We start from the raw sequence: 46,815 nt of genomic DNA, 5'->3' as shown, positions 1-46,815 counted from the left end.
TAAATGCACCTCGAAAAGTTAACTTCTCGATTACGCAACACACCCCAAGCGTCGCAACACGTCTTCCGGGCGTTTCTGAATGGAATGAACAAATCGTTGAACCGCTCGCAGGATCTCATGGCGGTCTTTGTGAAAGGCGTTGGCGGACACCGTATCCTTCAGCCATTTCCACAAACGCTCGATCGGGTTGAGCTACGGCGAGTAGGGCGGGAGATACAAGAAATGAAAACATGGTCCTTCTTCCCGCAAAAACTCCTTCACCATTCGAGCGTGATGAATCCGGGCATTGTCTAGAACAAGCGCCATGATCCGGTTGGGATGCCGCTCTTTGAGTCGGCGCAAGAAACCCAAGAACGTCGTGGCGTCGGCGGCCTCTGCTTGGTGAAGCACGGTGTCCCATCGTGGACGTTCACGGCGCCAAATACCGAAATATGGGCATGATAGCCGAATATCGGCACTCGTTTTTGATAGCCAGTCTCGGACCAAGCGGATCGCAACACATGATAAGAGCGGATATGCATTTCATCGATGTACAAAGAACGGCCTCTTCGGTCTCCTTAGTGATCAAGTTTTTTATCAGATCCATTTGTTTTTCAAATGGCTTTTGCTCATCCGGATTCCCTTTCGCCAGTGTGTACGTCGAGCGAGTCCATGACAGACCTTGACGGTGCAGGAGTTTTCGCAGCGCTTCACAGGAAATGGAAACGCCGAAGTGCTTTTCCACATAGGACGGCAGGAGTTTAGTGTTCCACGCCGAAGCTACATCCCACCCCAGTTCGGCGGAGTCGTGGCGAGCACGAGCCGCTTGATCTCTTTCTGCTGTTCTTCCGTGAGAAACAGCTCTCATCCGGGCGCGAAATCCCAATGAAGCAAGAGGTCCACCCCCATACCCATCAAGTTAAGAATTTTGGTCTTTGTGCATCGTCAAAAACATGGAACATGTGTACATCGGACATGAACGCTTGTACGTTCCACGGTTGGTTTTCCGCCGTCTGACGGCGGAAGAATGACAAAAACGGATGGGGTATGTGCAGGAAAAGTATGTCTATAGCACCACGGGTTAATAATTATATTTTAAATTACCATGTTTAATTTGTACTGTACCAGAACCGTCATTTTTAAATCTAAATGCATAACTACCGGGATGCTTTACCAGTGTAGTGTCTCTCCAATCAAGTGCAGCCCAGCCAGCCACATCTCTCCATACAACTTTACCAGTATATACTTGACCTAGTTTATAAACTTCTACTGCAACTGCCTCAGGTCTATTAATTAGTTCAAATTCAAAAATCCCAGGATTATAAAAATAGTATCCACCATTAATCCAAACGTAATTTGAAAAAGTGGTATTGCCAAAGGAGTATTTTTTAATGCTCTGAGCAGTTACTGTTTGTTCTGCTATAATAGATTTTGTTTTAGGGTCATCTGTTTCGATGGATTTCTCTTCAAGATTAATCGTTTTGATAAGATTATTATTTTCATCATAAATTTCAACTCTTGGAGCTTTATCTCGGTTAATTGCTTGATCATTTACTTGAGCATTTACGGCGTTTGATTCAAATATAAACAAAAGAATAGTCGCCAATGTAATTATAATATGATGAATCTTTTTCATCATTCTCATATTTTTCTCATCCTTTCATTCATTTTTGAACATTTATCTCCACAACATTAGCATTTATTACATATAAAAATTGACTCTTCACCAGGAATATATGCTTGACAAACAATGCAATTTCCTACAGGAGGATAGGCAAAACCATTAATGCGCAACCAATAAGAACAAATGAATCAACTTGCGCAACGCAAAGTTTCGGGCCAAATCACAATCCCTAACTGCTTCAGCCATCCGTTGAATTTCTTCATCCGAAACAAGTTTTTGCATCAAACTTGGAGGTGTGCTATGCTTGTTTATAGAGCACCGCCTGAGTTTGTTTGAATCGTTACTCATCTTCTACAGCAAAGGCACTCTTCTGTCTTTTGAATTTTATTGGATAATCAACAAGCCTAGCTTGATATACATTAAGGGAGGTATTGTTGTTTTGTGTATTATTATTCAATTTGGATTAGCCGCTATTTTACTTTTATTTTCTACTCTAGCTGCTTGGTATGAAGGCAGTGCAATATTAGATAATCCTTGGGAATGGAAGTATTCAACACCGTTTTCCCAAATGATGTATGGTCAAGTACATAGTAAAAGTCATATTTCGCAACTTGACTACTTTGTATACTCCGCTAAATTTCACCCCTTTTTTCCAATTATCATGGCAATAAGTAGTTTATACTTATTAATTCTTATTGGATACTATTTATTAAAACCACAGAATAAGAAATTTGCTTGTTTTCTATTCATTTTAGGAGGAGGCTTATTCCTGCTTGGTTGCTTTTTTATGGATTCTACCACAACAGGTGGAAAAATCTTTTTTTATATTTGGTTAGTGAGTGGCTCTTTGTGTACTGCAACAGCTATAACAACTTATTTCCAAGTATTAAATCGCAATCCCCGGCGCTAGATAAACTCAAACAATCATAAAATAGGGCTCTTCACCACAACATGTACTTGACAAGCAATACGGTTTCCTGCACAAAGATGTGCCAAAATCACGGATTTGTTGATTTTCCCTCACAAGCATAAATAGGGTATGTTCAGAAAAAATCAAGTACAACTTTTGGTGAAGAGCCTAAAATAGCCATTTCTGGTGAACCCTCTACTAGAATGGAAGTGTCACCTAACATTTGAAAGGAGAGGTCACCATGTAAGAGCACTTTCATTTTACTACAGATCGAGCGAAGATTCAAAAACAATATGCATCGAGAGTCAGTCAAGACTTTGTGGAGAACATTTTTTCGGTTCACTACGGGCGTTGTCAATCACTAGTTAGCGAACCATTTTCAGGAATTCATATCGTAAGCGCTTTCGGACTCTCATCCCTCATCTTGAGGCGATGATACGATATTCCATTTTTTTACACCCAACCACCATCCCGGAGCGCCGACAACGCTTGATGGATCGGTGTCCCGGATGACCGCTGCAGACACGGTAGATTCTGACGCACCACATCTGCCCATAACCGTCCGGCCTTCCGCTTGGCCTGTTCGATCCGCTTGGACTTTGTTGAGGCCGAGGCCGCCGTTCGGGTCTCTTCTTCCTCCACCAACTGCCCATTTCTCCGCCAAATCCCGTCGATTCGGGCCGCCATCGCCCTCAGAAACGCCCGAAGCCCTTGGTCTTTCCAGCTGCGGCGGGATTTCACCCGATGCGCAAACCGGCTCATCACACTCTCCGCATGGCCCATCGGACGCATGCCGGTCGTCTCCACCCCTTGCTCCGACAGCCACCCCCGATAGTCCCGGATGCATCCCGGCATCGACTCGATCCGGCGGATCATGGCAGCCAGCTGCTTCTCTTTCGCTTCGTCCTCCAACGTGCCGACCGCGCTGTTCAGCTCCACGAGAAGCCCTTCTTCGTCTTGTTTCGCCAGCTTCTTCCGCACCTCCCGCCAACGCGGATGGCCGGACAGACACTGACGCAGCTCCCGCGCCACATGAAATCGATCCAGCTGAAAGCACGCCCGCTTCCCAAAATACTCCCGGCAGGCCGTGATCCACGACGCCGCGTCGCCGTTGATGACCAATAGGTCTTGGCACGGATCATAGGCATATTCCTTCATCAGCCACTCCTCAAACCGTTCCCACACGTCCCCCGTCCCTTCATGGAGGTAGTGGCGCCGGTTCACCAGCTCAAGCTGCGACCCGTTTCGTCTCCATCCCTCGTGAACCGCCAGGATTTTCTCTTCTTTCGCCCGTTTCCCTTTCCCCTGGCGGGAAATAAACAGTCCATCGGCCTCCACAAACAGCACCCGGCCGTGCCGTTTGGAAACAGGGTGATGCAGCGAGACAGGGGCCTCCAGCACCAGTTGGCGAATCGCCTCGTGGCTGAGGACCGCATACCCCACGATCGACTCCAGCGTGCGAGCCGCTTTGCGGTAGGAAGAGCACTCGACGGCCAACTCGACCGCCGTTTCCTCGAGGCAAGGGCTGATCGACTGCGCTCCATCAAAGCCCAGTTCGGCATCCAGCAAGAACGTATACGCCCCCGTTTGTCGATCATAGTAGTAGTTCCGTCGGAACGTCACTTCCCCAAACAGCGTTTGGATCGTAGTCGGCCGTTTGTCTTTCAGCTGATACCGGCGCTTGTCCCGCGCTTCCGCCAGTTGTTGATCGATCTCCTCCAAAAGGGCCGCCAACAAGACAGCGAACACCTTTTGAAGAGTTCTCAACAATTGATCATCCAAATCTTTCCATAAAGTCCATTATGTGGTAAGATGTTTCATGCCTGAATCCGTGATAAAGACGCGTTCAAACTGCCAAGACAACTTGATAAATCAACAAATATTGTGCTCAGGGTTCTTCACCTAATAGGTGAATATTCGGAATTGAGTTGATACTTTGGCGTGATTGGGTTTTCCAACATTTTTGATACACTTCTGTCACGGATTCAGGTCATGGACTCTCTCCCTCCTGTTTTCGGTTGATGTTGACAATCACCATCATAGCAGGGAGAGAGTCCTTTTTGCATGATCTTTGCTTGTTCTACCGCGCTTCGCTTGGTGGCCCCGACGAGCGTCGCGAACAAAAGTTCGCAACCCTCGTCGGGGATCATTTCGAAATGTCACCCACAAATATTTTACTCACACTTCAAGTTTTTTCTTTCGGCCCCAAACTCCCTTATTCACATTTCTTCCATTCTCTCGCTAACATCCCGTACACAACATGGTCGACAAAATGATCGTAAAGCCACTCCGCATCTCGAATCGTCCCTTCATTCGTAAATCCCAGCCGTTCAGGAATCGCTCTGCTCCGGCGATTTTCTGTTGCACAGCGGATTTCGACACGATTCATCCCCTGCTCAACGAACAAATAGTCGATGCACGCCTTGCACGCTTTCGTCATCAGCCCTATTCCTTGAAACGATTCGCCAAGCCAGTAGCCTATGCTCGTTTTTCGATTCACTCGATCCATATAATGAATTCCGATCACACCAGCCAATTGGCCACGATGCCAAATTCCTGCCTCAAAACCATTGCCAGCAGCAAACTTCTGCAATCCTTGAAAGATAAACGTCTTCGAATCCGCTGCTGTTTGGGTTGAATCCACCCATGGGAGCCATTGACGCAAATGCGGGCGGCAGGAGTCAATCAACGCAAAAAGCGATTCCGCATCTTCCATTGTGAGCAACTTTAGCCATGAATGTTCCTCTAAGCGATGGATAAACATCGTTCATTCCCCTTTCATCATTTTTCTCATTATAGCATATCAACCTAAACACGCCAGTCGTCCGCCAATCCCTTCTTGGCAAATAAAAAAAGACTGTTCCCATGACGGCAAACCCGCCTTAGGAACAGTCCTCCGATCCTCTCTATTCCCGCAAAAAGACGAAGTAGCAGATAAAGACGACAAATAGCACATACAACAGCGGATGAACATCTTTGCCGCGGCCTTTTAAAATCATCGTGATCGGGTAGAAGATGAATCCAACGGCAATCCCAGTGGCGATGCTGTAGGAAAGTGGCATCGTGATGAGCGTGAAGAACGCCGGCACGGCGACTTCGAACTTTTTCCAGTCAATTTCGCCGATCGACGAAGCCATCAACACCCCGACGATGATGAGCGCTGGTGCGGTGACCGGTGCGGTAATGACGCTCAGGAGCGGGGAGAAGAACAGCGCCAGCAAGAACAAAATCCCCGTCACAACGGCCGAAAACCCAGAGCGTCCTCCGGCGGCGACGCCGGCTGACGATTCGATGTACGATGTCGTCGTCGATGTGCCAAACACCGCCCCCACCATCACTGCTGTCGCATCGACAAGCAGCGCTTTGCCGGCGCGCGGCAGTTTGTTGTTTTTCAGCAGTCCGGCTTGGTTGGCGACAGCTAGAAGCGTCCCTGTCGCATCGAAAAAGTCGACAATAAAGAACGTTAAGACAACGCCGAGCATTTTCCACGAGAAAATGTCCGGCAAATGCTTGATCGCTACACCGAAGGTTGGCGAAATATCCGGAATCGCGCCGACAATTTGATGCGGCACTTTGATCAATCCGAAAATCATGCCGACAATCGCGGTAATGACCATGCCGTAAAAGACGCCGCCGTTTACTTTTCTTACCATCAAAACAACAGTAATGAACAATCCAAAAATGGCCAACAGTGTATTGCCGTCTTTCAATGAACTTAATCCAACGAGCGTTGCTTTGTTATCGACAATAATTCCAGCGTTTTGCAAGCCGATGAACGTGATGAACAGGCCAATTCCGGCGCTGACTGCATATTTCAGTTCAACGGGAATGGCATCGATAATTTTTTCCCGAATGCCGGTGAGCGATAAAATCGTAAAAATGATGCCGGAAACAAACACCCCTGCCAGCGCTGTTTGCCACGGAATGCCCATATGCAGCACGACGGTGAAGGCGAAAAAGGCATTCAGCCCCATCCCAGGCGCCAAGGCGATTGGATAGCGGGCCAACACTCCCATCAAAATCGATCCGTACGCCGCTGCCAAAGCCGTGGCGACAAACACGGCGCCTTGGTCAATGCGCAGTTCGTCAGGAAAATCTTTCACAGCCCCTAACGACAAGGTAAATGGGTTGACGAACAAAATGTACGCCATCGACAAAAACGTCGTCAGCCCGGCGATAATCTCCGTTCGATAGTTCGTGCCGAGCTCATCAAACTGGAAGTACTTTCTCACGTCTGCCCCCTCCTATACATAAAATAAAAAACGCTTCTAGCAGCTACCAGAAGCGTTGACTAGGAAGGAATGACGAACAGAGAGAGGACAAACAAGCACTCTCCGATCCCGCATCCCTCGTAGTCAAGCTATTTACGGTAGCTTGGTAGAAACTCCCGAGCCATATTCCCGGGATTATACGACGGAATTCAACAATATTCATGATTCCACGGCTATTGTATCAGCCTGAAGATGACCTGTCAAGAAAAAAGACGAACATTTCTTTGGAAATGTCCGTCTTTTGTTCGTTTTTATTCCCACTCGATCGTTGCCGGAGGCTTGCTTGTAATATCGTAGACGACGCGGTTGACATGCGGCACCTCATTGACGATGCGCGTTGAAATCCGCTCGAGCACATCCCACGGGATGCGGGCCCAATCGGCGGTCATCCCGTCGATCGAGGTCACCGCGCGGATGGCGACCGTATAATCGTACGTGCGGGCATCCCCCATCACCCCAACGCTGCGAATGTCGGGAAGGACGGTAAAGTATTGCCAAATTTCGCGGTCCAACCCAGCTTTTTTCACTTCTTCGCGCAAAATGGCGTCTGATTCGCGAACGATTTCCAATTTTTCTTCCGTCACTTCTCCAAGAACACGGATGCCAAGCCCTGGCCCCGGGAACGGCTGCCGCCAGACGATTTCGTCTGGGATTCCTAGTTGCGTGCCGAGTGCACGCACTTCGTCTTTAAACAGCGTATTGAGCGGTTCGATCAGTTCGAATTTCATATCTTCCGGCAAACCGCCGACATTATGATGCGATTTGATCGTTTGCGCCGTCGCCGTGCCGCTTTCGATAATGTCGGTATAGAGCGTGCCTTGCACTAAAAATTCAATGCCTTCAAGCTTGGCCGCCTCGTCGTCAAATACGTAAATAAACTCGTTGCCGATGATTTTCCGCTTTTGTTCCGGGTCCGTAACCCCTTTGAGTTTCGCCAAAAAGCGGTCTTTCGCATCAACTTTAATGACATTCATTTGGAACTGCTCACGGAACGTCTTCATGACGCTTTCGGCTTCACCTTTGCGCAAAAGGCCATGGTCGACGAAAATACAAGTAAGTTGATCGCCAATGGCGCGGTGCACCAAAACGGCAGCAACCGACGAATCGACTCCGCCGCTTAAGGCGCACAGCACTTTTTTTCCGCCCACTTGTTCACGGATGCGGCGCACCTGCTCATCAATAAAGTTTTCCATCGTCCAGTCGCCCCGGCAGCCGCACACCTCAAAGACAAATTTCTTCAATAGATCATTGCCGTAGACCGAGTGGCGCACTTCGGGATGAAACTGCACTCCATACCACTTCCGCCGTTCATCGCTCATCGCAGCAATCGGGCACGAAGGGCTCGTCGCATCGACAGCGAAACCAGCCGGCGGAGCGGTCACCAAATCGCCGTGGCTCATCCAAACGACTTGCTCGTCCGGCAAACCATGAAAAAGCAAAGAATCGTTTTTCACTTGGATGAGCGCTTTGCCGTATTCACGGTGCGTCGCTTTTTCCACCTTACCTCCTAAATGGTGCGCCATCAGCTGCATCCCGTAGCAAATCCCTAAAATCGGCAGCCCCAGCTCAAAAATCGCTGGGTCGCATGTAAACGCTCGTTCATCATACACGCTGTTTGGACCGCCCGAGAAAATGATTCCTTTGGCGTTCAGCGCACGAATTTCCTCAGCACGGATCGTGTGCGGATGCAGTTCGCTGTAGACACCAAACTCTCGGATGCGGCGGGTAATCAGCTGGTTATATTGACTGCCAAAGTCCAAGACGACGATCATTTCTTGGTTCATGTTTTCCACCCCGTCAAAAAAATAACGCTGCCATTGCCCAAAACATGGATGAAGGCAGAATAGCAGCGTCTTCTGCCTTCATAGTCGGGCCGTTTACGGCGGCCCGGTAGAGACGCGCAAGCCATATTCTTGCGCTTATATGAAGGGCTTTCGTCTATCCGTATGCAAATTTGAGTTCATTCTATCAACTTGCCAGCATACGGTCAAGAGATCGTCCTTTTTATTAAATTTTCCCACAATTCCACCGCTTCACGGACATTGGCTTCCTTGATTCCCGTTCCGTATACGGCGCGTTCATATAGTTTCGTCAACCGATTCATTTCATCTGTTTCAAACAGGCGATCCACTTCGGCGGCGTATTGACGCAGCGTTTCATGCGGCCGACGCTTAAGTCCATAATCTTGCAAATGGCGAAGAAGCGCCCCGTACGCAGAAATGAGCCAGGCGGCCCCATCGAGTTTCCGGCGGCGGAACCGAAACAGCGTAAAGCGCGGCCACCATTTCCGCCTTGTCGCATAGGCCGCTCCGCCCAACACGGCCAACACGACCAGCGTGGTCAACCCCATTTTCCACGACCAAACATCCGCCAGCTTCTCCCACCAATGCTCCCCCTGTGCCGTCGAAGGTTGCTCAAGTAATTGATCGAGCGGCACACGCGGCGTTTCCCGTTCTTCCGGCTGCAGCTGTGGTTCTGGCTCCTCTGGATTCGAAGCGGCAAGCGAGAACGCATATGGATTGACAAACCCTTGCGTCGATTCAAATGGCACCCAGCCGATGCCTTCAAAATACACTTCGACCCATGAATGGGCGTCGTTGTTGCGCACTTCATAAACCGATTGCCCGTCTTGTTCCCCAACCAACCGTCCGGATGTGTACCCTTTCACCCAGCGCGCTGGAATGCCCAGTGTGCGGACGAGCACCGCCATCGAGGTGGAAAAATTGTCGCAATACCCTTGCTTCGTCTCAAATAAAAACTGGTCGACGTAATCTTGATCAGGCCCGGGAACAGCGACGTCCGTCGTTTCGTACGTGTATCCGTTCAGATGGAAGTATTGCTCGATCGCTTTTACCTTGTCGTACACGGTTTCTTTTCCATCAGTAATTTGCTTCGCCAACTCGCGAACCCGCTGCGGAAGCGTCTCTGGCAATTGCGTATAACGTTTCAAAAAGGGCGGGTCTTGGACAGGAGGCGCGGCGCGCAATGCCTCAATCGGAAAATCTGGCTCCATATACGTCAGCATATACTGACGGATCGGAAGCGCGTTGGCGTTTTGATCGCTCGTATAAATTTTTTCCGTCGCCATATGCATGCGGTAGACGATATGGTCAGACGTTTGCACCTGTTGCAAGCCGAGCGGATAGACGAGATGAAACGCCTGGTCTTGGCGGGTGATTTCCGCCGTCTGCTCGACCGTCTTGACTTTGTCGCTCCACCATTCATACCTAATCAGCTCACCGTTTCCAAACGACTGGACTTGTTCGCTTTGAAACGCTTCCCACCCTTTTCCCGTGTAAATGTCTTTCGTTTCGACGCGCCAATAATGACGGCCTTGGTCTTTGGCAATGAAAACGACGGCATCATCAGCAATAAACGGCCCGCCGAGGCGGGAATCATTTTGCCCATATCCCACTTTTGCCACACCAGGAGAAGGTGAGTCATCGTTCGTTTCTTCCGGCTGGGCGTGATAGCTGCGGATAAACGCCACCGGATCCGGCCATTGCGGCGGCAGCTTCGGACCCGCATACCCAACCGCAAGAGCGACGGCAGGAATGAATAGAGCGGCCGCCCGCCACTTTCCGATGCGAAAAGACGGCGCTTTTGCCTGCAGCTCTTCGCCCTGGAGCCAAACGAAGGCAAAAAAGCCGAGCGCAACAAGACGAAGGATCGCCCCGTTGCCGCTATATGGCAGAAACGTATCAAGCACAGCGATATACCCAACTGTCAACGCGTATGGGACAAACCACCGATTCCGCCGTACAATAAGCCAATGCAACAGGAACGAAACGGCCCATAACAGCAAAAAAAAGACAAAGGTGCGCAGCGCATCACCCGGCATAGAAGACCGGTCGCCCAACAACCAGACGGTGCTATCCCGCCAAAGTGCATGAGGCAAAGCGGCGATCGAAGCAAAAGAAAATAGACGAGAAAGCGCCCACCATATATAAACCATTTTCCCGAGCGCGGAAAGCCATATGGGAACACGGAGCAAATGAAGTCCGAAACAAAGGGCGACAAATGATACAAACACGCCTATATGCGCTGTATCGGTGACGGCCTCTAACGGCCAAAGCCATTCCGTGAGCAGCCAAGCGGCTAGGGCGTTAGACAGCACGGTAGATAACATGTTTGCCCCTAACGGTCTCATCCGTCTCCTCCTCCTTGCCGGACGGTTTGCAACGCCTGCGGGTCAATGCGCGATACGTACACTCCGCTGCGGCGAAGCCTGTCCGCCCAATTCCGCTCATCCTCTCCCCATTCACGGTTGACAACATACAGAACAATATGGCGTTTTGGCGCCATTGCTCGCAGCTGCCCGGCCAACTGGGCGGACAACGCGGACGTCACAATGATGCAACCAGCAGCCGTCCTCCAGTTCGCCTCCTCAGCTAAAACATGCGCGAGCGGCTCTTGGCCGCCGACGTCCACTTCCGCCAACCGGAGAAGAATCGACTGCCACTGTCCGTCATGGCGGCGCGGCGCTAAGAAAGAACGCTCTTTTCCAGCAACGAGCATCCCGACCGGCACCCCTTCATCTATCAACGCCTTCGATACGGAAGCCGCTAACGTGACAAGCTCCTCAAACCATGGAGACGCGGCGCCGTCGAGCACAACGATCCAATCGTCATTGCGCTGTTCATCAAACTCTTTGGTCATCAGTTCCTGTCTGCGCGCTGACGCCTTCCAATGCACCCACGACATTTTGTCCCCAGGCACGTATTCACGGGCGCCGGCCGCCACGGCCATATCGCGGCGATAGGCAAGCGTGCGCGCAGCTTTTCCTTGGGCAAACCATTCGCGCACCATCTCAGGCGGCCATTCGATATAACGTGGATAGACGATGACCGTGCACGGGGCATAAAACGATGCCGTTTTGTTCACCCAGCCAAAGACATCGCGCGCTTCCAAGCGAACAGCTTCCAATTGATGACGGCCGCGCGGCAAGGAAAGCGGCCATGTACAAGAAAGATGGCGGCGAAACGGCCAAGCAATCGCAATCATCTCTCCTCCGTGCTTCCACCCTTCCTCAGCAACAGCAAGCGCCGCCAGCGGAACCGCCCACGGCAACTCGATACGAACCATCACCGGAATCGATTCACCCGCATGGTAGCGCCGCGCCGGCACGGTTCGAATCACCGCAGCGCGTCTGAGCGGATACAAGGCGACGGCAAACGCATGCAGTCCAAACGGCAAAAAGCTGTAAAACAAAAACCAGCTGACAAATCCACCTTGAAACATGGCGTAGGAAAACAAGATTGCGGTCAACAGCAACAATCCAATAAGCGGGAGCCAACGCCTCCCCTTCTTCATTCGCTTCGCGTTCATCGCTTTTATCTCCGCCCTTGCACCGGCACCGGCGTACGGGAAACAAGCTGACTGACGACCATTTCAGCATCAAGCTTGTCCCATTTCGCTTCCGGGCGAATAAGCAGGCGATGAGCCAGCACATAGGGAGCAAGGTGCTGCACATCATCGGGGATGACAAAATCGCGGCCATGGATGAACGCGTACGCTTGCGCCGCCTTCATCAAAGCGACGGACCCGCGCGGGCTGACGCCTAAATAGACCGCTTCATGCTGACGGCTTTGCTGGATAAGATCGACGATATATCGTTTCACGGTATCGCTCACATGCACGTCGGCTACCTTTCGTTGCAACGCAAGCAATTCATCAAGCGACATCACCGGGCCGATCTCCGCCAGCGGTGCCGTCTTTTCTAGACGGTTTAACATTTCGATTTCCTCATCGGGAGACGGATAGCCCATGTGCAGTTTCACTAAAAACCGGTCAAGCTGGGCCTCGGGGAGCGGATACGTTCCTTCATATTCAATCGGATTTTGCGTCGCCATCACCAAAAACGGCTGCGGCAGCGCCCGGGTGACGCCGTCAACAGTCACGCTTCCTTCTTCCATCGCTTCCAGGAGCGCCGATTGCGTTTTCGGAGACGTCCGGTTGATCTCGTCCGCGAGCACGATGTGGGCGACAATCGGTCCGGGTTTATACTCAAATTGCTGTGTTTTCGGATTGTAGACGGAAACGCCGATCACATCGCTCGGCAGCAAATCCGGCGTAAACTGAATGCGCTTCAGCTCCACGTTGAACGATTTCGCCAGCGCACGCACCAACATCGTCTTGCCGACGCCGGGCACATCCTCGAGCAGCACATGGCCTTTGGCCAATAACGCTGTTAAGCTGAGGATGATGACGTCGCGTTTTCCGACGATGACTTGCTCAATGTTGCGGACCACCTTTTCAAAAGGGGGAAGCAGCGGCTCGTAAATCGCCATGACATCAAACTCCTTTTATAGTAATGAATGGGTCTTTCAGCGGTAGACAAGGCGCAGTTTATACTATTACTATAATATCGAATATACTGAACTTTTGGAATCCATTTGCAACAAGGGGGAAGAGAAAAATGGGGAAATCGAAGTGGACGATGATCGGCCCGGGGCTGATCGTCGCAGCGACCGGAGTCGGGGCCGGGGATTTGGTGGCCGCTCTTGTCGCCGGAACGAACTACGGCCTTGTCTTTATGTGGGCGATCATCGTCGGTGCATTGTTCAAGTTTGTGTTGAATGAAGGGGTCGGCCGTTGGCATTTGCTCAGCGGCAAAACCATTTTCGAAGGCTGGCAGTCAATGGGGAAATGGGCCTCAATCTATTTTGGCGTGTACGCCATTATTTGGGGATTCGTATACGGCGCGGCCGGTACGTCATCGTGCGCCTTGGCGATGTCAGCGATGATCCCGTCCATTCCGCTTTGGGCGTGGGCCGTCATCCATGGGGTGGCTGGCTTTGCGATTACTTGGTCCGGCCGATTCCAATTGTTTGAGCGGGTCATGAATGTGCTCGTCGGGCTCATGTTCATTACCGTGGTCGGCTCGGCGCTTCTTGTCCTGCCGCAGCTCGATGATCTTTGGAAAACGGCCGTTCCGGATTTGCCGAAAGGGTCGCTTTTGTATGCTCTCGGGCTGATCGGCGGCGTCGGCGGCTCTATCACCATGGCGTCATACGGATATTGGCTGCAGGAAAACGGCTGGAAAGGGCGAGCTTACGTATCGCCGATGCGCTATGATTCCGCTGTCGCTTATATTGTCACCGCCATCTTTACGTTGTCGCTTCTCGTGCTTGGGGCCGCCTTGTTGTACGGCACTGACACGACGATCAGCGGCGAGCAGGGGCTTGTGTCATTCGCTTCGATCATGGGCAACGAGCTGCACCCGGCTGCCCGTTGGCTCTTTTTGCTCGGCTTTTGGTCGGCGTCATTTACATCGGTCATCGGCGTTTGGAACGGCGTTTCGTATTTGTTCGCCGATTTTGTTCGCAACATGCGGAAAACGCCGGTTGGCGCCGAATCGCTCAACCAGTCAAAAGCGTTCCGCTTCTACGTCTTTTGGCTCACCTTCCCGCCGATGCTCTTGCATTTCATCGGCAAGCCGGTCGGACTCATCATCGCCTACGGGGCGCTCGGCGCGCTGTTTATGCCATTTTTGGCTGTGACGCTTCTTTATTTGCTCAATTCGAAAAAAGCGCTTCCAGACGAAGGGCGCAACCATTGGCTCTCGAATGCGCTGCTCGTTCTTTGTCTGGCGCTGTTTGCCGTCTTGTCGATTAATGAACTCATTCGCCTGTTTGCTTAACATTTGCCCGGTGCAAAGCAGCCAGCTGGCGGCAGGAGGCTGTCTCAATGGAAAAACGCTCATCCCTTGAATCGGGATGAGCGTTTTTGGCCCGCCTATTCGCTCACGGCTGATCTACCCGTCGTTTTGTGCCGCTAAATCATCTTCTCCGGCCTCACCCATTCTTCGTACTGCTCAGCTGTCACATACCCGGTTTTCAATGCCGCTTCCTTGAGCGTCAACCCTTCGCGATGGGCGAGCTTCGCGATTTCCGCCGCCCGGTCGTAGCCGATACGCGGGCTCAACGCCGTCACGAGCATGAGTGAGCGGTCCACGTATTCTTTCATTTTCGCTTCGTTCGCCTCCAGCCCTTGGGCGCACCGTTCATCAAACGAGCGGATCACATCGCCGAGTAGCTGCACGGACTGAATGGCGTTATAGGCGATGACCGGCTTGAACACATTTAATTGGAAGTTGCCTTGGCTCGCCGCAAAGCCGATCGTGGCGTCATTGCCGAACACTTGCACAGCGACCATCGTCATCGCTTCGCTTTGCGTTGGATTCACTTTCCCCGGCATGATCGAGCTTCCGGGTTCATTGGCTGGAATCGTGATCTCCCCGAGCCCGGAGCGCGGCCCGCTCGCCAGCCAGCGGATATCGTTGGCGATTTTCATCAAATCGGCGGCGAGCGCTTTCAACGCTCCGTGGACATACACGATCTCATCATGGCTTGTCAGCGCATGGAATTTATTGGTTGACGAACGGAACGGATAGCCCGTCTGCGTTTTTAGCTGCTCGGCCACTTGCTCGCCAAATCCCGGCGGCGCATTGATTCCGGTGCCAACCGCCGTGCCGCCGATCGCCAAATCAAGCAGCTTCTCACTCGCCTCCATGATCATCGCCTTGCTTTTCTCAAGCATCGCCCGCCAACCGGAAATCTCCTGCCCAAATGTGAGCGGCGTCGCGTCTTGCAAGTGGGTGCGCCCGATTTTGATCGTCTTCCCATATTGGCGTTCTTTGGTCGCGAATGTCCCGATCAAGCCATCAAGCGCTGGCAGGAGGTGCGTTTGGATCTTCGTGAAGATCGCGATATGCATCACAGTTGGGAATGTGTCGTTCGAGCTTTGCGACATGTTCACATCATCGTTCGGGTGAATGCGCCCTTCCCCCTCATCCAGCAGCTCGCTCGCCCGTCTCGCCACGACTTCATTGACGTTCATGTTCGTCTGCGTCCCGCTTCCCGTCTGCCAGACGACGAGCGGGAAATGCTCATCCCATTGGCCCGCCAAAATTTCCTCGCACGCGGCGACAATTGCCCGCTGCTTCGCTTCGCTCAACTTCCCGGCTCGGTGGTTGACGATGGCCGCCGCTTTTTTCAGCTCGGCATACGCATAGATCAATTCCAACGGCATTGTTTCCGTGCCGATGTGAAAGTTTTGCCGGCTTCGCTCCGTCTGCGCCCCCCAGTACTTATCAGCCGGCACCTGCACCTCACCGAGCGAATCGCGTTCAATCCGCACGTTCATTCCATTCTCCTCCTTTGGATATCGCCTTTCCATTTCTAATTTTACCCAAAATCACAATCGACAATGAAACAAATGAGCAGGCAAAACGTCTAACTGAGAAAGGGGGAAACGACATGAAAAATAGATGGCTATGGCTCCTCATCGCTGTATGGCTGTCCGGTTGCCAATCGGGCGACATCCAACCGCCTGACTTACGATTGGCCGTCGACGGAGAGACAATCGACCACCGCCTCGGAACATATACATGGTCAACAGGCGGCCGCGGAGTCGTGGCCGACGCTGCCGCCCCGCCGCTGCTCGTGAAAAACATGAATCCCCATCCGGTTGCCCCTGGGGCAAAATTACACCTCCAATTTGACGACCGCCCGTTGACGATCGAAGCGGGTGTATGGAACGGCGGAGATGCCGACTGGCGCCCGGTGCAAAACGGAATCATTACTCTTCCGGAAAAGAAAGGGGCATACATTTATGCCATTCACGCCTCTTGGAAAAAAGGGGATGCGATTTATGCGTTTTTCATTGAGGTGCGATAACTAGCACAGCGGAGGAAAAGGTGCAATAGAATAGCGATATGAGGGAGAAACAACAGCTGCCCTTCACCCGATCAGCGGCTGTAAGAACACCTGGCTGAGGCATATATAGTCAAAAAGAAAAAGAACACCGGGGAACTCCCCCGGTGCTCCAAGGCTTTTGCGGCGAGATTACATCATGCCGCCCATGTCTGGCATGTTGTTGTTGCCTTTGTTTTCTTCCGGTTTGTCGGCAACGACCGCTTCTGTCGTCAAGACCATGGCGGCGACAGAGGCAGCGTTTTGCAGCGCCGAACGAGTGACTTTCGTCGGGTCCACGATGCCAGCTTCGATCATGTCGACCCATTCACCTGTTGCCGCGTTGAAGCCGATGCCCGGTTTTTCGTTTTTCAGGCGCTCAACGATGATCGAGCCTTCCAGACCAGCGTTTTGCGCGATTTGACGAACCGGTTCTTCGATTGCGCGCAAGACGATTTTCACGCCGGTTGCTTCATCGCCTTCCGCTTCGATGGCCGCGACTTTGCTGTAGACATTCATCAATGCCGTACCGCCGCCAGCGACAATGCCTTCTTCAACAGCCGCACGAGTCGAGTTGAGCGCGTCTTCGATGCGCAGTTTGCGTTCTTTCAATTCCGTTTCTGTCGCTGCGCCCACTTTGATGACCGCTACGCCGCCAGCGAGTTTCGCCAAGCGTTCTTGCAGTTTTTCGCGGTCGAATTCCGAAGTCGTTTCTTCAAGCTGCGCACGGATTTGGTTGATGCGCGCTTTGATGCGATCCGAATCGCCAGCGCCTTCGACGATCGTCGTCGTTTCTTTCGTAACAACAACTTTCGACGCACGGCCGAGCGAAGCGATCGTGGTCGATTTCAGTTCGCGGCCGAGCTCTTCGGAGATGACTTCACCGCCCGTTAAAATCGCGATGTCTTCGAGCATCGCTTTGCGGCGGTCACCGAAGCCAGGCGCTTTGACAGCTACCGCATTGAACGTGCCGCGCAGTTTGTTGACAACAAGCGTTGCCAATGCTTCGCCTTCGACATCTTCAGCGATGATCAAGAGCGGACGGCCTTGTTGCACGACTTGCTCAAGAACAGGCAACAGTTCTTGGATGCTCGATACTTTTTTGTCCGTAATCAAGATGTACGGATTTTCGAGAACGGCTTCCATTTTTTCTGTATCCGTAATCATGTACGGCGAAACGTAACCGCGGTCGAATTGCATCCCTTCGACAACGTCGAGTTCCGTCGTGAAGCCTTTCGATTCTTCGAGCGTGATGACGCCATCGTTGCCGACGCGTTCCATTGCTTCAGCGATCAATTGACCGACTTCTTCGTCAGCAGCCGAAATCGCAGCCACTTGGGCGATCGACTCTTTCCCTTTGATCGGTTTGGAGATGGCTTTTAATTCTTCAACAGCAACCGCAACCGCTTTTTCAATCCCGCGGCGGATGCCCATCGGATTGGCACCAGCAGCCACGTTTTTCAAGCCTTCGCGGATCATCGCTTGAGCCAATACCGTAGCGGTTGTTGTACCGTCCCCAGCGATGTCGTTCGTTTTGCTGGCGACTTCAGCGACCAATTTCGCGCCCATGTTTTCAAACGGGTCTTCGAGTTCGATTTCTTTCGCGATTGTTACCCCGTCATTCGTGATGAGCGGCGAACCGAATTTTTTCTCCAATACGACGTTGCGGCCTTTCGGACCTAATGTGACTTTCACTGCGTCTGCAAGTTTGTCCACCCCGCGCAACATCGCACGGCGCGCTTCTTCGCTGAACTTGATTTGTTTTGCCATACCCCGTTACCTCCTTATGAAATTGTTGGACTGCGTGCCACAAGTTAAGTATCCGATTAAGTACCCAGTATGTTTTCGGAATGTTTATGTGATGAACGCATATATTAGCGGATGACAGCCAAAATATCGCTTTCGCGCAAAATTAAGTATTCTTTGCCGTCGTATTTCACTTCTGTGCCCGCATATTTCGAGAAGATAATGCGGTCGCCAACTTCGACTTCCGGCGCGATGCGTTGGCCGTTATCGAGCACGCGGCCTGCACCGACAGCGACAACGCGGCCTTCTTGCGGTTTTTCTTTCGCCGTATCCGGCAGCACAATGCCGCTAGCCGTTTTTTCTTCTGTTTCCACGACTTCAATGACAATGCGATCGCCTAATGGCTTCAACACGGGAAACGACCTCCTTAACGATAGTTTTCGCCGTTCTTATTAGCACTCATCACTATCGAGTGCTAACACACTTATAATATTAATGAACTTCTTTCCGTTTTGCAAGTAGGAAATGCAAAAAAATAACTGTTTTTCTCTCCTAAAGAAGAAAGAGCAAAAGGAGCCGGTTGTTTTGCCTCTACTCCCCATCCGCGCGGAGCTCATTTTCATTATTTCACATTCCTCGGACTGATAAACGGCTCCGGTTAATTTTTTTACGGCGGTGAGGTGGGATGCGAGGATGCAGTTTTCTTACTATTTTCGCCATACATGTGCTACAATACGGATATAATTTGAAATAAAAGGGGTAGAGGGTTTGAAACGCAACCACTGGTACGTCATCATCACGTATATCGTCATGCAGCTGTCCGCCTTTGTCGGCGTGCCGCTTCTTCGCGCCCTCGGCGTCGGCCAAGGAACGGAAAGCCGCCTCGAAGCCGCCAAACTGGCTTCCGGGTATTGGGCGATCATTAGTTTCCTGCTCGCTTTTGTCATTATCCTATGGCTGCTCCGCGGTGACCGCAACGAACGAATGATGCGGCGGCTGCCGCTTGGTTCCTCGTGGATGTGGGCGGTCTTGGGCGTCTTTTTGGCGCTCACGGCGCAAAGCATCGCCGCCAACATCGAATGGCGGTTGCTCGGCATCAAACCAGGGTCGGAAAATACAAGGCAAATCATCGATATCATCCGCCTGACGCCGCTGCTTATCGTCGTCACCTCCGTCATCGGCCCGATTTTGGAGGAGATTATCTTCCGCAAAATCATTTTCGGCTCGCTTTATGAAAAATACAACTTTTGGCTTGCTGCGCTTGTCAGTTCGCTCTTGTTTGCCCTTGTCCATATGGAGCCGGAGCATTTGCTTTTGTACACGTCCATGGGGATGGTATTCGCGTTTTTATACGCGAAAACCGGACGCATTTTCGTGCCGATTTTCGCCCATGTCGCCATGAATACGTTCGTCGTCGCCATGCAGACGCTGTTGGCCGACGAGATTGAGAACATGATGCGCCAGTCCGAGCTGCCGCTCGCCGTTTGGAGGGTTTGGCTATGATGCGAAACCCTCAGCTGTTTTCGCTTCCGTATTTCGTCTTAGGCTCAATGTTTACGTATTTGGCCATCGAAAGTGCTCATGAAACGGTTTGGAACGTCTCCACCATCGCTTTAGCGGCGCTCGCTGCCTTTGATTTCGGCACCGCCCTTCGCCTTCTTTTCGCCTCAAAACGCTGACCCCTTCCCGTGATTCGGACGGGAAGGGACCAGAACATCAGTCTCATGACGGCGATCATATCGTGAAAATGGAAACAAAAAACAAGAGGCCGGCCTCAAAGTCCTGTGTTGCGGCTTTTGAGACGGCCCCTTCGTTTGGCCCGGCCTTGCTCGCTTTCCTCTCAATGTTTTTCGTCCCGCCTCACTCATTGCCTTCCTCCTCGGCTGCTCGCTGCGCTTTCCGATAGCCGATGCGCGCCACCCAAATGCTTCCTTCATACAAAATGGTGAGCGGAATCATGACGATCACTTGCGACAGCACATCCGGCGGCGTAATGACCGCCGCTAAAATAAGCAGCGCCAAATACGCATACTTGCGGATGCGAACAAGAAGCTGCGGCGTAATAAGCCCTAAGCGGGTGAAAAACAACACGACGATCGGCAGCTGAAACACGATGCCAAACGGCAGCACGAGCTGAAGCAAAAACTGAAAATATTCATTAATGCCGATCATTTGTTGAACCCCTAGTTGGTCAGCCAGCTGGCTCATAAATCGAACGACAAACGGAAACAAGACGAAATAAGCGAAGCTGACGCCTGCTAAAAAAAGAACGATCGACGCCGGGATATAGCTTAACGTCACTTTCCGCTCTTTTTCATACAGACCGGGGCTGACAAACGCCCAAATTTGATACAACAGCACCGGAGCCGACAGTACAGCCGCGATGACAAAGGCAAACTGAAAATACACTTTAATCGGATCGGTGAGGCGGAAGGCGTTCATGGTCAAATGCTTCGCCTCGGCCGTTCGCTGCAAATACAAAATGACATCATCGACAAAAAAGAAACTAACGACAAGCGCCGCAGCAAAAAAGATGAGCACGATGATGAGCCGTTTTCGCAGTTCACCCAGATGCTCATACACCGACATTTCTTTGTCATTCATTGTTTCCCCATCCTGCCTTGTCATCGGTCGGTTTTCGTTTCTTCGTCATCAGCGAGCCCTTTTGTGGCGTCTTTAAACTCGCGAAGCGACTGGCCGAACGACCGCCCCAACTCCGGCAGCTTTTTCGTGCCAAACAGCAACAAAATCACAGCAACGAGCAACAAATATTTCATGTGTTGTTCTCTCCTTTTTACGATGGCGATGGATAGTTTTTCAAAAAATAGACGAGCGACTGCAGCTCAATGGCTAAATCGATATGATGGACGCGAATATGGTTCGGCACGTTCAACCGCGCCGGAGTAAAGTTTAAAATGCCTTTAATTCCTTGCGCGACAAGGCGGTCGGTCAGCGCTTGAGCCGCGGCGGCCGGCACGGTTAAAATGGCGACCGGGATGTTTTCGTGAAGCCGCTCCTCCAACTCATCGAGATGATAGACCGGCACCCCGCCGACTGTCGTCCCTACTTTCCGCTCATCGACATCAAACGCCATCACGATTTTCGTATTGTTGTTTTTCGAAAAATTATAGTTTAAAAAGGCGGTGCCTAAATTGCCGACGCCAAACAAGGCGACTTCGGTCACCTCATCCTCTTCAAGCGTCCGGCGGAAAAACGACAACAAATAATTGACATTATACCCGTATCCCTTTTTGCCAAGCGCGCCAAAATAGGAGAAATCACGGCGGATCGTCGCCGGATCGACTTTCACCGCCTCGCTCAACTCGGCAGAGGAGACGCGTTGCTTGCCGGAAGCGTGCAAGTTTTTCAAAAACCGATAGTAAAGCGGCAGCCGTTTGGCGGTTGCCTGCGGAATTTTCGGTTGTTCGTTGCTCATGATCTCATCCCCTAGCTAATCGGTTTTCCGTCGGTAATGGCCAGACTTCCCGCCCGTTTTTTCGACCAAATACGTCGGACCGATGACCATTCCTTTATCAAGCGCCTTGCACATATCGTACACTGTCAACGCACAGACCGAAGCGGCCGTCAGCGCTTCCATTTCCACTCCTGTGCTCCCTTTCGTTTTCACCGTTGCCGTGATGACGAGCTTATGCGCTTCTCCATCGTTTTCCCAAGCAAAAGCAATGTCCACACCCTTTAACATAAGCGGGTGACACATTGGAATAAGGTCAGCTGTCTTCTTCGCCGCCATCACCCCCGCCACTTGAGCGACGGCGAGCACATCCCCTTTCTCGATCGCATTGCTCGTCATTTTTTCGTAAATTTCCCGGCTGACAGTCACGCTCGTTTGCGCCACAGCCACTCGCACAGTATCTTCTTTGTGCGTAATATCAACCATTTTCGCGCGCCCTTGTTCATTGAAATGAGTGAACGATGACAATACAATCTCCTCCATTTATACACTATACACGATTTTTCATCATTCGTCTTTGACCGTTTTCGCGACTTGCGTTAAACTATTCGCGAGGTGACGGACATGATCATTTTGCAAGTGCACGGGCTCACGAAATATTTCGGCGCTGACCTTATTTTATCGAATATAAAACTAGAAATACAGTCCCGCGACCGAATCGCCCTTGTCGGCCGCAACGGAGCGGGAAAATCGACATTGTTGAAAATCATCGCCGGTGAACTCTCTTTCGACAGCGGCAAAATCATCAAACCAAACCATATCAAAATCGGCTATTTGGCGCAAAACAGCGGGCTCGACTCGCCGCGTTCCATTTGGGACGAAATGCTTGAGGTATTCACCCCGCTTCTAGGACTCGAAAAACAGCTCGCCGAACTCAGCATGCAACTCGGCGACCCGGACGTACTCGCCGATCCCGCTCGCTATGAAAAAACGCTGAAAATGTATGACGAGCTGCAAGAACAATACAAAGAACAAGGCGGCTACCAATACGAAGCCGACATCCGCTCCGTTTTGCACGGGCTGCAGTTTTCCTCATATGATTATAAAACTACGCCGGTCTCGTCGTTAAGCGGCGGACAGCGGACGCGGCTTGCCCTTGGGAAATTGCTGTTGTCCAAGCCGGATTTATTGATTTTGGACGAGCCGACGAACCATTTGGATCTTGAGACGCTTGCCTGGCTGGAGCAGTACTTGCAAGCCTATCCCGGTGCCGTCCTGGTTGTTTCCCACGACCGCTACTTTTTAGACAAAATCGTCACCGACGTATACGAACTGTCGAATGCCACGCTCAAACACTATGCCGGCAACTACAGCCGCTATTTGGAGTTGCGGGCCGAGCAATACGAACAAGAGTTAAGACGGTACGAGAAACAGCAAGAAGAAATCGCCCGACTCCAAGACTTCATCCAGCGCAACATCGCACGTGCCTCGACGGCCAAACGGGCGCAAAGCCGGCGAAAGCAACTGGAAAAAATAGAACGGCTCGAACGGCCTGTCGGCGATGAAAAATCAGCCTCCTTTTCGTTCTCGATCGATCGACCGAGCGGCTATGAAGTGCTCACCGCTGAAGACATAGCCGTTGGCTATGACGACGGTGCACCCATCATCCGCCAAATCAGCTTCCGCATCACGCGCGGCGAAAGCGTCGCCCTAGTCGGGCCGAACGGCATCGGCAAGTCGACATTGCTGAAGGCGATCGCCCGAAAACTCCCTATCCAAACAGGAGAGCTCCGCTACGGCGCAAACGTCCAAATCGGCTATTACGATCAAGACCAAGCTGATTTGTCATCGAACAAACGGGTGCTTGACGAGCTGTGGGACGCCTACCCCGAAAAGACGGAAAAAGAAATTCGCACCGTGCTCGGCAACTTCCTGTTTTCCGGCGATGACGTTTTAAAACCGGTCTCCGCTTTAAGCGGCGGGGAGAAAGCACGCCTTTCGCTCGCCAAGCTGATGCTGCAAAAAGCAAATGTCCTTCTTTTGGACGAACCGACAAACCATCTCGACCTTGACAGCAAAGAAGTGCTCGAGCAAGCGCTCATCGACTACCCGGGAACGATTTTGTTCGTTTCCCACGACCGCTATTTCATCAACCGAATCGCAACAAAGGTGTTTGAACTTTCCAGCGGAGGCCTAACGGAATACTTAGGCGACTATGATTACTACATCGCCAAAAAAGAAGAAATGCGCGAATTGGCGCTCCTGAACGTCCGCCCGACAGAAACGGCAAGTGATTCTGCCAAAACGACATACGAGCAAGAAAAAGAGGAAAAAAAACGACGGCGCCAGCGCCAACGCCGCTTGGATGAAATCGAAGCCGAGATTGCAGCGCTTGAAGCACAAATCGCTGAGATCGAGCAAAAACTTTGTGATCCATCCGTTTACGGCGACTATGAGACGATGCAACGATTGACGCAAGAAAACGACGAGCGGAAGCAGCGAGTCGAAACGTTATTGGCCGAATGGGAACAGCTTTATACTTCACTATAACCGACAACCCGCCTCTAGTTTCGGCGGGTTGTTCTTTAGTTAGTCACATTATCCACAAAAGAATCCACAATTTCCACCATGGAATATAAGTTATTCACCAACTTTTCCACATTATCCACAAAAAACATCTTCCTTTTGCACAAAAATCGCTGTGTATTGTTTTTCTTATGTTGATCATGTTTTACCGCTTTTTCCACATTGTCCACAGATTTGTGGATAAAAATATACACAAACTTTTTTCACATGAAAACAAAAAGGACGATCCGTTTGCCTGCCGCAAACGGATCGCCCTTCGGTGTCTTTCGCGTTTCAGCCAACTGCCTAGACAAGCGGCAAGCTTGGATTGGCGTTGAGCGCCAAATCAGCCCGCTTTCCTTGTTGATATAACACTGTTCCCGCAACGGCAATCATCGCAGCATTATCGGTGCATAGCGATAACGGCGGGATGACAAGCTCCACATCGGGGAGCTCTTTCATTTTATCCTGCAGTGCAGCCCGCAGCCCGCGGTTGGCCGCCACCCCCCCGGCGAGCAGCACTTGCCGTACGCGGTATTCTTTGGCGGCCTGCACCGTTTTCGTCACCAGCACATCGACGACGCTGGCCTGAAAGCTCGCGGCCATCTGTCTCGGATCGATCTCCTCGCCGCGCTGCTTCGCGTTGTGGAGCGCATTGAGAACCGCCGATTTTAAGCCGCTGAAGCTGAAATCATACGAACCTTCCTCAAGCCACGCTCGCGGCAAATCAATCACTGGCTCTCCCTCATGAGCCAGCCGGTCGATGTGCGGTCCTCCTGGGTACGGAAGGCCTAAAGCCCGCGCCACCTTGTCATACGCCTCACCGGCAGCGTCATCGCGCGTTTCACCGATCACCGCAAAATTCCCATGCTCCTTCATGAACACGAGTTCCGTATGACCACCGGAAACGACGAGCGCCAACAGCGGAAACTTCATTTCAGCCACTAATTGATTGGCGTAAATATGACCGGCGATATGATGCACCCCAATAAGCGGCAATCCATGGGCAAACGCTAACGCTTTCGCCGCGTTGACCCCGACAAGAAGCGCTCCGACAAGCCCCGGTCCGGCCGTCACCGCCACCGCATCAAGGCCCGCAAACGATACGCCGGCCTGCTGCATCGCTTCTTCAATAACGAGCGTAATTTGCTCCACATGATGGCGGGAAGCAATTTCCGGCACGACGCCGCCAAACCGCCGATGGCTTTCCATTTGCGACGCCACTACATTCGATAAAACCTCTCTTCCGTTTTTCACGACTGCTGCCGCCGTTTCATCGCAGCTCGTTTCAATGCCTAATACATATACGTCCTCATTCATCTCAGCTTCACCCACATGACTAACGCGTCTTCAAAGTTATCCGGATAATACCGTTTGCGAATGCCTCCGTTGCGAAACCCTAGCTTTCGGTACAGCGACTGGGCAACATGATTGGACACGCGCACCTCAAGCGTCATCGTCGCCGCCCCGTGCTGCCTGGCCATGTCCATCAAGCGCCGCATGAGCGCTTCACCAAGCTTTTGCCCACGAAACTGCGGCAACACGGCTACATTCGTCACATGCGCCTCATCGATGACAAGCCACATCCCACCATACCCGATGATCCGCCCGTTGTACACCATGACGATATATTTGGCGTAGCGGTTGTACATGAGCTCGTTGTAAAACGATTCACGGCTCCAAGGCGAAGTAAACGATGCCCGCTCGACTTGCACGACTTCATCAATGTCATGAATGGTCATTGGCCGAAATTGAACATTGATCCCCATCGTTCTGTTCCCCTTTTTGTTTCGCGAGCCATTTCGCCTCCGCCTCGGCAAGGCGGAGGTAGTTCGGCACAAACACATGGGCGTTCTCGCGCTCTTTTTGTTTGCCTAGCATCACCAACTCGCTCGGACGCGGCAACGCCAAAGACGGCGGGGCCACGTGAACCCGTTCGCCTAAATGACTTCGAAACAAATCACGATATAGCGGTGCATCCGCACCAATGAACAATACATCCTCTTCCCGCTCGCTCAACCGACGCGCCCACTCATCCGCCGCCACAATCCGGTCCTCCTCAAGACAGCGGAGCGCACCGCCTTCGTAGCGATAAAGCCCGGTGTAAATTTGTCCGCGCCGTGCGTCAAACAGCGGAACGATCACCCCAGGAAAATAACGGCCATTGGCGGCGAGCACCTCAAGGCTCGACACTCCGGCGATCGGAATACCGAGCGACCAGGCAAGCGTTTTCGCAATCGTCACGCCGATCCGCACCCCGGTATACGACCCCGGCCCTTTCGCTACAACGATTAAATCGAGATCTTTTGGAGCAACGTCACATCGTCGAAGCAACAACTCAATGGCTGGCATCGCCCGGGATGAATGGTCTTTTTTCACATTGGTGATGAATTCCCCTTTCACGACATCACCATCTACCAACGCAATGCCAAGCGGCATATTCGATGTATCAATTCCCAATACTTTCATGACGGAAAAATCTCCTTGCACAACTGTTCATAACGCTCCCCCGACGGCTCAAAGTGAAGCAACCGCTCATCGCCGCCACGATGAAACAAGAAAACGGTCAGCCGTTCCTCAGGCAACTGGCCGGCGATCAAATGCGCCCATTCAACAACCGTGACGCCATCGCCAGCAAAATATTCGTCAAATCCAAGATCTTCCCATTCATCTTCAAGTCGGTATACATCCATATGATAAAGCGGAAGCCGACCATCATATTGCTTAATAATGGTAAACGTCGGGCTATTGACCGTTTGCGTAATGCCCAGCCCTTCAGCAAGACCTTTCGTAAACGTCGTCTTTCCCGCCCCGAGATCACCTTCTAATGCGATGACCATTCCCGGCTCAAGATGTTCCGCCAGCCGGCGGGCCACCGACTTCGTTTCTTCCGGAGAATGCACCAAAATTTCAATTTTTTTCATTTTGTTCTACCTTATCCCCTTTTATCATCTTCACTCTTGCTTTTGAAATTGTATCATATCCGAACATCTTGCCGCCACTTCCAAAACGAAAAATAGGCATAGGAGAAAAGGAAAAACAAAAAGGACGATCCCGCGCAGCCTTTTGGCTCGCTGACAGATCGCCCTGTTGCGCAATCGCCCCTAAAAAGAAAAAGGGAATGAGGCGTGTCGAAACTCCCTGGTGAATGAAGCTGCCTAGCAGCGACCTACTCTTGCAGGGGCGCTGGCCCCAACTACCATCGGCGCTGGAGGGCTTAACTTCCGTGTTCGGGATGGGAACGGGTGTTTCCCCTCCGCCATAGCCACTAGGCAAGCGGTTGGATTTTGACATCATTTATTATACTTGAAAAACAAACAATGTCAAGAAGGAAATTCATTCCTTCAAAACTAGATAACCGTCGGAAGAAGCCGCTCGCCTGCGCTTTTCGCTGTCTAGTTCCGGCCGCCATCGGCTCGCGACGCTTCGGTCCTGCTGCGGCGGCGACAGCCTCCTCGCAGGCCCTCCAGCGCACCTCGCCGATAAGCGGGCGGCCTCCACTTTTCTTGCTGTCCAGTTCCAGCGCCTAGCTCTCTTCTGCCAAATAACCTTCCCCCCCTCGGGGTGCAAGCACCCCTGCGGGTGAAGAACATTTGGCTTCGAGAGCTAATCGCGGCGCTTCCACTTTTCTAGGTTAAGCCCTCGATCGATTAGTATCCGTCAGCTCCACGTGTCGCCACGCTTCCACCTCGGACCTATCGACCTCGTCATCTTCGAGGGATCTTACCCGCCTGACGCGGTGGGAAATCTCATCTTGAGGGGGGCTTCACGCTTAGATGCTTTCAGCGCTTATCCCGTCCGCACATAGCTACCCAGCGGTGCCCCTGGCGGGACAACTGGTACACCAGCGGTGCGTCCATCCCGGTCCTCTCGTACTAAGGACAGCTCCTCTCAAATTTCCTCCGCCCGCGACGGATAGGGACCGAACTGTCTCACGACGTTCTGAACCCAGCTCGCGTACCGCTTTAATGGGCGAACAGCCCAACCCTTGGGACCGACTACAGCCCCAGGATGCGATGAGCCGACATCGAGGTGCCAAACCTCCCCGTCGATGTGGACTCTTGGGGGAGATCAGCCTGTTATCCCCGGGGTAGCTTTTATCCGTTGAGCGATGGCCCTTCCATGCGGAACCACCGGATCACTAAGCCCGACTTTCGTCCCTGCTCGACCTGTCCGTCTCGCAGTCAAGCTCCCTTGTGCCTTTGCACTCTCCGAATGATTTCCAACCATTCTGAGGGAACCTTTGGGCGCCTCCGTTACCTTTTGGGAGGCGACCGCCCCAGTCAAACTGCCCACCTGACACTGTCTCCCACCCCGTTAAGGGGTGCGGGTTAGAATTTCAATACCGCCAGGGTGGTATCCCACCGCCGCCTCCACCGAAGCTGGCGCTCCGGCTTCCCAGGCTCCCACCTATCCTGTACAAGCGATACCAAAATTCCATATCAGGCTGCAGTAAAGCTCCACGGGGTCTTTCCGTCCTGTCGCGGGTAACCTGCATCTTCACAGGTAGTATAATTTCACCGGGTCTCTCGTTGAGACAGCGCCCAAGTCGTTACACCTTTCGTGCGGGTCGGAACTTACCCGACAAGGAATTTCGCTACCTTAGGACCGTTATAGTTACGGCCGCCGTTTACTGGGGCTTCGGTTCGCACCTTCGCTTCCGCTAAGCGCTCCCCTTAACCTTCCAGCACCGGGCAGGTGTCAGCCCCTATACGTCGCCTTTCGGCTTCGCAGAGACCTGTGTTTTTGATAAACAGTCGCTTGGGCCTTTTCACTGCGGCTCTTCAGGGCTCTTCACCCCAAAGAGCACCCCTTCTCCCGAAGTTACGGGGTCATTTTGCCGAGTTCCTTAACGAGAGTTCTCCCGCGCGCCTTAGGATTCTCTCCTCGCCTACCTGTGTCGGTTTGCGGTACGGGCACCTCTTCCCTCGCTAGAGGCTTTTCTTGGCAGTGTGAAATCGGGGACTTCCGGATCACTCCGTCGCCGTCACCGCTTGGCCTTATGATCCGCGGATTTGCCTGCGGATCAGCCTTGCGGCTTGGACAGGCTCTTCCAGCCGCCTGCTCGCCCTATCCTCCTGCGTCCCCCCATCGCTCAAACGGGAAGAAGGTGGTACAGGAATCTCAACCTGTTGTCCATCACCTACGCCTTTCGGCCTCGGCTTAGGTCCCGACTAACCCTGAGCGGACGAACCTTCCTCAGGAACCCTTAGGCTTTCGGCGCAGAGGATTCTCACCTCTGTTTTCGCTACTCATACCGGCATTCTCACTTCTAAGCGCTCCACCAGTCCTTCCGGTCTGGCTTCTCTGCCCTTAGAACGCTCCCCTACCGATGACCAACGGTCATCCCGCAGCTTCGGCGGCACGTTTAGCCCCGGTACATTTTCGGCGCAGAGTCACTCGACCAGTGAGCTATTACGCACTCTTTAAATGGTGGCTGCTTCTAAGCCAACATCCTGGTTGTCTTTGCAACTCCACATCCTTTTCCACTGAACGTGCACTTCGGGGCCTTAGCTGGCGGTCTGGGCTGTTCCCCTCTCGACCACGGATCTTATCACTCGCAGTCTGACTCCCGGGCATAAGTCATTGGCATTCGGAGTTTGACTGGGTTCGGTAACCCGGTTTGGGCCCCTAGCCCAATCAGTGCTCTACCTCCAAGACTCCTAAACCCGAGGCTAGCCCTAAAGCTATTTCGGGGAGAACCAGCTATCTCCAAGTTCGATTGGCATTTCACCCCTACCCACACCTCATCCCCGCACTTTTCAACGTGCGTGGGTTCGGGCCTCCAGCCGGTGTTACCCGGCCTTCACCCTGGACATGGGTAGATCACCTGGTTTCGGGTCGACGACGACGTACTCACACGCCCTGTTCAGACTCGCTTTCGCTGCGGCTCCGCCTCTTCGGCTTAACCTCGCACGCCATCGTCACTCGCCGGTTCATTCTACAAAAGGCACGCCATCACCCATCAACGGGCTCTGACTACTTGTAGGCACACGGTTTCAGGTTCTCTTTCACTCCCCTCCCGGGGTGCTTTTCACCTTTCCCTCACGGTACTGGTGCACTATCGGTCACTAGGGAGTATTTAGCCTTGGGAGATGGTCCTCCCTGCTTCCGACGGGATTCCTCGTGTCCCGCCGTACTCAGGATCCGCTCGGGAGGGAACGAAGTTTCGACTACAGGGCTCTCACCTTCTCTGGCCGGCCGTTCCAGACCGGTTCGTCTACCCCGTTCCTTTCTCACTCCCATCGTGAGCGGTCCTACAACCCCAAGAGGACATGCCTCTTGGTTTGGGCTGTTCCCGTTTCGCTCGCCGCTACTTAGGGAATCGCGGTTGCTTTCTTCTCCTCCGGGTACTAAGATGTTTCAGTTCCCCGGGTGTGCCCTCCATGCCCTATGGATTCAGGCATGGATACTGCCCCATTACGGACAGTGGGTTCCCCCATTCGGACATCTCCGGATCAACGCTTGCTTACAGCTCCCCGAAGCGTTTCGGCGTTTGCCCCGTCCTTCATCGGCTCCTAGTGCCAAGGCATCCACCGTGCGCCCTTTCTAGCTTAACCTACAGCGCTCTCGGCTTCTTCCTTATGTTAATCGGTTATCTAGTTTTCAAGGAACGAGACTGCTTCTTGAATTTGCTTCTCTGCAGTCTTGCATCGAGGAATCCCACTTCCTCGAATCTGCTAGAAGACGCAGATGCAAAGTAGCTCCTTTGAATTCGCTTCTTTGCAGCTTTGCGCCGAGGAATCCATCTTCCTTGAACCTGCTGGAAGACGAAGGCGCAAAGTAGCTCCTTTGAATTCGCTTCTTCGCTGGTTTGCGTCGAGGAATTCGGCTTCTCCGAATCCGCTTGTAGACGCAAAGCGACTTCTTTGAACAAACTTCCTTGCGGCTTTGTGCCGAGGAATCTTGCTTCCCTGAACCTGCTAGCAGACGCAGGCACAGGCGCTTTTGAAGGAATTTCTCATTCCCTCAAAACCGAACGAAACGAAAGCGCTGTGTATCGACAGTTGGCCATTGCGGCCTCCGCTTTTCGGATTGTCTAGCTCCGGCCGCCATCGGCTCGCGACGCTTCGGTCCTGCTGCGGCGGGCTAAGCCCGCTCGCAGGCCCTCCAGCGCACCTCGCCGATAGGCGGGCGACCTCCGCTTTTCTCCTTAGAAAGGAGGTGATCCAGCCGCACCTTCCGGTACGGCTACCTTGTTACGACTTCACCCCAATCACTTGCCCCACCTTCGGCGGCTGGCTCCCTTGCGGGTTGCCTCACCGACTTCGGGTGTTGCAAGCTCTCGTGGTGTGACGGGCGGTGTGTACAAGGCCCGGGAACGTATTCACCGCGGCATGCTGATCCGCGATTACTAGCGATTCCGGCTTCATGCAGGCGAGTTGCAGCCTGCAATCCGAACTGAGAGCGGCTTTTTGGGATTCGCTCCCCCTCGCGGGTTCGCAGCCCTTTGTACCGCCCATTGTAGCACGTGTGTAGCCCAGGTCATAAGGGGCATGATGATTTGACGTCATCCCCACCTTCCTCCGACTTGTCGCCGGCAGTCCCTCTAGAGTGCCCAACTGAATGCTGGCAACTAGAGGCGAGGGTTGCGCTCGTTGCGGGACTTAACCCAACATCTCACGACACGAGCTGACGACAACCATGCACCACCTGTCACCCTGTCCCCCCGAAGGGGGAACGCCCAATCTCTTGGGTTGTCAGGGGATGTCAAGACCTGGTAAGGTTCTTCGCGTTGCTTCGAATTAAACCACATGCTCCACCGCTTGTGCGGGCCCCCGTCAATTCCTTTGAGTTTCAGCCTTGCGGCCGTACTCCCCAGGCGGAGTGCTTATCGCGTTAGCTGCAGCACTAAAGGGTGTGACCCCTCTAACACTTAGCACTCATCGTTTACGGCGTGGACTACCAGGGTATCTAATCCTGTTTGCTCCCCACGCTTTCGCGCCTCAGCGTCAGTTGCAGGCCAGAGAGCCGCCTTCGCCACTGGTGTTCCTCCACATCTCTACGCATTTCACCGCTACACGTGGAATTCCGCTCTCCTCTCCTGCCCTCAAGTCCCCCAGTTTCCAATGACCCTCCACGGTTGAGCCGTGGGCTTTCACATCAGACTTAAGGGACCGCCTGCGCGCGCTTTACGCCCAATAATTCCGGACAACGCTCGCCCCCTACGTATTACCGCGGCTGCTGGCACGTAGTTAGCCGGGGCTTTCTCGTGAGGTACCGTCACCGCGCCGCCCTCTTCGAACGGCGCCCCTTCGTCCCTCACAACAGAGCTTTACGACCCGAAGGCCTTCTTCGCTCACGCGGCGTCGCTCCGTCAGGCTTTCGCCCATTGCGGAAGATTCCCTACTGCTGCCTCCCGTAGGAGTCTGGGCCGTGTCTCAGTCCCAGTGTGGCCGGTCACCCTCTCAGGCCGGCTACGCATCGTCGCCTTGGTGAGCCGTTACCTCACCAACTAGCTAATGCGCCGCGGGCCCATCCGCAAGTGACAGCCAAAAGGCCGCCTTTCAACCAAAGACCATGCGGTCTTCGGTGTTATCCGGTATTAGCTCCGGTTTCCCGGAGTTATCCCGGTCTTGCGGGCAGGTTGCCCACGTGTTACTCACCCGTCCGCCGCTGACCAAACCAGAGCAAGCTCCGATTTGGTCCGCTCGACTTGCATGTATTAGGCACGCCGCCAGCGTTCGTCCTGAGCCAGGATCAAACTCTCCAAAAGAAAGTTGATTGGCTTTTTGCTTCAGCCGCAGCACCAAAGGCGCTAAGCGGCCTCCGCTTTTCGAATTGTCTAGCTTCGGTCCGCCGCCGCTCGGGGTCAAATAACCTTCCCCCTAGGGGTGCAAGCACCCCTACGGGTGAAGAACATTTGCCCGTCGCGGCGACCCGCGGACCTCCGCTTTTCGTTGCGCTTCGTTTCGTTCAGTTTTCAAGGAACAAAATAATCCTATGGACTCTTCATGGAGCGGGTGATGGGAATCGAACCCACGACATCAGCTTGGAAGGCTGAGGTTTTACCACTAAACTACACCCGCATATTTTTTGATGAAACACCCATCACAATTTTTCATGCCCCTTCCTCTGCCAGCTGATTCAAAGAAGCTGGATGCGTCGGGGCAACTCGAAGCGTATTCGGCGAAGTGAAGGCTCGTGGCTGAGGTTTTACCACTAAACTACACCCGCATAATATTTAGTTTAACAAAATCGGGAAGACAGGATTTGAACCTGCGACCCCATGGTCCCAAACCATGTGCTCTACCAAGCTGAGCTACTTCCCGATGATGGCGCGCTCGAGAGGATTCGAACCCCTAACCTTCTGATCCGTAGTCAGATGCTCTATCCAATTGAGCTACGAGCGCAATAGATTATTGCACCAAAGAGACGGATTACATTTTAGCAACTCACTGTGTTGCTGTCAATAGTTTATCTAAAAAATGCGGTCGAGAGGACTTGAACCTCCACGGGGTCGCCCCCACTAGGCCCTCAACCTAGCGCGTCTGCCATTCCGCCACGACCGCATATTGACTAATCAGTGCGGGTGGAGGGACTTGAACCCCCACGCCGTGAGGCGCCAGATCCTAAGTCTGGTGCGTCTGCCAATTCCGCCACACCCGCTAATATGGTGAGCCATGGAGGACTCGAACCTCCGACCCTCTGATTAAAAGTCAGATGCTCTACCTACTGAGCTAATGGCTCATGGTTAGGTATACACTCACAGTGAACGATGTCCCTTCCTCTACTAGCATATTCAAAGATGCAGGATGCGTCGGGACAACTCGAAGCAAACTCGATGATGCATCGCTCGTTGCTCTACCTACTGAGCTAATGGCTCATGGTTGGGTATACACTCCAGGTACTACCTAGCTTACCTGCCTCTTCCTCTGCCAGCCTATTCAAAGAAGCTAGGCGCGTCGAGGCAACTCGAAGCAAACTCGAAGATGCAGCGCTCGTTACTGAGCGAATGGCTCATGTATTTAACACATAAAAATGGCTGGGCCAGCTGGATTCGAACCAGCGCATCACGGAGTCAAAGTCCGTTGCCTTACCGCTTGGCTATGGCCCAGCGATTTAGTGCAATGGCGGTCCCGACGGGACTCGAACCCGCGATCTCCTGCGTGACAGGCAGGCATGTTAACCACTACACTACGGGACCACAAATCGCGGGGATCACCCCGCGCTATTCAGTGACCCGTACGGGATTCGAACCCGTGTTACCGCCGTGAAAGGGCGGTGTCTTAACCACTTGACCAACGGGCCACGCATATACGTATTGGAGTGGCGGAGAAGGCGGGATTTGAACCCGCGCGCCGTAAAGCCACGACCTAACGGTTTAGCAAACCGTCCCCTTCAGCCACTTGGGTACTTCTCCAAAGAAATGGCTCCGCAAGTAGGATTCGAACCTACGACCTACCGGTTAACAGCCGGTTGCTCTACCGCTGAGCTATTGCGGAATGATGAAAAAATTATATGTCATGCATATCTTTACGATGTGCTCGTTGCCTCTTCCTCTGCCAGCTAATTCAAGGAAGCGAGATGCGTCGAGGCAACTCGCAGCCAATTCGAAGATGTGAGGCTCGTCGCTGAGCTATTGCGGAATGATGTTTGACAATCGACATTGTTTATTATATTGAGCAACTTGTCGTTTGTCAATACGTTTTCCCGCAACTTCCTCTGCTGTTTTCCGCCGTTTAGCGACGGCTTTTATAATTTAGCACACGATCATCCTGATTGTCAACCTTTTTTCGCAAAATGTTTTGTTTGATTATGGGCGTTGACTGGACATTATAGTTTAACAATTCTTGACGAAAAGGTAGCTTGTCTATTTTCTCGACTGACGAACACCAAGGCGTGACGGAAGACCGAACAACCACCCGCTTCACAGACCCATGCATGGGTCTGAAAGCGGCGTTGTTCAGTCGCCCGACAGTCGATCGGGCTATGTAAAAGCTACAAATGTTAAAGTTTCAAATTGCATCTACTCTGAAAATACCTGAGCTTCAAAATGTGTAAAACTGTAATATTCGACATAGAGATATTTTCATCCTTCCGATGGCAACCAAATTTTTCTGTCATGGGAGTCTAGGATCGTTTGAGCTTGCTTCGGCAGCGGCCGCAAACATAACGGTCTATGTTGATCCGTCTTTTGCGGCGGTAGGTGAGGCCGCATGACGTGCAAATGTATGTGTAGATCGTTTTCGGCGCTTTTGTATTTCGAGCAAGCGGACGACAATAGCGAGGCGCCCCCACTTTTTGCAGCAGTTCGCGGAAGTCGCGGTCGCGGTGGCGGTAGCCTTTTCCCTCAAGGTGCAAGTGGTAATGGCAAAGCTCGTGTTTGATGATGGCGATCAATTCTTCCTCGCCGAACTGCTCGTAATGTTTTTTATTGAGCTCAATGTTGTGCGTTTGCAACATGTAGCGCCCGCCGGTGGTGCGCAAACGAGGGTTGAAGAAAGCGGTATGGCGGAACGGCTTGCCGAACACGCGAATGGAAATTTGTTCGACAAGGGCTTGCAGCTGCTTTTGGTCCATGGCGGGTCTCTCCTTCATCTTTTGGCACAGGACAATTCACCATTACATACACATATATTACCTTTCCACTGTCAGGGAGGTGACTGATTTTGCCTACATGGCTGAAAAATCAGATGAGACGAGCCTACTATGAGAAAAACCGTGAGCAAATTAAACTGTTGAACCAATGCTGGTTTTTTTATCGGAGAAAACACTGCTCCTAAGGCAGTGCTTTCTCCATTTCACTCTTTCGGCGGCACCATCGACAGCGATATTCTTCCCTTCGCCACATCGACATGCTCGACCCATACTTTGACGACGTCGCCGACCGAAACGACATCGAGCGGATGGCGCACGTATTGTTTGCTTAGTTTGGAAATGTGCACGAGCCCGTCCTGTTTGACCCCAATGTCGACAAAGGCGCCGAAGTCAACGACGTTGCGCACGGTTCCTTCCAGCTCCATGCCTGGCTTCAAATCTTCCATCTTCAACACATCTTTGCGTAATAGCGGCTTGGGCAGCTCGTCGCGCGGGTCGCGCTCTGGGCGGCGCAAGGCATCGATGATGTCGCGGAGCGTCAGTTCCCCGATGCCGAGTTCAGCTGCTGTCGCTTCGATATCAATGGCTTGCAGCGCCTGGCGCAGTTCATCACTGCCAATGGCGGCGGTCGTAAATCCTAACTTACGCAACAGTTGCTTCACTTCCGCGTACCGCTCAGGGTGAATCGGCGTGCGGTCAAGCGGTTCGTCGCCATCAACGATGCGCAAAAAACCGATGCACTGCTCGTACGTTTTCGCTCCGAGCCGAGGAATCGTTTTCAGCTCTTCACGGTTGCGGAATTTCCCTTGCTCTTCGCGACGCTTGACGATGTTTTCTGCAACGGTTTTCGTGAGCCCGGACACGTACTGAAGCAGGGAGACGGAGGCGGTGTTGACGTTGACACCGACTTGATTGACGACCGTCTCGACGACGAAACGAAGCGACTCGGCAAGCTTTTTTTGCGACACATCGTGCTGGTATTGGCCGACGCCGACCGATTTTGGATCGATTTTGACAAGCTCGGCGAGCGGGTCTTGGACGCGGCGGGCGATCGAGACGGCGCTCCGCTCTTCGACTTGCAGGTCGGGAAACTCAGCGCGTGCAAGGTCGGAAGCAGAGTAGACGCTCGCTCCTGCTTCATTGACAATCAAATAAAAAATATCGCGTTGCACATGCTTCAGCGTGTCGGCGACAAACTGTTCGGTTTCCCGAGATGCTGTTCCGTTGCCAATCGCAATCATATCAACGTGATCGTCATCAAGCAGGCGAAGAAGTTTCGCGCGCGCCTCTTCTTTTCGCTCTTGCGGCGGATGCGGATAGATCACATCAATGCGAAGCAGTTTCCCCGTTTCGTCGACAACGGCGAGCTTGCACCCAGTCCGATAGGCTGGGTCGATGCCGAGCACCGTTTTTCCTTTGAGCGGCGGCTGGAGAAGCAGTTTGCGCAAGTTTTCAGCGAAAATATGGATGGCCCGCTCCTCCGCTTTCTCCGTCAACTCGTTGCGGATGTCGCGTTCAATGGCAGGCTCCATCAGCCGCTTGTATCCGTCCTCGATCGCTTCTGCCACGATGGGAGCGGCCGGGGACGATTCATCAGCGACTGTTTTTCGCCGCAAATAGCGAATGATGTCCTCAACAGGCGCCTTGATCGAGACGCGCAGCACCTCTTCCTTTTCACCACGGTTTAACGCCAACACGCGGTGCGGAACGATTTTAGCCAGGGGCTCCTCGTAGTCGTAGTACATTTCGTACACACTCTTTTCGTCCTTTTCCGGCGCTTTGGCAACCGAAGCAATCGTTCCTTTCCGCCGCGTCTCGTCGCGCACCCATTGACGAAGAGCAGCGTCATCTGCCACTTTCTCGGCGATGATGTCTTTCGCACCTTGAAGCGCCTCTTCAACGGTTGCGACTCCTTTATCTTCGTTGACGAACATTTCGGCCTGTTGTTCCGGAGTTGGGGCCGGTGGACACGAAAGGAGCCATTCGGCAAGAGGTTCAAGCCCTCTCTCTTTTGCGATGGTTGCTTTCGTGCGCCGCTTTTGCCGATACGGGCGGTATAAATCTTCGACTTGTTGCAACTTCGTGGCCTCAAGAATGTCGCGCTTTAACTCTTCCGTCAACTTCCCTTGCTCGTCAATGAGGCGGAGCACTTCCTCTTTCCGTTGTTCTAAATGCTGCAAATACTCCCATCTCTCCAGTACTTCACGAATTTGCACTTCATCGAGCGCCCCAGTCATTTCTTTCCGGTAGCGGGCGATAAACGGGATCGTGTTTCCTTCTCGATGGAGCGCAATGACGTTTTCGACTTGCTTCGCTGCCAGCTGCTGCTCGACGGCAATGACTTCAATGAGCCGCTGTTCGTTAGCCAAGCGATTCCCTCCTTAATGATATGGGACTTGAACGCTCTCCCACCTACGCTAACGCTTCGAGGTGGAAGTGGGGGATGAATCGGTTTAGGATAATAAAAAAAGCGCTACCTGTACGCAGCTGCTTTGTGAAACAGTATACATAGATGAAAATGGAAGGACAGACCGTTCCGGGAAGACCGATCTGCCCGTCTCACCAACGTGAACACTCGATAATCAAGACCGATGCCGCACGTCAACGCCGCTTTCCCCATCCGCTCGGCCGCCCGTTGGCAACCGAAAACGCCGTTTCTCCTGTTCGCTGTTATGCCAAAAGCAAAGGTTTTTCGCTCTATCAAAAGTCGATCAGTCCTAAGCTAATTTGCAGCGCCTCATCGACTTTATCCATCATTTCATCGTCCAAATGAGTGATTTTATCGGTCAGCCGTTGCTTGTCGATCGTGCGAATTTGCTCAAGCAAAATGACCGAATCGCGTTCAAACCCGTAGCGTTTCGCGTCAATCTCGACATGCGTCGGCAGCTTCGCTTTTTGGATTTGCGCCGTAATCGCCGCGACAATCACCGTCGGGCTAAAACGATTGCCGATATCGTTTTGGATCACCAACACGGGGCGCACGCCGCCCTGCTCCGAGCCAACAACCGGGGAAAGGTCCGCAAAATACACGTCGCCACGTTTGACAATCAAAGCATTACCCCCCGCTAACTAAGCGTTCAACGGTGTGGTCGGCCTCGTATTCAGCATGAAACGCTTCAGAAGCGATAGATAAATTGATTTTCGCCATTTCCATGTAGCCTCGTCTCATCGCCTCGCGAATTTGCCGTTTCTTCCGCTCGCGAATGTACATTTTCGTCGCTTGATAAATGAGTTCATTGCGGTTGCCGTTTTCCTGCTTTACGAGCACGTCCAGTTCTGTCAGCAGCGACTGCGGCAAACGAACGACGATTTCCGCTGTTGCGCCAGATTCCGACACAAATATACACCTCCACGAACTGCAGCCATTGATTGCTTCCACTTCATGATACCATTAAACAACGGCGCTGCAAAGTCATTTCTCCATTTTCTATCCTTTGTCTTCCGAAGCAGATTATGCATCGCTTCATCCGCGACCAACGGCGTTTCTCACTTCCATTATACGCTTATTTCGGAAAAAAATACGGGGCACCCGGTAGCCGATCGTGCACGGCACTTCATAATTGATTGTGTCCAAATGGCGGGCGACATCATCGATGGAAATGACTTCGTCCCCTTGGCGGCCAATTAATGTCACCTTCGTCCCGACAGGCAGCGGCTCCGGCAGGCGGATCATGCATTGATCCATGCAGATACGGCCGACGATCGGCGCCCGCCGCCCGCCAACAAGCACATGAAAGTGCTGCAACCTTCGCAGCCAGCCGTCCGCATAACCGATTGGAATCGTGCCGATCCACTCTTCCGTCTGCGCGGTGTACGTCGCACCGTAGCTCACCTTTTCGCCTGGTTGCAGTTTTTTGACGTGTACAAGGCGGCTATGGAGCGAAAACGCCTCTTTCAATTCGTATGGGAGGAGCGGCTTGATGTCCGGCGATGGGGCGAGCCCGTACATCGAAATGCCAAAGCGAACCATGTTGAACGCTCGATCGGAAAAACGAAGGGCCGCCGCGCTGTTGGCGCAATGAACGAGCGACGGCCGCGACGGCAGCCAGTCAAGCATATGCAAAAAGCGGGCGTATTGATAAGAAAAGTAATCCGTATTCACTTCATCAGCGGTCGCAAAATGCGTATACACCCCTTCAAGCACAAAGGGCGGATGGCGATCGATCAAGGCCGCTATTCGCTTTGTCTCCTCTTCGTCTTTCACCCCAAGCCGTCCCATTCCCGTGTCCATCTTTAAATGGAAATGAATCGGGGTCGAACCGTTATACAGCGATGACGCCTTCTCGAGCCAATCAGAGCGAAACACGGTTAAGGCGATGCGGTGTTCGGCGGCCAACGCCACATCCTCGGGACGAGACGCCCCAAGCACTAAAATCGGGGCATCGATGCCTTTTTTTCGTAAGGCAAGCGCCTCGTCCAAAAAGGCGACGGCCAAGCGGGAAGCGCCCGCTTCGAGCGCCGTTGCCGCCACTTGGGCATCGCCGTGCCCGTAGGCGTTCGCCTTGACAACGGCCATAATTTGCGTACCCTCCGGCAAAAAGCGGCGCAAATTCGCGACGTTGTCGTAAATGGCGTCCAAATCAATTTCCACCCACGTATCGCGGTGAAACTCGTCCATCCTCTCTCGCTGCCTTTCTAGTCATAGCCAGTTTGAAAGCGCTTGAATCGATTGGATTCCTTTTTTAGTTTACCATGTTCCTAGGGAAGAAGGAATAGGATGAGCGGCGGAAAAATGAGAAAAACGGCGGAAAACATTGGAGATCGCAACGATTCGTCCACTGGCCTGCCTTCACTGCTTCTGCACAAAAACAAAAAGCAGCTTCTCCGCTTCAACGCGGAGAGCCGCCTGTTTGCAAAACCGCACTGTCATTTTGCCGCTTTTTCTTGCACGGAGCTGGCGACCATCACCATTTCTTCCGGCGTCAAATCGTCCGAGGCGAGCGTAAACTCCGCCCCGTTGTACCACCATGTCAACGTTCGGTCGGTGAGGGCGCCAATGGTGAATCCTAAATCAACCGGGTCGCCGTTGACAAGAACTGGCATGCTTGTCGCCGGAAGCACATCCGCTTTTTCTTGCACGAGCGTAAACGATTTTTTGCCGCCGAATGTCATAATGACGCGCGTGCCGTTTTCACCTTTCACTTCTTTTTCCTCAAGCGCTTGAACCCCTTTCGGAAGCTGACTCGGGTACATGACGGCCATCACTTGCTCTTTTCCTTCGGCCATCGTTGGCACCTCAAGACGGGCGCCAGTCATGTTTTTCTTTGTATCAAACGCGTCATCATCAAACTTTTTGTTAAACTCGACGTTGGAAAATTCGACCGTCAACAGCGCTTTCCGGTCCGTATCCATCACTTTGACCGAGACGGGCGCCAAATCTTTTTTGCGCAGTGTAATCTCTTGGGTTGGAACGACTTCGCTGTTCGGGTAGTTCGTTTTCGTCTCAAACACATAGTAATCGTCCGTCGCCTTAAACTTCGCCTTCGAATCGCTCAAAATGTCTTTGACGAGCGATTCGTACAAATACGCTTGGCTGCTGTTTTTCGGCCAATCGCTCACAAACTTGAAGGTTTTGTTGAGCGCCGGCGTGAAGACGAACACCCCTTCGTCATTGCGCAAAATCATTTGGCTTTGTCCTTTGTCGGCGTTTTTCAAGCTGACGCGGTAGTAGGACGGCTGCTTGTGCCACACTTCGACATGATACACTTGCGGCTTTTCCCCGGTGCGGAACGTCATTTTCGCCTCAGCCTGATAACCCGTCATCTCATCGACCTTTTCATCAAGCGCCTTCAGCACCTCTTCCTGCGATTTCGACCCGCAGCCAGCCAAAGCAAACAGAAAAATGATGCCGACCAACGCCATCAGCACGTTTCTGCCCATCGCTTCAACCCCTTTGCCTCATATATCGATTTCTACCCATGCACTACAATATATGAGACAACTTTCGGGAATATGCAGACTAGCCATGGCAAGCATCAGCCGGCGTCATCGGTCAAGACGCTCAATGACGACTTGGGCGACGGCGTAATCGCGGCTATGGGAAATGGACAGATGAACCGTCTCGCCATCGCGGCGGGCAGCAATGCTCGGCTTTCCGTGCTCATCGGAAACGATCTCGATGTCTTGAAACGATAGATGCCGCCCGATCCCCGTTCCGAGCGCTTTGGCGTACGCTTCTTTCGCCGCAAATCGCCCGGCGAGAAACTCTGCCTGTCTTGCGGGCGGCAACTCGCCAAACTGCGCTTTTTCACGCGGCGTCAAAATTCGCTCTGGAAATTTGCGGCTCCGCTCAAGAAGGGAGCGGATCCGTTCCAACTCTACAATATCAATGCCAATGCCGACGATCACTGCTTCCTCACCTATCCTATCCGCCCTGATGGTCGGACAAATTTTTTATGAGAGACCCGCATAAGATGGCTTATAAAAAACGCCCCATTTCCGCGAAGAAGGGAGACCAACCCGTGTTTCAACATGCAAGCGATGTCCGCTCATTTGTCCGCCTTTATCCCGTCGTTGCCGCCTTATTATTGGTCCATATCGCCGCATGGCTGTTGTTTTCTCTTCCCTTGACAGCGCTTGAACCCATTTGGCAATACGCCGTCGGGACGAACGGCGCGATCCGCCATGGAGAGTGCTGGCGGCTTGTCAGCCCAATCGTGCTGCATCGCGATTTCCACCATATGGCCGCCAACAGTTTGTCCTTATGGCTGTTTGGCCCCTGGCTGGAGCGCGCACTTGGGAAAAGAAAGTTTTTGTTTCTGTATATCGGAGGCGGAATCGGCGCCAATGTCGCCACTTTATTCCTTCTGCCGCCGCTGTACACCCATGTCGGGGCGTCGGGCGCCATTTTCGCCTTGTTTGGCATGTACAGCTACCTCGCCCTATTCCGCCGCGACTTAGTCGCCCCCCGCCACGCCCAGTTGCTGCTTTCGGTCATGGCGGTTCATTTGCTGCTTGGCATCATGACACCAGATGGGAATTTATTGGCCCATCTATTTGGCTTCGCCGTCGGCGGCCTGCTTGCCCCCTTTTTGTCCATCCGCCCCAAGCGGCCGTCGTTTTACATGCCTCGGCTATGAAAAAACGGCGCTTAATGCGCCGTAATCCGCCGTTTCTTCGTCCGGCTGCGGGCTGAGCCGTCCGGGCGGCCGCCCCGTTTTTTCTCCCGCTTGACCGCTAAAGGCGGCTCTTCCGTCAATTGCACCGGCGTCGTATCCGGCTCGCGCGTCAACATTTTCAAGCAGGCAGCGACAATCGTTACCGAATCGTGCTCTTCAAGCAATTCTTCCGCTGCCCGTTTGTAAAATGACAGGTTTTCGGTCTCCACGACGTTGAGAAGCTTTTCGATCGCGATACGCTGTTGGCCTTCGAGCGCCTCATCAAGTGTCGGCGGCTTCATCCGCTCCATTTTCCGCTTCGTCGTCCGCTCAATATGGTGAAGCTGGCCGATCTCCCTTGGAGTGACAAACGTCATCGCCACCCCTGTCTTGCCGGCGCGCCCGGTGCGCCCAATCCGGTGGACATAGCTTTCCGGGTCTTGCGGAATATCAAAGTTGTACACGTGCGTTACGCCGGAAATATCCAAGCCGCGCGCCGCAACATCCGTCGCCACTAAAATTTCAATCGCACCTTCCTTAAACTTGCGCAGCACCGACAGCCGTTTCGCTTGGCTTAAATCACCGTGAATGCCTTCCGCTGCATAGCCTCGCAAGTTGAGCGCCTCCGCCAGCTCATCGACACGACGCTTCGTGCGGCCGAACACGATCGCGAGCTCCGGCGCCTGAATATCAAGAAGCCGCGTCAAAATGTCAAATTTCTTTTTCTCGTGCACTTCTAAGTAGTACTGTTGAATGTTCGGCACGGTCATTTCCTTTGCCTTCACTTTGACAAGTTCCGGCTCGTTCATGAAGCGCTCGGCAATGCGGCGAATCGGATCCGGCATCGTCGCCGAGAACAGCAACGTCTGCCGCTCGGCCGGCACATGGCTTAAAATCGCCTCAATATCTTCGATAAAGCCCATATTGAGCATTTCATCCGCCTCATCGAGAACGACCGTATGCACATGCTCAAGGCGGAGCGTCCCGCGGTTGATATGGTCGATAATACGGCCCGGCGTCCCGACGATCACGTGCGGATGTTTTTTCAAAGCACGGATTTGCCGCTCGATATCTTGACCGCCGTAAATCGGCAAAACGCGCACGCGCTTGACGGCGCCGATTTTGTACAGCTCTTCTGATACTTGGATGGCGAGCTCACGCGTCGGCGCGACCACAAGCGCCTGAATGGCGCCGTTTTTCACATCCACTTTTTCTACGATCGGAATGCCAAACGCCGCCGTTTTCCCCGTTCCGGTTTGCGCTTGACCGATTACGTCTTTATTTTGCAGACTGAGCGGAATCGTCTTTGCTTGAATCGGAGTCGTCTCTTCAAACCCCATCCGCTCGATCGCTTTCATCACTTCTTGGCTTAATCCTAATTCTTGAAATGTCGTCAATGTTATTCAAACTCCTTATAAAAAATCGTCCCTTTATCCGAGAGAAAGGTTTGACAGTTATCATACCATGTTATGCGGTGATTTGCAATGATGGGCATGGGCAGCGCGCAAAAATGTTTCCACCTCAGCAAACAGAACGTGCCGATCGATGCTATGACAAACATGATGGAACGAATTGGGCAAAAGCAACAGCTTTTTTTCCGCCGATCCAATCTGCTCATATAAATAATAGGCGCTTTTTAACGGCACGATCCCATCTTTTTCTCCTTGCACAATGAGCGCGGGTGCCGCGACGCGCGGAAGTCGGGGACGCACATCGCGAACGAGTTTGCGAAACTCCCTGACAGCTGAAAACGGCGTCGCCATCATTTTGTTTCGATAGCGGAGAAACAGTGGGTGCTCCCGCGCTCCTTTCCATCCATTGGCAAACATCTCGCGGATGTCGCGCCATAATTGGCGCGGGTTGACATAGTAAAACGCAGCGCTTAGCAGCACGAGTTTGGCGACCGGGTATTTTTCCGCCAAGTAGACGGCGATCACTCCACCCATTGAAAACCCAATGACATACACCACACTGCAACGGTGATGGAGCGCTAAAAACGCTTGTTCCGCCGCCGCGATCCATTGGTCGTATGTAATTCCTTTCAACCGCAGTTCGCTTCCGTGGCCCGGCAAGGTCGGCGTTTCGATCATCCAATCGGTCCGCTCCCGCAAATAATCGGCCAGCGGCGCCACTTCTTCTGGACTTCCCGTAAACCCGTGAATACATAAACAGCCGATCATCATTTCCACCCCCGCCCGAATGAGAAGCGGCGCCTGTGACGCCGCTTTTAGTTTCTCTCGGGTTGCTTGATGTTACACCCAATATCGAAGCAACTCTTCCAATTTCATGCCGCGCGATGCTTTCAATAAAACAATGTCATCCGAAGTCGCGACGGAACGCACAGCCTCGGCCAACGCTGCTTTATCGTCAAACTCCCTCACCCGTCCATCATCAAAAAATGGGGCGGCCGCCGCGGCGATATGGTGCGAAAGCGGCCCGTAAGTGAACACATAGTCCACCATTCCCGGCCGCAGCACCTCCCCGATCTCTCGATGAAACGCCACTTCTTCGTCACCAAGCTCCAGCATATCGCCCAATACGGCGATTTTTTGCCGATAACCGCTCAATTCTTGAAGAAGCATCAAGGCGGCGCGCATCGATGTCGGGCTGGCATTGTAGGCGTCATTAATGACGGTAAAGCCATATTTCGTCTTGACGACTTCCGTACGCATGCGCGTCACTTGCAGGCGGGAGAGAGACGCATCAATGCCTTCCCAATCGATGCCGAAAAAGCGGGCGACCGCAATGGCGGCGAGCGCGTTGTATACATAATGTTTGCCTAATACCGGCATAAACAGCGTCCGGCCGGGGAGCGCATTGATGACAAACGATGTTCCTCCCGCTTCAATGCGCACATCGGTCGGATAGTAATCGTTCTGTTCGCCCGCCCCGAACGTCACGACATGGCGGGGAAGCGGCAGCTTCGGCACGCGCTCCGTCAAGAGCGGCTCATCGCCATGGTAGACGAATAAACCATCATGGTGCAAACCCGCCAAAATTTCCAACTTCGCCTTGGCGATGCCTTCCCGCGACCCGAGCTCTTGCAGGTGCGACTCCCCAATATTCGTAATCACAGCCGCGTCCGGCTTGGCGATCATCGTCAGCCGCTCGATTTCGCCAAACCCGCTCATCCCCATTTCGACAACGGCCATCTCCGTCCCTTCGTCAAGCGAAAGAAGCGTCAGCGGCACGCCGATGTGATTGTTCAAGTTCCCTTCGGTCTTTTGCACTCGATAGTGGGTTGAAAGCAGCGCGGCAATCATATCTTTCGTCGTCGTTTTGCCGTTGCTGCCAGTGACGCCGATCACCTTCAGTCCAAGCTGCTCGCGGTAGCGGGCGGCGAGCCGCTGCAATGCCAAAAGCGTATCATCCACAACGACCACTGGCACACCTTCCGGCGGCGTTCCTTCCCTTTCCGCCCACAGTACGGCGGCAGCTCCTTTTTGCGCCGCTTCTTGCACGAAATCGTGGCCGTTAAAGGTCGCACCGCGCAACGGAACGTACAAGCTGCCGGCTTGGATCGTCCTTGTGTCGGTTGACACACCGCTTACGACCATATTCTCCCATTCCGGCTTTAAACACTGTCCGTCAGCCATTTCGGCGATTTGCCGCACTGTCCGTTTGATCATCGGCTCTCACCTCTTTTCTTTTTTGAACGTGTACGTAATCGTCTGCTTTTCTTGATGTCGTTCCAATGCGAGCGCGATAAGCCGTTCAATCAGCTCCGGGTACGGCACACCGCTGTGCTGCCAAAGAAGCGGGAACATGCTGTATGGCGTAAAGCCTGGCATCGTGTTCACTTCGTTGATATAAACAGCGCCATCTTCGGCGAGGAAAAAATCGACGCGCGCAAGTCCAGACAAATCCAGCGCCTGAAACGCCGTAATGGCCATTTGTTTGATCGTCTCATACTGTTCTTTCGTTACGTCCGCTGGGATGATCAATTCGGTTTGCCCGTCTTCGTATTTCGCTTCA

General features: G+C 52.8%; 40 protein-coding genes, 11 tRNA genes, 3 rRNA genes, 1 pseudogene and 2 riboswitches (1 of these 57 only partly in view). Of the genes and pseudogenes, 8 read left to right on the top strand and 47 right to left on the bottom strand.

What is annotated here, in order from left to right; all coding sequences use genetic code 11:
* Window positions 1-192: 192 nt before the first annotated feature.
* The 4 genes and pseudogenes from QWV57_RS01500 to QWV57_RS01485 all read right to left on the bottom strand — a co-directional run.
* Window positions 193-390: a transposase gene (locus QWV57_RS01500; RefSeq protein WP_236930862.1), complete on the bottom strand. Its 198-nt coding sequence runs from the start codon at window positions 388-390 to the stop codon at window positions 193-195.
* 19 nt (window positions 391-409) lie between these two features.
* A complete protein-coding gene (locus QWV57_RS01495; RefSeq protein ID WP_236930861.1) occupies window positions 410-847 on the bottom strand; it encodes a helix-turn-helix domain-containing protein in 438 nt (145 codons plus the stop codon).
* A gap of 213 nt (window positions 848-1,060) precedes the next feature.
* Window positions 1,061-1,624 (bottom strand): hypothetical protein, encoded by a 564-nt coding sequence (locus QWV57_RS01490; RefSeq protein ID WP_013144123.1) that lies wholly within the window; start codon window positions 1,622-1,624, stop codon window positions 1,061-1,063.
* A gap of 144 nt (window positions 1,625-1,768) precedes the next feature.
* Window positions 1,769-1,915 (bottom strand): annotated as a pseudogene (locus tag QWV57_RS01485) (IS4 family transposase); the annotation flags it as partial.
* On the opposite strand from QWV57_RS01485, the gene QWV57_RS01480 reads away from it, so the two are divergent.
* The gene (locus QWV57_RS01480; RefSeq protein WP_236930860.1) at window positions 1,908-2,513 is read left to right on the top strand and encodes a YjdJ family protein; all 606 of its coding nucleotides are present in this window, start codon (window positions 1,908-1,910) and stop codon (window positions 2,511-2,513) included. The pseudogene QWV57_RS01485 and the gene QWV57_RS01480 sit on opposite strands and share 8 nt — an antisense overlap.
* Window positions 2,514-2,966: 453 nt before the next feature.
* On the opposite strand, the gene QWV57_RS01475 is transcribed toward QWV57_RS01480, so the two are convergent.
* The 7 genes from QWV57_RS01475 to QWV57_RS01445 form a co-directional block, all read right to left on the bottom strand.
* A complete protein-coding gene (locus QWV57_RS01475; RefSeq protein ID WP_301100195.1) occupies window positions 2,967-4,295 on the bottom strand; it encodes an ISLre2 family transposase in 1,329 nt (442 codons plus the stop codon).
* 433 nt (window positions 4,296-4,728) lie between these two features.
* Entirely contained in the window at window positions 4,729-5,277 is a 549-nt protein-coding gene (locus tag QWV57_RS01470; protein ID WP_020754860.1) for a GNAT family N-acetyltransferase, read from the bottom strand.
* A gap of 142 nt (window positions 5,278-5,419) precedes the next feature.
* Window positions 5,420-6,745 carry an NCS2 family permease gene (locus QWV57_RS01465; protein ID WP_011229764.1) on the bottom strand — a complete coding sequence of 442 codons (1,326 nt, stop codon included), beginning with the start codon at window positions 6,743-6,745 and terminating at the stop codon, window positions 5,420-5,422.
* 100 nt (window positions 6,746-6,845) lie between these two features.
* Window positions 6,846-6,947, bottom strand: a riboswitch (purine riboswitch).
* Window positions 6,948-7,035: 88 nt separating this feature from the next.
* Window positions 7,036-8,568 (bottom strand): glutamine-hydrolyzing GMP synthase, encoded by a 1,533-nt coding sequence (guaA, locus tag QWV57_RS01460; RefSeq protein WP_015373805.1) that lies wholly within the window; start codon window positions 8,566-8,568, stop codon window positions 7,036-7,038.
* A gap of 61 nt (window positions 8,569-8,629) precedes the next feature.
* A riboswitch (purine riboswitch) is annotated at window positions 8,630-8,731 on the bottom strand.
* Window positions 8,732-8,771: 40 nt separating this feature from the next.
* Window positions 8,772-10,934, bottom strand: a complete 2,163-nt coding sequence (locus QWV57_RS01455) for a transglutaminase TgpA family protein (RefSeq protein ID WP_301100194.1) — start codon at window positions 10,932-10,934, stop codon at window positions 8,772-8,774.
* Window positions 10,931-12,112: a DUF58 domain-containing protein gene (locus QWV57_RS01450; protein WP_020754864.1), complete on the bottom strand. Its 1,182-nt coding sequence runs from the start codon at window positions 12,110-12,112 to the stop codon at window positions 10,931-10,933. The genes QWV57_RS01455 and QWV57_RS01450 overlap by 4 nt, the downstream gene beginning before the upstream one ends.
* Before the next feature lie 5 nt (window positions 12,113-12,117).
* Complete coding sequence (locus QWV57_RS01445) at window positions 12,118-13,074, bottom strand: AAA family ATPase (protein WP_301100193.1); 957 nt, start codon at window positions 13,072-13,074, stop codon at window positions 12,118-12,120.
* 128 nt (window positions 13,075-13,202) lie between these two features.
* Here QWV57_RS01445 and QWV57_RS01440 point away from each other — a divergent pair, with 128 nt between their 5' ends.
* Window positions 13,203-14,426, top strand: coding sequence for an Nramp family divalent metal transporter (locus tag QWV57_RS01440; protein WP_015373801.1), 1,224 nt, complete (start codon window positions 13,203-13,205; stop codon window positions 14,424-14,426).
* A 134-nt stretch (window positions 14,427-14,560) separates the two neighbouring features.
* On the opposite strand, the gene fumC is transcribed toward QWV57_RS01440, so the two are convergent.
* Complete coding sequence (gene fumC, locus QWV57_RS01435; RefSeq protein ID WP_015373800.1) at window positions 14,561-15,931, bottom strand: class II fumarate hydratase; 1,371 nt, start codon at window positions 15,929-15,931, stop codon at window positions 14,561-14,563.
* 113 nt (window positions 15,932-16,044) lie between these two features.
* Between fumC and QWV57_RS01430 the strand changes: the two genes are divergently transcribed.
* Window positions 16,045-16,464, top strand: a complete 420-nt coding sequence (locus QWV57_RS01430) for a hypothetical protein (protein ID WP_015373799.1) — start codon at window positions 16,045-16,047, stop codon at window positions 16,462-16,464.
* A 168-nt stretch (window positions 16,465-16,632) separates the two neighbouring features.
* On the opposite strand, the gene groL is transcribed toward QWV57_RS01430, so the two are convergent.
* Window positions 16,633-18,249 carry a chaperonin GroEL gene (groL, locus tag QWV57_RS01425; protein WP_020754869.1) on the bottom strand — a complete coding sequence of 539 codons (1,617 nt, stop codon included), beginning with the start codon at window positions 18,247-18,249 and terminating at the stop codon, window positions 16,633-16,635.
* A 104-nt stretch (window positions 18,250-18,353) separates the two neighbouring features.
* The gene (groES, locus tag QWV57_RS01420; protein WP_013144057.1) at window positions 18,354-18,638 is read right to left on the bottom strand and encodes a co-chaperone GroES; all 285 of its coding nucleotides are present in this window, start codon (window positions 18,636-18,638) and stop codon (window positions 18,354-18,356) included.
* A 355-nt stretch (window positions 18,639-18,993) separates the two neighbouring features.
* On the opposite strand from groES, the gene QWV57_RS01415 reads away from it, so the two are divergent.
* Both QWV57_RS01415 and QWV57_RS01410 read left to right on the top strand, forming a co-directional pair.
* Window positions 18,994-19,728 (top strand): CPBP family intramembrane glutamic endopeptidase, encoded by a 735-nt coding sequence (locus tag QWV57_RS01415; RefSeq protein WP_015373797.1) that lies wholly within the window; start codon window positions 18,994-18,996, stop codon window positions 19,726-19,728.
* Window positions 19,725-19,904, top strand: coding sequence for a YdiK family protein (locus QWV57_RS01410; protein WP_013144055.1), 180 nt, complete (start codon window positions 19,725-19,727; stop codon window positions 19,902-19,904). The genes QWV57_RS01415 and QWV57_RS01410 overlap by 4 nt, the downstream gene beginning before the upstream one ends.
* A 181-nt stretch (window positions 19,905-20,085) precedes the next feature.
* Here the strand turns inward: QWV57_RS01410 and tatC are convergent, their stop codons facing one another.
* The 4 genes from tatC to moaC are packed head-to-tail and all read right to left on the bottom strand — an operon-like array spanning window position 20,086 to window position 22,165.
* Window positions 20,086-20,829, bottom strand: a complete 744-nt coding sequence (gene tatC / locus QWV57_RS01405) for a twin-arginine translocase subunit TatC (protein ID WP_013144053.1) — start codon at window positions 20,827-20,829, stop codon at window positions 20,086-20,088.
* A gap of 20 nt (window positions 20,830-20,849) precedes the next feature.
* Window positions 20,850-21,002 (bottom strand): twin-arginine translocase TatA/TatE family subunit, encoded by a 153-nt coding sequence (gene tatA / locus QWV57_RS01400; RefSeq protein ID WP_013144052.1) that lies wholly within the window; start codon window positions 21,000-21,002, stop codon window positions 20,850-20,852.
* A gap of 17 nt (window positions 21,003-21,019) precedes the next feature.
* Window positions 21,020-21,661: a redox-sensing transcriptional repressor Rex gene (locus QWV57_RS01395; RefSeq protein ID WP_013144051.1), complete on the bottom strand. Its 642-nt coding sequence runs from the start codon at window positions 21,659-21,661 to the stop codon at window positions 21,020-21,022.
* A 15-nt stretch (window positions 21,662-21,676) separates the two neighbouring features.
* On the bottom strand, window positions 21,677-22,165 hold the full coding sequence (gene moaC / locus QWV57_RS01390; protein WP_011229750.1) for a cyclic pyranopterin monophosphate synthase MoaC: 489 nt from the start codon (window positions 22,163-22,165) through the stop codon (window positions 21,677-21,679).
* A 96-nt stretch (window positions 22,166-22,261) separates the two neighbouring features.
* Here moaC and QWV57_RS01385 point away from each other — a divergent pair, with 96 nt between their 5' ends.
* Window positions 22,262-24,187, top strand: coding sequence for an ABC-F family ATP-binding cassette domain-containing protein (locus tag QWV57_RS01385; protein WP_015373796.1), 1,926 nt, complete (start codon window positions 22,262-22,264; stop codon window positions 24,185-24,187).
* A gap of 321 nt (window positions 24,188-24,508) precedes the next feature.
* Here the strand turns inward: QWV57_RS01385 and tsaD are convergent, their stop codons facing one another.
* The 19 genes from tsaD to QWV57_RS01290 form a co-directional block, all read right to left on the bottom strand.
* On the bottom strand, window positions 24,509-25,522 hold the full coding sequence (tsaD, locus tag QWV57_RS01380) for a tRNA (adenosine(37)-N6)-threonylcarbamoyltransferase complex transferase subunit TsaD (RefSeq protein ID WP_013144049.1): 1,014 nt from the start codon (window positions 25,520-25,522) through the stop codon (window positions 24,509-24,511).
* Window positions 25,519-25,971 (bottom strand): ribosomal protein S18-alanine N-acetyltransferase, encoded by a 453-nt coding sequence (gene rimI / locus QWV57_RS01375; protein ID WP_011229747.1) that lies wholly within the window; start codon window positions 25,969-25,971, stop codon window positions 25,519-25,521. The genes tsaD and rimI overlap by 4 nt, the downstream gene beginning before the upstream one ends.
* Complete coding sequence (gene tsaB, locus QWV57_RS01370) at window positions 25,931-26,671, bottom strand: tRNA (adenosine(37)-N6)-threonylcarbamoyltransferase complex dimerization subunit type 1 TsaB (protein ID WP_011229746.1); 741 nt, start codon at window positions 26,669-26,671, stop codon at window positions 25,931-25,933. The genes rimI and tsaB overlap by 41 nt, the downstream gene beginning before the upstream one ends.
* Window positions 26,668-27,126, bottom strand: a complete 459-nt coding sequence (gene tsaE / locus QWV57_RS01365; protein ID WP_015373794.1) for a tRNA (adenosine(37)-N6)-threonylcarbamoyltransferase complex ATPase subunit type 1 TsaE — start codon at window positions 27,124-27,126, stop codon at window positions 26,668-26,670. Before tsaE ends, tsaB begins: the two co-directional genes overlap by 4 nt.
* Before the next feature lie 232 nt (window positions 27,127-27,358).
* Window positions 27,359-27,475: ribosomal RNA gene (gene rrf, locus QWV57_RS01360) — 5S ribosomal RNA — on the bottom strand.
* Between the two features lie 357 nt (window positions 27,476-27,832).
* Window positions 27,833-30,762 (bottom strand): 23S ribosomal RNA (locus tag QWV57_RS01355).
* A 597-nt stretch (window positions 30,763-31,359) separates the two neighbouring features.
* Window positions 31,360-32,918 (bottom strand): 16S ribosomal RNA (locus tag QWV57_RS01350).
* Together the 16S, 23S and 5S rRNA genes with 11 tRNA genes alongside form the textbook arrangement of a ribosomal RNA operon.
* A 239-nt stretch (window positions 32,919-33,157) precedes the next feature.
* A tRNA-Gly gene (locus tag QWV57_RS01345) sits at window positions 33,158-33,231 on the bottom strand.
* A gap of 169 nt (window positions 33,232-33,400) precedes the next feature.
* A tRNA-Pro gene (locus QWV57_RS01340) sits at window positions 33,401-33,474 on the bottom strand.
* 4 nt (window positions 33,475-33,478) lie between these two features.
* Window positions 33,479-33,555: transfer RNA gene (locus QWV57_RS01335), tRNA-Arg, on the bottom strand.
* 76 nt (window positions 33,556-33,631) lie between these two features.
* Window positions 33,632-33,714: transfer RNA gene (locus QWV57_RS01330), tRNA-Leu, on the bottom strand.
* A gap of 15 nt (window positions 33,715-33,729) precedes the next feature.
* A tRNA-Leu gene (locus QWV57_RS01325) sits at window positions 33,730-33,811 on the bottom strand.
* Window positions 33,812-33,816: 5 nt separating this feature from the next.
* Window positions 33,817-33,892: transfer RNA gene (locus tag QWV57_RS01320), tRNA-Lys, on the bottom strand.
* Window positions 33,893-34,184: 292 nt separating this feature from the next.
* Window positions 34,185-34,259: transfer RNA gene (locus tag QWV57_RS01315), tRNA-Gln, on the bottom strand.
* A gap of 14 nt (window positions 34,260-34,273) precedes the next feature.
* Window positions 34,274-34,349: transfer RNA gene (locus QWV57_RS01310), tRNA-Asp, on the bottom strand.
* A 32-nt stretch (window positions 34,350-34,381) separates the two neighbouring features.
* Window positions 34,382-34,453, bottom strand: a tRNA-Glu gene (locus QWV57_RS01305).
* Window positions 34,454-34,472: 19 nt separating this feature from the next.
* Window positions 34,473-34,565, bottom strand: a tRNA-Ser gene (locus tag QWV57_RS01300).
* 7 nt (window positions 34,566-34,572) lie between these two features.
* Window positions 34,573-34,647: transfer RNA gene (locus QWV57_RS01295), tRNA-Asn, on the bottom strand.
* A gap of 628 nt (window positions 34,648-35,275) precedes the next feature.
* Window positions 35,276-35,725, bottom strand: coding sequence for a SprT family protein (locus QWV57_RS01290; RefSeq protein ID WP_013144047.1), 450 nt, complete (start codon window positions 35,723-35,725; stop codon window positions 35,276-35,278).
* A gap of 89 nt (window positions 35,726-35,814) precedes the next feature.
* Between QWV57_RS01290 and cmpA the strand changes: the two genes are divergently transcribed.
* Window positions 35,815-35,928 carry a cortex morphogenetic protein CmpA gene (cmpA, locus tag QWV57_RS01285; RefSeq protein ID WP_013144046.1) on the top strand — a complete coding sequence of 38 codons (114 nt, stop codon included), beginning with the start codon at window positions 35,815-35,817 and terminating at the stop codon, window positions 35,926-35,928.
* 18 nt (window positions 35,929-35,946) lie between these two features.
* Here cmpA and QWV57_RS01280 read toward each other — a convergent pair whose 3' ends face one another.
* The 6 genes from QWV57_RS01280 to acpS form a co-directional block, all read right to left on the bottom strand.
* A complete protein-coding gene (locus tag QWV57_RS01280) occupies window positions 35,947-38,112 on the bottom strand; it encodes a Tex family protein (protein WP_042382235.1) in 2,166 nt (721 codons plus the stop codon).
* 331 nt (window positions 38,113-38,443) lie between these two features.
* Window positions 38,444-38,794, bottom strand: coding sequence for a type II toxin-antitoxin system endoribonuclease NdoA (gene ndoA, locus QWV57_RS01275; RefSeq protein ID WP_003253417.1), 351 nt, complete (start codon window positions 38,792-38,794; stop codon window positions 38,444-38,446).
* A gap of 4 nt (window positions 38,795-38,798) precedes the next feature.
* Window positions 38,799-39,080 (bottom strand): CopG family ribbon-helix-helix protein, encoded by a 282-nt coding sequence (locus tag QWV57_RS01270; RefSeq protein WP_011229742.1) that lies wholly within the window; start codon window positions 39,078-39,080, stop codon window positions 38,799-38,801.
* 126 nt (window positions 39,081-39,206) lie between these two features.
* On the bottom strand, window positions 39,207-40,361 hold the full coding sequence (gene alr / locus QWV57_RS01265) for an alanine racemase (protein WP_020278946.1): 1,155 nt from the start codon (window positions 40,359-40,361) through the stop codon (window positions 39,207-39,209).
* A gap of 248 nt (window positions 40,362-40,609) precedes the next feature.
* The gene (locus tag QWV57_RS01260) at window positions 40,610-41,623 is read right to left on the bottom strand and encodes a LolA family protein (protein WP_013144042.1); all 1,014 of its coding nucleotides are present in this window, start codon (window positions 41,621-41,623) and stop codon (window positions 40,610-40,612) included.
* 105 nt (window positions 41,624-41,728) lie between these two features.
* Window positions 41,729-42,091, bottom strand: coding sequence for a holo-ACP synthase (gene acpS / locus QWV57_RS01255; RefSeq protein ID WP_015373790.1), 363 nt, complete (start codon window positions 42,089-42,091; stop codon window positions 41,729-41,731).
* 113 nt (window positions 42,092-42,204) lie between these two features.
* Here acpS and QWV57_RS01250 point away from each other — a divergent pair, with 113 nt between their 5' ends.
* Window positions 42,205-42,822 (top strand): rhomboid family intramembrane serine protease, encoded by a 618-nt coding sequence (locus QWV57_RS01250; RefSeq protein WP_025950330.1) that lies wholly within the window; start codon window positions 42,205-42,207, stop codon window positions 42,820-42,822.
* A gap of 11 nt (window positions 42,823-42,833) precedes the next feature.
* Here QWV57_RS01250 and cshA read toward each other — a convergent pair whose 3' ends face one another.
* From cshA to QWV57_RS01230, 4 genes are all read right to left on the bottom strand, one after another.
* Window positions 42,834-44,237, bottom strand: coding sequence for a degradosome RNA helicase CshA (gene cshA, locus QWV57_RS01245; RefSeq protein ID WP_013144041.1), 1,404 nt, complete (start codon window positions 44,235-44,237; stop codon window positions 42,834-42,836).
* A 60-nt stretch (window positions 44,238-44,297) separates the two neighbouring features.
* On the bottom strand, window positions 44,298-45,020 hold the full coding sequence (locus tag QWV57_RS01240; protein WP_011229735.1) for an alpha/beta hydrolase: 723 nt from the start codon (window positions 45,018-45,020) through the stop codon (window positions 44,298-44,300).
* 72 nt (window positions 45,021-45,092) lie between these two features.
* Window positions 45,093-46,469 (bottom strand): UDP-N-acetylmuramoyl-tripeptide--D-alanyl-D-alanine ligase, encoded by a 1,377-nt coding sequence (locus tag QWV57_RS01235; RefSeq protein WP_301100192.1) that lies wholly within the window; start codon window positions 46,467-46,469, stop codon window positions 45,093-45,095.
* Between the two features lie 6 nt (window positions 46,470-46,475).
* A protein-coding gene (locus tag QWV57_RS01230) for a D-alanine--D-alanine ligase (RefSeq protein ID WP_060788825.1) crosses the window boundary here: on the bottom strand, window positions 46,476-46,815 show its final stretch. 764 nt of this gene lie beyond the right edge of the window; only the last 340 of its 1,104 coding nucleotides appear in the window; the start codon falls outside the window, past its right edge; the stop codon is at window positions 46,476-46,478.

It is taken from the genome of Geobacillus zalihae (genome assembly GCF_030414215.1).
In the GTDB taxonomy this organism is placed as follows: Bacteria; Bacillota; Bacilli; order Bacillales; family Anoxybacillaceae; genus Geobacillus; species Geobacillus zalihae.
Note: the sequence above shows the minus strand (reverse complement) of the source record. Positions and strands in the feature narration are given on the sequence as shown.

Coding starts and splice junctions, on each gene's coding strand:
- QWV57_RS01430 (WP_015373799.1), top strand. CDS start 16,045: ATGAAAAATAGATGGCTATGGCTCCTCATCGCTGTATGGCTGTCCGGT.
- alr (WP_020278946.1), bottom strand. CDS start 40,361: ATGGACGAGTTTCACCGCGATACGTGGGTGGAAATTGATTTGGACGCC.
- QWV57_RS01395 (WP_013144051.1), bottom strand. CDS start 21,661: ATGAGCAACGAACAACCGAAAATTCCGCAGGCAACCGCCAAACGGCTG.
- QWV57_RS01495 (WP_236930861.1), bottom strand. CDS start 847: ATGAGAGCTGTTTCTCACGGAAGAACAGCAGAAAGAGATCAAGCGGCT.
- QWV57_RS01260 (WP_013144042.1), bottom strand. CDS start 41,623: ATGGGCAGAAACGTGCTGATGGCGTTGGTCGGCATCATTTTTCTGTTT.
- tsaB (WP_011229746.1), bottom strand. CDS start 26,671: ATGAAAGTATTGGGAATTGATACATCGAATATGCCGCTTGGCATTGCG.
- QWV57_RS01440 (WP_015373801.1), top strand. CDS start 13,203: ATGGGGAAATCGAAGTGGACGATGATCGGCCCGGGGCTGATCGTCGCA.
- fumC (WP_015373800.1), bottom strand. CDS start 15,931: ATGAACGTGCGGATTGAACGCGATTCGCTCGGTGAGGTGCAGGTGCCG.
- tsaE (WP_015373794.1), bottom strand. CDS start 27,126: ATGAAAAAAATTGAAATTTTGGTGCATTCTCCGGAAGAAACGAAGTCG.
- QWV57_RS01290 (WP_013144047.1), bottom strand. CDS start 35,725: ATGGACCAAAAGCAGCTGCAAGCCCTTGTCGAACAAATTTCCATTCGC.
- QWV57_RS01470 (WP_020754860.1), bottom strand. CDS start 5,277: ATGTTTATCCATCGCTTAGAGGAACATTCATGGCTAAAGTTGCTCACA.
- QWV57_RS01490 (WP_013144123.1), bottom strand. CDS start 1,624: ATGAGAATGATGAAAAAGATTCATCATATTATAATTACATTGGCGACT.
- QWV57_RS01445 (WP_301100193.1), bottom strand. CDS start 13,074: ATGGCGATTTACGAGCCGCTGCTTCCCCCTTTTGAAAAGGTGGTCCGC.
- guaA (WP_015373805.1), bottom strand. CDS start 8,568: ATGAACCAAGAAATGATCGTCGTCTTGGACTTTGGCAGTCAATATAAC.
- tsaD (WP_013144049.1), bottom strand. CDS start 25,522: ATGAATGAGGACGTATATGTATTAGGCATTGAAACGAGCTGCGATGAA.
- QWV57_RS01450 (WP_020754864.1), bottom strand. CDS start 12,112: ATGAACGCGAAGCGAATGAAGAAGGGGAGGCGTTGGCTCCCGCTTATT.
- QWV57_RS01235 (WP_301100192.1), bottom strand. CDS start 46,469: ATGATCAAACGGACAGTGCGGCAAATCGCCGAAATGGCTGACGGACAG.
- QWV57_RS01385 (WP_015373796.1), top strand. CDS start 22,262: ATGATCATTTTGCAAGTGCACGGGCTCACGAAATATTTCGGCGCTGAC.
- QWV57_RS01455 (WP_301100194.1), bottom strand. CDS start 10,934: ATGAGACCGTTAGGGGCAAACATGTTATCTACCGTGCTGTCTAACGCC.
- QWV57_RS01410 (WP_013144055.1), top strand. CDS start 19,725: ATGATGCGAAACCCTCAGCTGTTTTCGCTTCCGTATTTCGTCTTAGGC.
- tatC (WP_013144053.1), bottom strand. CDS start 20,829: ATGAATGACAAAGAAATGTCGGTGTATGAGCATCTGGGTGAACTGCGA.
- QWV57_RS01240 (WP_011229735.1), bottom strand. CDS start 45,020: ATGATCGGCTGTTTATGTATTCACGGGTTTACGGGAAGTCCAGAAGAA.
- rimI (WP_011229747.1), bottom strand. CDS start 25,971: ATGGGGATCAATGTTCAATTTCGGCCAATGACCATTCATGACATTGAT.
- groL (WP_020754869.1), bottom strand. CDS start 18,249: ATGGCAAAACAAATCAAGTTCAGCGAAGAAGCGCGCCGTGCGATGTTG.
- tatA (WP_013144052.1), bottom strand. CDS start 21,002: ATGAAATATTTGTTGCTCGTTGCTGTGATTTTGTTGCTGTTTGGCACG.